This window comes from Mycolicibacterium duvalii (assembly GCF_010726645.1).
Lineage (GTDB): Bacteria > Actinomycetota > Actinomycetes > Mycobacteriales > Mycobacteriaceae > Mycobacterium > Mycobacterium duvalii.
Genome location: NZ_AP022563.1, coordinates 1 through 55,666, shown reverse-complemented (window position 1 = coordinate 55,666; position 55,666 = coordinate 1). Strand labels below are relative to the sequence as shown.

The window sequence follows — 55,666 nt, the reverse complement described above, 5'->3', positions numbered from 1 at the left end:
CGTGTGGGAATGGACCAGTGACTGGTACGGCGCCACGCGGGACAGCCAACCCTGTTGCGCGTCAGCGACCTATGATCCGAACCAGGAACTCAAGATCCCGCGAAAGGTCATCAAGGGTGGTTCGTTTCTGTGCGCGGACAGCTACTGCAAGCGCTATCGGCCGGCTGCCCGAAGACCGCAGCAGGTGGACACGGGTATGAGCCATATCGGCTTTCGCTGCGTCAAGCGCACGGCGGTGCGGTGACCCTACTCGTGCCCGAGTTCCGGTTCGCCACCCACGGCGGCGCGCGGATCCGCTACCTCGACTCCGGCGGTGACGACCGCGGTGCGCCGATCGTGTTCGTGCCCGGCTTCACCGACGTCGCCGACGACTATGTCGAGATCCTGCCCGCGCTGGGCCGCCGCGCCGCGGTGGTCGAGTTGCGCGGGCACGGTCACAGCACCGCCGGGGAGAACCGCTACGACTCCGCGGCGCTGGCCGGCGACGTCGGCGCGGTGGTCGACGCGCTCACCGACGGGCCGGTGCACGTGATGAGCTTCTCGCGCGGCACCGCCTACGCGGTCAGCTGGGCACTGACCAACTGGCCGCGGGTCCGGTCGGTGTCCATCGGCGACTACGTGCCCGAAGAGCTCGTGGTCGAAGAGGACGCCTTCGATGTGCTGTTGGACGGGCGCTGGCGGGGCACCCCGGTGCGTGACCGGCTCGACCGGCACGCGGCGGTGGCGACGTTCCGCGCGGCCCGCCCGCAGTCGTTCTGGGAACCGTTGTCGCACTGGCATCCCCCGCTGCTCGCGGTGCGCAGCCCGAACGTCCCGCTGGTCAGCGACGAGGCCTGGGCCCGCTACCGCGCTCTGTTCCCGGCCGCTCGGCTCGAAGAGTTCACCGACTCGCCGCACGACATCTTCCGGCCGGACCGCCGGCGCTTCCCGGCGCTGGTTCGCGAGCTCGTCGACACCGCCGATCGCGCCGGTTAGGACGATTGCGCTGCGAGCGTGACCAGCTGCGGAATGTCGCCGGGGCTGCTCGGTTTTCCGAAGTGATAGCCCTGGCCGACATCACATCCGCTGTCGCGCAACCACTCTGCCGTGGCGACTTCTTCGATCCCCTCCGCGACGACGGTCATGCCGAGGGCGTGAGTGAGGTCGATGACTGCGCGCACCACCGTGGCGGCCCGATGGTCGGTGGTCACCGCGGCGATGAACGACCGGTCGAGCTTGATCTCGTCGATGCGGAGATCCCGTAGATAGGACAGGGCCGAGTAGCCGCTGCCGAAATCATCGATCGCGACCCGGATGCCGTGTTCGCGCAGCTGCTGCAGCACCCCGACGACCAGGCTCAGGTCGTTGATCACCAGGTCCTCGGTGATCTCCACGGTCAGCATGTCCGCCGGTAGCGAGCGCAGGTCCAAGGCTCGGCTCAGCGCGGCGGGCAGCCGCGTGTCGCGCAACGAGGGTGCGAACATGTTGACCGCCACAGGCATTCGGACCCCGGCCGCCAACCACCGGGCCGTGTCGTCGAGCACCTTCTCGACCACCAGGTCGGTCACGGGGCGGATCATGTTGTGCTGGCGCACCAGCGGCATGAACGTCCCCGGTTGCAGTTCACCCATCTCCGGGTGCGGCCAGCGCAGCAGCGCCTCCACCCCGACGATGCCGCCGCCGCGAAGGTCGACCTTCGGTTGGTAGGCCAGGTCGAAGTCGCCGTGGTCGACGGCCCGGCGCAGCTCGGCGAGGAGCCGGACCTTCGCCGCGCCCGCGAGCGTCACGCGATCGGTGTCGCGCGCGTCCGGGTCGCCGATCTCGCCGTGGTCCGGCGTCATGTCCGCGTCGAAGGTGCACACCCTCGACGTATGCGAGCGTTTGGCTGCCTGTACCGCGATGTCCGCGCGCTGCACCAGGGTCTCCGGAGTGACATCCGTTTCCCCGGGAGGCACCACCGCCACCCCGACGCGGCACCGCATCGAGACCGGCTGCCCGTCGACGGTGAACGGTTCGTCGAACGTGGCCAGAACACACCGCAGGACGTGGCGCGAGTCGTCGAGGTCGCCTTCGAGCAGCAGCACGAACTCGTCGCCGCCGAGACGACCGACCGTATCGCCCGGCCGCAGGCACGCGGCGATGCGCCGACCCGCGTGTACCAACAGCTTGTCCCCCGCGGGATGCCCGAGGTTGTCGTTGACGAACGCGAAGTCCTCGAGATCGAGCGCCGCGACCGTGACCGGTCGACCCTCGCGAGCCCGGAGCACCATCGCGTGGGCCAGGCGGTCGAAGAACAGCGCCTCATTGGCAAGCTCGGTCAGCGGATCCTTCAGCGCCTGATCCGCCGCGGCCTTGGCCCATCGCCGATTCTCGAAAGCCGCGACCGACTGGCGCAGACAGACCGCGGTGACGACCACCGGAACGATCACCCGTTCCAAGCCGGTCATGACCACCGCCGGACCGATCGTTCCGGCCAGCAACAGCGGAACATACGGTGCCCACAACGCCGAGGCCGACGGCACCGACAGGGCTTGCATCCGGGGCGGTGGCGTCCGGCGGATCAGCACCGCCGCGGCGCTGATCGCGGCCAGCGAGACAGCCCAACCGATGTCGATGGGATTGCCGGTGGCGTAGGTCCCCTCGGCGACCTGGTGGGCGAAGGCGCTGTCGGTCACCGTCATCACCGCGAACGCAAGCACCAGCAGGCCGAGCACGGTGCGTTGACGAGGATCCGCCCGGACCCACACGGCGACCGCGATCGCGAGGAGCACGATGTCAGCGACCGGATAGAACAATGCGAGCGCCAGCCCGAGCCGGTCGTCCTCATAGGCGGCGTAGACGCTGCGCAGCGCGAAGATCCACGCCAGCAGGAACACACACAGCGCCACGGTGACGCCGTCCAGCACGATACGCACCGTGGTGTACCGCCACGACGACGCGTGGAACGGGCCCATCATCAACAGCGCGGGAACCGCCAGGACACTGAAGATCAGGTAGAAGACATCGGCCGGGGACGGGAACGGTTCGGTGTGCAGCACGTACTCACTCAAGAACCAGATGAGGTCGGCGACGGCCCACGCCGCCATCGCCACCGTCAGCACCGTCCACGCGGTACGCATCCGGTCCTGCGCCGATTTCGCGGCCAACCCGCAGCAGACGGCAGCGTATGCCGACATGCCGAAAATCAGCAGGTCGTCGAGCAGGCGCACGAGGTCGCCGCCGTCATTGACAACGAGCAGCATCGTCAGCGCGACGACAGCCAGGACCGGCGCACACAGCGGCACCCACAGCGTGTGCCGCGCTCGGCCATTACTCACGGTGCTCCTCGCCTACCGCTGCATTCGTTGCCCCGCGTGATCCCCGCTGGTTTGCGCCGGCGACCACAACAAACGCCAACTTATCGGTTCACTGCCGGAATGGGTTTGCTGGGCGCAGAATTTTGACGTTGCTGCTGGAAATTCCGGGCGGTCGGCCGATGACCTTCGGGAGGCCCGGGCCGAGACCCGGGAGGCCGGGGAGCACGTGCTTACGCCGGCGGCTCAGCCACCTGCTTCGGCAATCGCTTTGATCGCGGCCAGCGTCGCCGGAATCCCGGTGCGCGCAGCCTCCACCCGCTTGGCGATCTCGGCGTCGGCCGACGCACCGAAACGTTCGCGGAACCCGTCGACACCTTTGGGAAGCAACGCCCAGGACTCGGTCAACCGGGTGCCGGCGCCGTCGGCCTCGAGCCGGTATCCCCAGTAGACCCACCCGTGGTTGACCTCCCAGGCGAAGGCGCGACCGGGTTCGGCGGCGACCACCTGGCTGCGGGTCTCCCACGTCCGTTCGGGGGTCTCGTTGAGACCGGTGAACCACGCGCCCACCCGGGGCCCGTCCCCGTCGTCCCACCAGCACTCCCGGCACACCGGGCTCCACTGCCCGGTCCGGGTCACGTCCGACACCAGCGCGTAGACATCCTCCGGGGGCGCTGCCACAGCTATCGACTCCGACATCTCGAGTTCGGTCACCCGTCGAGTCTGCCAGTAGACACTATTGCGTTTCTGTCGACGGGATGTGACGTTATAACGCGTTCCGCCACGTCGTCGAAGGGTCAACCGGATGGACAGCAGTCATGAGCGCGTCGCCGTCATCGTCGGTGGCGCATCCGGTATCGGGTGGGCGACCGCCCAGACCCTGGCCGCGCAGGGAGTGCAGATCACGGTGGCCGACCTCAACGGCGACGGCGCCGCGGTCAGGGCCGCCGAACTCGGCGAGGGACATCGCGCCGCGCAGGTCGACGTCGTCGACGAGGACTCGGTGCAGCGGCTCTTCGACGACGTGGGCCCGATCGACATCGCGGTGAACTGCGCGGGCTTCAGCAACGTCGGGCTGATCACCGACATGCCGGTGGCGGAGTTCCGCGCGGTCATCGACGTCTGCCTCAACGGCGCGTTCATCGTCGCCAAGCACGCCGGCCGGCATCTGCGCGCGGGCGGATCCCTGGTGCAGATCAGCTCGCTCAACGGCCGCCAGCCCGCCGCGGGCATGAGCGCCTACTGCGCAGCCAAGGCCGGTCTGTCGATGCTGACCCAGGTGGCCGCCCTCGAGATGGGCGCCCGCGGCGTCCGGGTCAACGCGGTGGCACCCGGCTTCGTGCACACCCCGCTCACCGCGGCCGCGGCGTCGGTGCCCGGGGTGGTCGAGGACTACGTCGACAACACCGCCATCGGGCGACCCGGCACCCCGCAGGACATCGCCGACGCGGTGGCCTACCTGTGCTCCCCGGCGGCGTCGTGGCTGACCGGCGAGGTACTCGACCTCAACGGCGGCGCGCACCTGAAGCGATATCCCGACATCATGGGCCACGTCAACCGACTGATGGAGCAGGCGTGACCTTCGCCGGTAAGCACGCGCTGGTCACCGGCGCCGGGTCGGGTATCGGCGCGGCGCTGTGCCGCGCGCTGGACGCCGCAGGCGCGCACGTCGTGTGCACCGACGTCGACGAGACCGCGGCCGGAAGGACCGCGGCGGCCTTGAGCGAGCGGGCCCGCGCGGCGCCTCTCGACGTCACCGACGCCGCGGCGGTGCAGGCCGCCGTTGACGACGTCGTGGCCCGGGCCGGACGCATCGATCTGATCTTCAACAACGCCGGGATCGTGTGGGGCGGGGACACCGAGCTGCTCACCCTCGACCAGTGGAACGCGATCATCGACATCAACCTGCGCGGTGTCGTGCACGGCGTCGCGGCGGCCTACCCGCAGATGCTGCGCCAGGGCCACGGCCACATCGTCAACACGGCGTCGATGGCCGGGCTGACCGCGGCCGGGCAGGTCACCAGCTACGTGGCCACCAAGCACGCCGTGGTGGGGCTGTCACTGGCGCTGCGCTCCGAAGCCGTCCCCCGCGGGGTCGGGGTGCTGGTGGTGTGTCCCGCCGCCGTCGAGACACCGATCTTGGACAAGGGCGCGCTGGGCGGCTTCGTCGGCCGCGACTACTTCCTGCAGGCCCAGGGCGGTAGGCCCTACGACGCCGACCGCCTGGCCCGCGACACCCTGCGCGCGATCGAGCGTAACAAGGCCGTTCTGGTCAAACCCGCTGTGGCACATGCTCAATGGTGGTTCGCGCGGCTGGCTCCCGGCCTGATGAACCGGATGTCGATGCGCTTCGTCGCCGGGCAGCGATCCCGGCAGAGCCGCGACACACCGTCATCGGCCGCCGACGCCGGATAGGGTTGCTCACGCCCGGCCGACGCACCGGGTCGGGAGGGCGCATGACGGACCAGTTCACCCCCACCCAGAAGCGTGCGCTGACGGTCATCACCGTGGTCGCGCTCGGGTTCGCGGCGTACTTCCTGCGCAACTACCTCCTGCTCATCGCGGTGGCCGGCGTCCTGGCCTACCTGTTCAGCCCGCTGTATCAGCGGCTGCGCACCCGCATGAACGTCGGACTGGCGGCGACGGCGACGTTGCTCGCGGCACTCGCCATCGTGGCCGTGCCGTTGTCCGGGGTGGTGTTCCTGGCGGTGCTGCAGATCAGCCAGATGGTGACCAGCGTGGGCAACTGGGCCGAGCAGACCGATTTCACTGCACTGGCCCAGCGGCTGCTCGACTCGGCCAACGAACTGCTGGGCCGCGTGCCCTTCGCCGACACCACGCTGACACCGGAGTCGGTGCGGCAGGCCGTCGCCCGGCTCGGGCAGAGCGCCGGGGAGATCGCGCTGGCCCTGGCCCGCGACTCCGTCGGCGGCATCGCGGCCACGGTGACCGGCGCCATCATCTTCCTGTACGTGTTCCTGGCGCTGCTGACCAACGGCGACAAGGTCGCCGATCTGTTCCGCGACCTCAACCCGTTGGGCGGCGAGGTCTCCGACATCTATCTGGGCAAGGTCGGGGCGATGGTCTCGGCCACGGTCAAGGGCCAGTTCATCATCGCCACCTGTCAGGGGGTGGCCGGCGCGGTGTCGCTCTACATCGCGGGCCTACACGACGGCTTCTTCATGTTCGTCATCTTCCTGACCGCGCTGTCGTTCATCCCGCTGGGCAGCGGCATCGTGACCATCCCGCTGGGCATCGGGCTGGCCCTGTTCGGCAACGTCGCGGGCGGGATCTTCGTCGTGGTGTTCCACGTCGTGGTGGTGACGAGCATCGACAACGTGCTGCGACCGTTCCTGGTGCCCAGGAACGCGCACCTGCATCCCGCGCTGATGCTGTTGGCGGTGTTCGCCGGGCTGGGCATGTTCGGCTTCTGGGGCATCGTGCTGGGCCCGGTGCTGATGATCGTCATCGTCACCACGATCAGCGTCTACCTGGCCGTGTCCAAGGGGCAGCCGCTGAACACACTCGCCGGTACCGCGGACGACCCGGACGACGACGCCGACCGCGCGACCCCGTGGTGGAAACGTCTGGTACCCCGGCGGCTACGACGAGCAGCTAGAACAGCCGACGCTTGAGGAACTCGACCACCCGCTTGCGGGCCTCGTAGGCCGGTTGCCCGTCGACCTCGCGCACCTGGTCGGTCAGCACGGAGTGGGCCATCCGGCTCAACCCGTCAGGGTTGCCCTTGCCGGAGTTGATCTCGATGACCTCGAACGCGTCGCCGAGGCGGCTCTTCAGGGTCGCGAAGCGGGCGCCCGGCACCAGCGGATCTGCGCTGAAGCGCAATCCCATCACGCACAGCCCCTCCTCGGCGGCCCGCCGCTGGATCTTGGCCATCTCGGCCTCCGAGACGCCCGGGTCGCGGCGCTGTTTGGGCGTCAACGGCAACGGCACCGACGGCTGGCTCATCACCGGGGCGAGCACGCTGTCGTCGACCGCGGCAGCCAGCGCGAAACCGCCGGTGAAGCACTGACCGATCACGCCGACACCCTGGCCGGGCGTCTGGGCGTTGAGGTCGCGCGCCAGGGCCCGCAGGTAGTGCGCCACCGGCCGGTCGGCGTTGGTGGCGAACGCCGCGAACTCCTTGGCCACACACCCCTTCAACAGCACCGGCACCGCGCCCGGCCCCAGCGCCGGTGCGCCGGGCGTGCCGAACAGCGACGGCGCGGCGACGGTGAAGCCGTTGTCCACCAGATGGTTCCCGAGTGCGAGCACGCCCGGGTGCAGGCCCGGCATCTCGGGGATCAGCACCACGCCGGGACCCTGCCCCTTGCGGTACACGTCGTAGGTGAGGCCGGCCGCGGTGAACGGCGTCGCGACCCATCCGGTCAGGTCGGATTCCGGCGAGGTCATGGGCGTCTCCGTCCGTCGCGCGCTCAGGTCGTGGTCAGTGGGGGCTGCGACTGCGTCGCTGCGGCCAGCGTACGGAACTCATCGGTGTCGCCGGCCCCGGTCAGCGCGATCTGCGCCGGACCCGTCGGCCCGCCGAGGCGCGTCGTCCACACCGGTTCCGGCGGCCGGCCGTCGCGCTCGCCACCCTGATAGACCACCCAATTGACCCCGTCGACGTCCTGAGTCCCGGTCGGCACCAGATCGCGGCCGAACGACGCGATGAGCCTGTCCTCGTCGGCGTCGCTCTGCGTCACACTCAGATACCGACCCGTCGGCGTGAGGTAGCCGACCGTCGAGGCGACCGCACGCACCTGCAGACCGCTGGCCGGGTCGGTGCGGCCGGATTCGATGCCCTTGCGGCTTCCGGAGTTGGACTGCCAGCCGTCGGGCACGTCCGGGATGCGGATCGGGATGTCCAGCGCCGCGGCGTCGGCGCGCAGCCCCGCCGGTGCGTCGTAGTCGGGGGTGGGGCCCGGACCCGGCCCCGACGGCGCGAACGAGCACATTCCGAGGACCCCGGCCAGCACCAGGCAGGCCACCACCAGCGGGGCCATCGACCAGAACATGTCGCGGCCGTCCTGCAGCAGGCGCGACTTCGGTGGGCGCGGACCGGGCGCCCCGGTGACCGTGGGGCCCGGCTCGGGCGGCGTCGTCATGATTGCCAGTATCCCAGCTCCCTGAGACCAACCCGTTAATGGGACAATCTGGCGCATGACGCCATCGAGACGTGAAGCGCCGGACCGCAACCTGGCCCTGGAACTGGTACGGGTCACCGAGGCCGGCGCGATGGCCGCAGGACGCTGGGTGGGCCGCGGCGACAAGGAAGGCGGCGACGGCGCGGCCGTCGACGCGATGCGCCAGCTGGTGAACTCGGTGTCGATGCGCGGCGTCGTGGTGATCGGCGAGGGCGAGAAGGACAACGCCCCGATGCTCTACAACGGCGAAGAGGTCGGCAACGGCGACGGCCCGGACTGCGACTTCGCCGTCGACCCGGTCGACGGCACCACGCTGATGAGCAAGGGCATGCCCAACGCGATCTCGGTGCTCGCGGTCGCCGAGCGCGGCGCGATGTTCGACCCGTCGGCGGTGTTCTACATGAACAAGATCGCCGGGGGTCCCGATGTCGCGGAGTTCATCGACATCACGTCTCCCATCGCGGCCAACATCCAGCGCATCGCGAAGGTCCGCAAGGCCTCGGTCTCCGACGTCACCGTGTGCATCCTGGACCGGCCTCGGCACGCCAAGCTGATGGCCGACGTCCGGGAGGCCGGTGCCCGCATCCGGTTGATCTCCGACGGCGACGTCGCGGGCGCGATCTCGGCGTGCCGGCCCGACTCCGGCACCGATCTTCTCGTCGGTATCGGCGGCACCCCCGAGGGCATCATCGCCGCCGCAGCGATCCGCTGCATGGGCGGCGAGATCCAGGCCACCCTGGCGCCCACCGACGACGAGGAACGCCAGCGTGCCCTCGACCGGGGCTACGACCTCGACAAGGTGCTGACCACCCGCGACCTGGTCGCCGGCGAGAACGTGTTCTTCTGTGCCACCGGCGTCACCGACGGTGACCTGCTCAAGGGGGTGCGGTTCTTCGGCGGGGGCTGCACCACCCAGTCGATCGTGATGCGCTCCAAGTCCGGAACCGTCCGGATGATCGACGCCTACCACCGGCTCGCGAAGCTCAGCGAGTACTCGGCGGTGAATTTCACCGGCGACAGTTCCGCCGCCTACCCGTTGCCTTGATCCATCACCCCACCACCACACGAACAGGGAGCCACATGGCCGACAACAGCGGCGTTGACAACCAGGCCGAATATCGCATCGAGCACGACACCATGGGTGAGGTCCGGGTGCCCAAGGACGCGCTGTGGCGCGCCCAGACCCAGCGCGCGGTGGAGAACTTCCCCATCTCGTTCCGGCCGCTGGAGCGCACCCAGATCCGGGCGCTCGGGCTGCTCAAAGGCGCGTGCGCGCAGGTGAACAAGGACCTCGGTCTGCTGGCCGCCGACAAGGCCGACGCGATCATCGCCGCCGCGGCCGAGATCGCCGAGGGCCGCCACGACGACCAGTTCCCCATCGACGTGTTCCAGACCGGCTCGGGCACCAGCTCGAACATGAACACCAACGAGGTCATCGCGTCGATCGCGGGTGCCAACGGGGTGACCGTGCATCCCAACGACGACGTCAACATGTCGCAGAGCTCCAACGACACCTTCCCCACCGCGACGCACATCGCGGCCACCGAAGCTGCTGTCCGGCAGCTGATCCCGGCGTTGGAGGTGCTGCACGAGTCGCTGTCGGCCAAGGCGCGGCAGTGGCGCACCGTCGTCAAGTCGGGCCGCACGCATCTGATGGACGCGGTGCCGGTCACGCTGGGCCAGGAGTTCGGCGGTTACGCCCGCCAGATCGAAGCCGGTATCGAGCGCGTGCGCGCGTGCCTGCCCCGGCTCGGTGAGCTGGCCATCGGAGGCACCGCCGTGGGCACCGGCCTCAACGCCCCCGACGGCTTCGGCACCAAGGTGGTCGAGGTGCTCGTCGAGCAGACCGGGATCGCCGAACTGCGCACGGCCGTCGACTCTTTCGAGGCTCAGGCCACCCGCGACGGGCTGGTCGAGGCGTCCGGGGCGCTGAAGACGATCGCCGTGTCGCTGACCAAGATCGCCAACGACATCCGGTGGATGGGATCGGGCCCGCTGACCGGCCTGGCCGAGCTGCAGCTGCCCGACCTGCAGCCGGGCAGCTCGATCATGCCCGGCAAGGTCAACCCGGTCATCCCGGAGGCGGTTACCCAGGTGGCCGCGCAGGTGATCGGCAATGACGCCGCCGTCACCGTCGGCGGGCTGTCGGGCGCGTTCGAGCTCAACGTCTACATCCCGATGATGGCGCGCAACGTGCTGGAGTCGTTCACGCTGCTGGCCAACGCGTCGAAGTTGTTCGCCGCCAGGTGCATCGACGGCCTGGTGGCCAACGAGGACCGGCTGCGCGAGCTGGCGGAATCGTCGCCGTCCATCGTGACGCCGCTGAACTCCGCGATCGGCTACGAGGAGGCCGCCAAGGTGGCCAAGCAGGCGCTGGCGGAGAAGAAGACGATCCGCCAGACCGTCGTCGACCGCGGTTTGATCGGAGACAAGCTCTCCGAGGAGGAACTCGACAAGCGCCTCGACGTGCTGGCGATGGCCAAGGTCCGCGACGGAAACAACTAGCGATTTCGGCGTGGTTGTCGTCGCTGGGCGACGACAACCACGCCGAAATCCCTCGGTCAGGGCAGCGCGCCCGGGCTGATCTCCTCAAGCATCTCGGTCACCAGCGCCGCGATCGGCGAGCGTTCGCTGCGCAGCAGCGTGATGTGCGCGAACAGCGGGTGACCCTTGAGCTTCTCGATCACCGCAGCGACCCCGTCGTGCCGGCCGACGCGCAGGTTGTCACGCTGGGCGACGTCATGGGTGAGCACCACCCGCGAACCCGAACCCAGGCGTGACAGCACCGTCAGCAGCACGTTGCGCTCCAACGACTGCGCCTCGTCGACGATGACGAACGAGTCGTGCAGCGAACGGCCGCGGATGTGGGTCAGCGGCAACACCTCGAGCATGCCGCGGCTGAGCACCTCATCGAGCACGGCCGGACTGGCCAGACCCTCCAGGGTGTCGAAAACCGCCTGCGCCCAGGGCCCCATCTTGTCGCTCTCGCTGCCGGGCAGGTAGCCGAGGTCCTGGCCGCCGACCGCGTAGAGCGGACGGAACACCACCACCTTGCGCTGGGTACGCCGCTCCAGCACGGCCTCCAGGCCGGCACACAGCGCCAGCGCGGACTTGCCGGTGCCCGCCTTGCCGCCGAGCGAGACGATGCCGACCGACTCGTCGAGCAGCAGATCGAGGGCTACGCGTTGTTCGGCGGACCTTCCCCGGAGGCCGAACACCTCGCGATCACCACGTACCAGCTGCACCCTCTTGTCCGCGTTGACTCGGCCCAAAGCGTGAGAACTGCTGCCCAACAACCGAATTCCGGTATGACAGGGCAGGTCGCGGGCCGCTTCCAGATCGATCTCGCCGTCGGCGAACAGCGCATCGACGTCCTCGCCGGCCACCTCGAGTTCCGACATGCCGGTCCATCCGGACGTGACCACATCCTGGGCGTGGTACTCGTCGGCGGGCAGACCGACCGCTCCGGCCTTCACGCGCAGCGGGATGTCCTTGCTAACCAACGTCACTCGCTTGCCCTCGGCAGCGAGGTTGGCCGCACACGTCAGAATGCGGGCATCGTTGGTCTCGGTACGGAATCCCGCGGGCAGCACCGACGGGTCGCTGTGGTTGAGCTCGACCTGAAGCGTACCGCCTTCTGCGCCAACAGGAATCGGCAGATCGAGGCGTCCGTGTTCCAGTCGGAGGTCGTCGAACATGCGCAAGGCCTGTCGGGCGAACCAGCCCAGTTCGTGGTGGTGGCGTTTGGCCTCCAACTCACTGATGACGACGAGCGGGACCACGACTTCGTGTTCGGCAAACCGCGTGATGGCCCAGGGGTCGGACAACAACACGGAGGTGTCGAGCACGTAGGTCCGTCGGGCGTCGGATTGCCGGCTCTGGGATTGAGTCACGTAGCGCTCCTCGAGGCTGCGCGAGTTCCTGCGACCCCACACGAACTTCTCGGTGGACACACACGCGGTCTCAGGACCGGGGCCGGCCCTTTCAATCGGGACCGCCCGGACAGCAGAGCAAATCGCTAGCCATCGGCGTCGACGCTACTCCCGCACGCGCACCCGTGCCCGTCAGGCGCGCCGAAACTCTGCCCGCCGTGTGCGTTACGAGCCGGTGAACTCTTTCAGCGGGGCCTCTTCGGCCACACCCCAGGCCGCGATGCGATCGGCGATCACGGTGCGGAGCCGGTCGCGATCGAAGATGCCGGCCGCGGCGACGTTGGCCACCTTGTCCTGGTAGGCGTCGATGTCCCCGCCGACCACGTCGAGCCCGGCGGCGCGTGTGGCGATCGCGTCGATCGTCTCGTCGCGGTGGGTGGTCAGGCAGTGCGCGATCAGGTTGCCGAAGAACTCCTCGTGGCGCTCCTCGTCCCGGGCGATCCGGCCGACCAGCGCCTGCAGCACCGGCTCGCCGATCTGAGCCTCCAGATTGCGGCAGAAGACCGCGTGGGCGCGCTCCCAGAAGGCCATGAAGACCAGCGTCTCGATCTGGCTGAAGGTGTCGGCGCGGTAGCCCTTCATCACATGCTCGACCCGGACGTCCTCGTTGGCGGTGGGGTCGATCTCGCGGGTGACCACCAGATAGTTGCGCAGCGCGACGGCGTGCAGATGCTCCTCGGCGGTCCACCGGCCCATCCAGCGACCCCATTTGTCCTCGAGGATGAAGTGCTCGACGAGTTCGCGGTGGTATCCGGCCAGGTTGTCCTTGGTGATCAGCAGGATCTCCAGGGCGTCGGTGATGGGCTTGGGCAGGGTGACCTGCGACGGATCCCAGTCCCGGCCGCCGAGGAACGCGAAGTTCTCTCCCTGGTCGAACGGCACGTAGTCGTGGGCGAACCACGGGTCCTCGGTGTCGAGGTGGCGCCGCAGCTCATCGTTGACGACCGGCTCGAGTTCGAGCGTCAATGCATTAGCGACAGGTTTCTGTGCCATGCGGTTACACTAACTCAATTCTGTGGGAATCGTAAAATTTCCCACGCCGACACTCCGGTGCTACAGCGTCAGGCCCGGGTACAGCGGGTTGGCGTCCAGCAATTCGGCCGCGGCGCTGCGGACCCGCTCGGCGGTGCCGTCGGCCAGCGTGTACTTGGCCTTCGACGGACCGTTGGGTCCGGCGGCGGGCTGGGTGTTCTCCAGCACCTCGACCACCAGCTCGGCGACGCGGTCGAAGTCGTCGGCGCCGAAGCCGCGCGTGGTCAGCGCCGGCGTGCCGAACCGGATGCCGCTGGTGTACCAGGCGCCGTTCGGGTCGGCCGGGATCGCGTTGCGGTTGGTCACGATGCCCGAGTCCAGCAGCGCCGATTCGGCCTGCCGGCCGGTGAGCCCGAACGACGTCACGTCCAGCAGCACCAGGTGGTTGTCGGTGCCGCCGGTGACCAGGCTGCTGTCCCGCTTGACGAAACCGTCGGCCAGCGCCTGGGCGTTGTCGGCGACGGCCTGGGCGTACGTCCGGAACGCCGGTTGGCGGGCCTCGGCCAGCGCGACGGCCTTGGCCGCCATCACGTGCGACAGCGGGCCGCCCAGCACCATCGGGCAGCCCTTGTCGACCGCCGGTGCGTACTCCTCGGTGGCCAGCACCAGACCGCCGCGGGGGCCGCGCAAAGACTTGTGCGTCGTCGTCGTGACCACGTGCGCGTGCGGCACCGGATCCTCGTCCCCGGTGAACACCTTGCCGGCCACCAGGCCCGCGAAATGCGCCATGTCGACCATCAGGGTCGCGCCCACCTCGTCGGCGATCTCGCGCATCTTGGCGAAGTTGACCCGACGCGGGTAGGCCGAGTAGCCGGCGACCAGCACCAGCGGCTTGAACTCGCGCACCGCGGCGGCGACGGCGTCATAGTCGATGAACCCGGTGGTCGGATCGGTCCCGTACTGGCGCTGATGGAACATCTTGCCGGAGATATTGGGCCGGAACCCGTGGGTCAGGTGCCCGCCGGTGTCCAGCGACATGCCCATCAGGCGCTGGTTGCCCAGCTTGTTGCGCAAGCTCTCCCAGTCGGCTTCGGACAGGTCGTTGACATGCTTGGCGCCCAGCTCGGCCAGTCCCGGCCCCTCGACCCGGGTCGCCAGGATCGCCCAGTAGGCGACCAGGTTCGCGTCGATGCCGGAGTGCGGCTGGACGTAGGCGTACTGCGCCCCGAACAGTTCGCGAGCGTGTTCGGCGGCCAGCGCCTCGACCGTGTCGACGTTCTGGCAGGCGGCGTAGAACCGGTGCCCGATGGTGCCCTCGGCGTACTTGTCGGAGAACCAGGTGCCCATGGTCAGCAGCACCGCGGGCGAGGCGTAGTTCTCGCTGGCGATCAGCTTCAGCGACGTGCGCTGGTCGTCGAGCTCCTTGCGGGTGGCCTCGGCGATGCGCGGCTCCACGGTCTCGATCACCCGCAGCGCGGCCCGGTAGGCCTCGCTGGCGGTGTCGGCGTACTCGGCACCCAGACCGGCGGTGACGGACTCAGCAGTCATGCCGGAAGCCTATCGGGCTAGCCGCTGCGCAGCGACGACGGGATCAGCGGCTCGTCGAGCAACGTGGTGAAACGTTCGGTAAGCGTCACACCGTCGGGTCTGGCGTCGAGCCAGCCGCGCAGCAGCCGGTAGCCCTCGACGTAGGTGCTGGTGTAGGCGCGCCACAGCGGCGAGGACAGGAACCGCAACATCTGGCGGGCACGCTCGTCGTTGACCAGCAGCCACTGCTTGAGGAACGCGACCACGTCGTCGACGTCACGGTGCTCGTCGTGCAGCATCAGCGCGGCGTCCTGGCGCACGTCGGCCAGCGCCGCCGTCGCCTCGGACACCGCCTCGGCGCGGTCACCGTCGAACCGCAACCCCAGGTCGGCGTAGATCTCGGTGGCCCAACTCCCCCACTGCGGCCCCACTGCCGCGTACAACGCCAGATCGGCCAGTCCCTCGGCCATCAGGCACTGCGGCGTGTTGACCAGGAAGATCGTCTGCTCGGCCTGCCCCTTGTCCTCGACCAACCCGGCCTCTTTGCGGCAGTGCTCGGTGTGGTGACCGGGATAGGACTCGTGGGCCACCAGCCGCGGCAGGTTCGACATCTGCTGCTTGAGGTCGGCGTTGACCGCGACGGTCGAGCGGTAGTCGCCGAGGTAGTAGTTGAACCCCGACCACGGCTTGTCGGTGACCACCTCGTAGGTGATGGTCTCGCGCTCGGGCAGCGGGAACGTCGCCCGGACGCGGTCGCGCAACGCCGACGAGAACGCGTGGATGGCTTCCTCCAGCCGGGCGGGCGGGATCTCCTCTGCCGCGCGGTGGGCCTGCACCCGCTCGGCCAGCGGGCCGGTCCCGTCGAGCGCCTCGTCGAGCTTGGCGTGGGCCTCCCGGTACCGCTCCGGGTCGCCTTTGGCGATCCGCACGTCGAAGTACGCCTCGACCTCGTCGACGAAGCCGACCTGCTCGCCGGCGAATTTGCGCGCCGCGCACTCCAGCGCGCGCAGGTGGGCGCCGACGAAGGCGGCGCGGTCCGGGGCCAGCCCCGCGGGCAGTTCGGCCTGCAGCTGCGCGGCGCGGCGGGCCAGTGCAGCCGGGTCGGGCGGCGGTTCGTTCTGCACCTCGCGGCGCAACGCCGCGTCGCCGGTGAACGCGTCGACGTAACCGTCCTCCACGCGGTCGAAGCGCAGCCCGAGCGTCAGGTACTCGCGGATCAGGGTGCCGGGGTCCATGGCAACCAAGCTAACTGCAAGACTGGGCGCATGGCTCGGCTGAGCGAACCCAGCCCCTACGTGGAGTTCGATCGAAGTCAGTGGCGGGGGCTCCGGTCGTCGACACCGCTGAAGTTGACCGAAGAAGAACTCGTCAAACTGCGCGGGCTCGGCGAGAAGATCGATCTGCTCGAAGTCGAAGAGGTCTATCTGCCGCTGGCGCGGTTGATCCACCTGCAGGTGGCCGCGCGTCAGGCGCTGTTCGCCACCACCGCCGCGTTCCTCGGCGACTCCGACGGCGACCCGACGCAGAACCCGGATCGACCGGTGCCGTTCATCATCGGCGTCGCGGGCAGTGTGGCTGTCGGCAAGTCCACGACGGCCCGTGTGCTGCAGGCCCTGCTGGCGCGCTGGGAGCATCACCCGCGGGTGGATCTGGTGACCACCGACGGCTTCCTGTACTCGAACAGAGAGCTGGCCCGCCGGAACCTGATGCACCGCAAAGGATTCCCGGAAAGCTACGACCGGCGCGGCCTGATGCGGTTCGTCACCGCGGTGAAATCGGGCTCCGACGCGGCCTGCGCACCGGTCTACTCACACCTGCTCTACGACATCGTGCCGGGCGAGAAACAGATCATCGAACACCCCGACATCCTCATCCTGGAAGGGCTCAACGTCCTGCAGACCGGTCCGGCGCTGATGGTCTCCGACCTGTTCGACTTCTCCGTCTACGTCGACGCGCGCATCGAGGACATCGAGAACTGGTACATCTCCCGTTTCCTGTCGATGCGCGCGGGCGCGTTCGCCGACCCGGCATCGCACTTCCACCACTACTCCACGCTGACCGACGAGCAGGCCGTGTTCGCGGCCCGCGACATCTGGCATTCCATCAACCGGCCCAACCTGATCGAGAACATCCTGCCGACGCGGCCGCGCGCGACGCTGGTGCTGCGCAAGGACTCCGATCATTCGATCAACCGGCTGCGGCTGCGCAAGCTGTAGCGTCACCGTGGCTCAACGGTCCGCACCGCACGTCGCAGCGGACTCTGACGGTGTCGAGGACTTGGCGCAGGTGGTCACGCTCCCGACGATGGTTCAGCATGAAGCGCACCGCACCGACCGTGCGGCGCGGCCACGGATACCAGCGGTCGAAGTCCAGCCCGCATTCGCGGAACACCTTCGACGGCATGGCGTCTGCCATCAGGCCCAGGTTGTATTGCGCGAGCGCGAACATCGCATACGGCAGCACGGTCTTGTTCCGCTGCAGCATCTCCTGCATGTCGAGCTCGTAGAGCGGCAGCTCCCGCAGCTGGTCCAAGAACATCAGATGGGTCATGAAATAGCCCATGAACGATGTGAGATGCATCGTGGCCGAACGCACCTGAATCGAGAGCACGGTCCCGCCCGACGAGGTGTAGGGCTCGTAGGGCTGGTCGGCTCCGGTGAGGTAGCCGGTGCAGTTGATGATCCAGCTGCCGTCCTCGACCGGCGCAGTGGCGCCGCTGCGGAAGAGAAGCTCGGTGTGGCCGTCGCGGTCGACGATGTCTTCGAGATGCTCCATCATCACCTCGTTGACGCCGCCCGCGATCGTGGTGTTCTCCGCCTGCGAGAGCACGCCCAGCAGGAAATTGCCTGCCTGCGGCGTCATCGAGGTGCCGTAGGTGGCGCGGTACCACGCAGCCATCTGCTGTTCATTGGCGCCGTCGAAGCGCCGGCACATGTCGACGGCCATCTCGCTGAGCAGCGTGCTCCCCACCCAGCGCCGCCGCCCGGCGGGGAAGAACTTGTCCCGGTCGGTGAAGAACGTGCCCGAGCCGGCGACCAAATTGACCTGCCGACCCGGGTACGTCGTGACCAGGGTGTGCGCAGTGTCCATCGCGGTCTTGCCGCCGCCGACGATGTACACCGGCGCGGTACTTTCAGCGATCTCGCCGGTCCGGACGTCGCAGCTGTCAGGAGACACCGAGCGCACCCGCGCGCTCGAGAATGCCAGCGGCTCGTTGGGGGTTACCCGTAGTCCGTAGGCCTTGATCAGCCGCGCGGCGTCAATGGTTCGACTGCTGCCGTCGGGTGCCCGGCACACGACACGGACGCCGCCGAGGATCGGTTCGGCGGATTCGAACTCCCAGCCGTACCGTTCGTCGACGGTCAACCGATCCTTGATCTCGGCGAGGCAGTGGCTGAAGTGGTCGAGCACCTCGTCTTTCGACGCGAGGTAGGACGGCTCCCGGTTCAGAGTCCAGCCGATGTTGCCGGCGGTGAACATCGGGTGTGGCTGGTGCAGCCGAACGTACGGATAGGTGTCGATCCACATGCCGCCGACCCGTGGGCGCCGGTCGATGAGGAGGACTTTCCGGTTCCTGCCCAGGTAACGACTCGCGACGAACAACGCGTTGAGTCCCGCGATCCCGGCACCGACGACGCAGAGGTCGCACGTGTCCGTCTGGCTGATGTGATGGGAGTTGACGGACACGGCGACCTCCTCCACGCGGCGTACCTCTAAGTGTGAGCGCGCAGGCCCGCGACGGATAAGTAGTCGACTACTGCACTTCCGCTCAGGCTTTCTGGATCCGCCGCACACCCTGGTACTGCAGTTCGGCCATCACCAGCGTGTAGACCCCGGTACCCAGGACGAGCACCACCCCCGTGGTGGTCAGCGGCCACACCCCGGCCAGGACCACCACCACCGTGGCGACGCTGAACAGCAGGTTCCCGGCGGCCAGCAGCAGCCCCGACGTGCGAATTGCCGGGCGGGAGGCCAGCGCCAGCACCGCGATCGCGAACACGACGAAGAACGCACCGGTGGCGTACTCGACGAGCGGCGTGGTGCCCGAGATGTCGGCGACCGCGGGCGCGAAGATCAGCAGCGCGACTCCGGTGAGGCCGCTCAGGACGGCGTCGGCGCGCATCGCGAAGCGCAACAAGGAATCGGTGGACCCGGTGAGCCGGGAGGACGTCGTAGCGGTCATGAGGGTGTTCCTTTCTTCGTGGGTTGTCGGGTCACGCCAGGCGGCGCAGCCCGAGGTACTGCAGCCGGGTCAGCCCCGCCGTGGCCGCGGCGAACGCGGCCGTGGCGGTGACGCCGACGCCGGTCAGGGGCAGCACGCCGGTCGCCAGTACGACGGCCACCGCGGCGGTGAAGATCGCGTTGCCGGCGACGACGCCGACGCCGACGCGGCGCACGTCGGCGATCCCCGCGGCCGCGTAGAGCAGCACGCCGTAGACGACGAGCGCCGCGCCGCCGATCCACTCAGCGGTGGCGGGCAGACCGGACAGCCGCGCCAGCGGGTCGGCGGCCATCGCGACGAACAACCCGGCACCGGCGCACAGGGTGGCGTCGGCGCGCAGCGAGAACCGCAGCAGCGAGTGATCGGTGTCCGGCGCGGGACGGGTCGTGATGGCGGTCATGGCACCGATGGTGCGAACGATCCACTGCCAGATCGACGCCGAACGCTGCCAAACGCTGCCAGGCCCAGGTCAGCGCGCTGCGGTGACGGTGCTCCGCAAGTCGGCGGCGATGACGCGCGCGGCGGCGTTCTGCCAGTTGTGCAGCGAGCGCTGCGGCACGTCACTGACGAACCAGTGCCAGGCCTGGCGGGCCACCGGGTCCAGACCCGCGGCGGTCGCGTTCTGCGCGTAGGCCCGCACGCCGACGACGTAGGGGAAGTACAGCGAGTTGTAGTGGCGCCACTGCTCGGTGGTGCCGAAGTCCGCACCGCCACGCGGTTTGAGCACCGCGATGCGTTCGGCGAGCAGGCCGCGAAGTTCGTTGGCCCGCTCTAGGGGTTGATCCGGTGCCCCGCGGCGGGCCAACCGCTCGTCGATGACCGGCAGCGCGGTCAACGGGCTGGCCACGAGTTTGGACAGGTCGCCGTAGTGGCTCAGCGCGCGCCGGGTGACCCGCACGAAGGTGTCCTCGTCCATGTCGTCCAGCGGGGTGGCGGCCCGGCGCGGCAGTGCCGCCTCGGTGTCACGCAGTGCCGCCCGGTCGGCCCGCAGGTCCGGCGACCGGGAGAACGCCAACCGGTCCAGCACCCCGGCCAGCGGATCGGCCAGCACGTTGATCGCGATGGCCACCGCCAGACTGGTGAACAGCAGCACCGTCAGCGTGGCGCTCGGACCCGTGACCGCTGCCGCGACCAGCACCTGGCCGCCGAACAGCACCGCCACCACCAGCGTCGCCGCCACCGACCGCAACATGTCCCCGCGCAGGGCCTGCCCTTCGTCGAACGCGTCGCCCATCGCGACTGCGACGCCGAGCAGCGCCACGTCGAAACCGGTGGCGGCCAACGCCAGCCAGCTCGGGACCAGCCCGAGCGGGATCACCAGGATCGCGTTTCCGAGTGCGAAGAACAAGGTCGCGACGACGACGAAGCCGACCACCGGGCCGGGCTGAGAACGCCGGGCCACCGCATGCACCAGCGCCAGCAGCGACGGCACCGACACCGCCGCGAACACCACCCAGTGCCCGAGCCGCAGCGGACCTTCGACGTCACCGGCCAGCGCCGCCCCGCAGAACGCCAGCAGCGCGACACCGGCGACCAGTCCGGCGTCGCGGGACCGATTCCGCCAGCTGTCCCGGGGGCGTGACAGCTCCAGCAACACCGCGAACCACGCCACGCCCGGCACCGCGACGAGGTAGATCTCGACGGCGCCGAGCACCTCCGAACGCGTCACCACCCGCACCGCGTCCAGCGCCACCACCAGCGCGAAACTCGTCAACCCGATCGAGGCGAGCACCAGCACCGGCTTGCGGGGGTCGCGGGCCACCAGGTACAGCCCCAGCCACCAGCTCAGTGTGAACACCACCGCGGACAGGGCCACCATGGCTACCGCCCGTAGCGGCGGTGCCGGGCGCTGTAATCGCGTACCGCGCGCAGGAAGTCGATGCGTCGGAACTCCGGCCAGTAGGCCTCGGTGAACCACATCTCCGAGTACGCGCTCTGCCACAGCAGGAAGCCCGACAGCCGTTGTTCACCGGACGTGCGGATCACCAGATCCGGGTCCGGCTGACCCGAGGTATACAGGTTCTCCGAGATCGCTTCGGCGGTAACGGCTTCCACCAGCTGCTCACCGGTGGCGCCGTTGGCGATCTCTTTGCTCAGCAGCGCGCGGACGGCATCGACGATCTCTTGGCGCCCGCCGTAGCCGACGGCGACGTTGACATGAAAAGACGCGGTGCGGGCGTCCGCGGTCGAGGACACCGCGTCGCGCAACCGACGCGCAGGTTCCTCGCCGATGAGCTCGAGATCGCCGACGGTGCGCACGCTCCACCGGTTGACCGGTGCGCAGATCTCCTCGACGACCTCGGTGATGATCTCGATCAGGCACGACAGCTCCCCGGCGTCGCGCTGCAGGTTCTCGGTCGAGAGCAGATAGACAGTGGCCATCTCGATGCCGATCTCGTCACACCAGCGCAGCATCTCGGCGATCTTGCGGGCCCCGGCGCGATAGCCGTAGCTGACGTCGTCGTGGCCGACTTCACGCGCCCACCGGCGGTTTCCGTCGCACAGCACCGCGATGTGACGCGGCAGCTGCGTCCGAGACGGCGACAACCCCTGGCGCAGGCGCATCTCGTAGAGCCGATACGCCGGCTCCTTGAGGCGCCGCGGAATGAGGTCCACGATCGTCCAGACTACTGTTGGCTCCGGATGCCCCAAAGCCACTCAGCGGAGGTGATATGCCGACATCCCTCGAACCGTGGTACACCGCCGACTCGCCGCGGGAGCCCTGGGAACCGGAGGACCTCCCCGAGGCCGTCGCCGGCGGGGTGGCCCAGTTCCTCGGCAAACCGCGATTGCGCGGCTGGATTCACGTGTACTCGGCGATCATCGCGGTGATCGCCGGCGCCGCGCTGGTCGCTGTGTCGTGGGCGATGGAGTCCACCCGGGCCGGCATCGCGACGTTGATCTACACCCTGACGATCGTGGCGATGTTCGCCGTCAGCGGCGTCTACCACCGCGTGAACTGGACGTCGGTCACCGCGCGCAAATGGATGAAGCGCGCCGATCACTCGATGATCTTCGTGTTCATCGCGGGCAGCTACACGCCGTTCGCGCTGCTGGCGCTTCCGGAGCGCAACGGTATGACGCTGTTCTGGATCGTCTGGGGCGGTGCCCTGGCCGGCGTCGCGCTGAAGATGCTGTGGCCGTCGTCGCCGCGCTGGCTCGGGGTGCCGCTCTACATCCTGCTGGGCTGGGTCGCGGTCTGGTTCATCGGACCGATCACCCACGGCGCCGGCGTGGCCGCGGTCGTGCTGCTGATCGTCGGTGGCGTGCTCTACAGCATCGGCGGCGTGCTCTACGCGTTGAAGTGGCCGAACCCGTGGCCCTCGACGTTCGGCCACCACGAGTTCTTCCACGCCTGCACCGCAGTCGCGGCGATCTGCCACTACATCGCGATGTGGTTCGCCGTCTTCTAGCGATTTCGGCGTGTTTGTCGTCGCCCAGCGTCGATAATCACGCCCAAATCGCTACAGCTGGGTGATGTTCTGCGGGCCCCAGTAGGCCTTCATCGAGGTGATCTGCCCGTCGGCGTTGAAGGTCATCACCTCGATCGGCTCGATGCGCATCGTGCCGACGGTGATCGCGAAGACGAACGCGGCCTCGTGACCGCCGGCGCGGAACGACAGCAGCTCGGTCTTGAGCTCGGCGCCTTCGGCGTTCTTGTAGAACCCCGCGATGGCCTGACGGCCGATGTGCACCTCGCCACCGCCGACCGGGTCCTCGAGCGTGGCGTCCTCGGCGTAGAGCGCGGCGACGTCGTCGGCGGTGCCGGTGGCGACGGTGTCGAGGTAGCGCGTGACGAGTTTCTCGAGGGCGTCGGGCTCAAAGCTCATGTGCGGCAGGCTACACAACCCCCCGCGGCCCGACACGGGATCAGTCCGGGTCGCGCTTGCCGGCGCCGGCCGCGGAGCCGCCGTCATCGGTGTCGGTGTCGGTGTCGAACGATTTGGGCAGTTTGCGCAGGTGTCGGTTCATCGACCACACCAGCGCGAACGTGGCGATCAGCAGCAGCACCAATACGATCAACCCGAACGGGCTGGCCTTGCCGAACTCCGGTCCGGTCTGGCGCGGCTCGTCCTGGGCCAGCACCACGGTGACGAACTCCAGGCCGGTGGTCAACACGTCGGTCATTCGCGTCCCTCGATTCCGGCGAACAGATCGGTCTCGGGCAGCCGCACCGGAACCCGCGAGCGCGCCAACTCGAACTCCTCGGTCGGCCAGAGGCGTTGCTGCCAGTCCATCGGCGTGGTGAAGAAGAAGCTCTTGGGGTCGATCTGGGTGGCGTGGGCCAACAGCGCCTCGTCACGCACCGCAAAATACTTCGCGCACTCGATGCGCGTCGTCACCCGCTTGCCCAGCACGTCCTCGTCGGGGTCCCAGCTCGCCAACCACCTGGCGAACGGCCCTTCCTGACCGTGCTTGGCGAACTCGTCCTGCAGGACCTGCATGCGCTGCCGCAGGAAACCGTGGTTGTAGTAGAGCTTGGCCACACTCCACGGCTCCCCGGCGTCCGGATACAGGCGGTGGTCGCCGGCTGCCTCGTAGGCCGCGACCGAGACTTGATGGCAGCGGATGTGGTCGGGGTGCGGGTACCCGCCGTTCTCGTCGTAGGTGGTCATGACGTGCGGCTTGAAATCGCGGACGACCCGCACCAGCGCTTCGGTCGGAACCTCGAGGGGCTCGAGTGCGAAGCATCCGTCCGGCAGCGGAGGCGGCGGGTCGCCCTCGGGCAGGCCGGAGTCGACGAAGCCGAGCCAGTGGTGCTCGACGCCGAGGATCCGGGCTGCCTTGGCCATCTCGTCGCGACGGATCTCGGTCATCCGGCCGTGGACCTCCGGGAGGTCCATGGCGGGGTTCAGGATGTCGCCACGCTCGCCACCTGTCAGCGTCACCACAAGGACGCGCACGCCCTCGTCGACGTAGCGCGCCATCGTGGCCGCACCCTTGCTGGACTCGTCGTCCGGATGGGCGTGCACGGCCATCAACCGCAGTTCGCTCAACCTGTTCCCTCTTAGCTGCTCACTCGCACGGGCACTCACGCAACGGTTCAACCACTGCGATGGCCTTATAGTTCCAGTCCTAGTAGACCTATCCGACCGACGGGCATGCAAAACGAGATGATCGAACGTCCCGCCGCCCGCTACGGACGGCAGCGGCTGAGCCCCGGCAGGCGCCGCCTGATCGTCGTCCTGTTGACGGCTCTGGTGCTGGTCGCCGGCGTGGCGATCGCCGCGATCGCGTACAGCCGCCTCGGTACCGCCGAGGTCGAAGGCGAGATCGGCGGTTACCGCGTCCTCGACGACGCGACCGTCGAAGTCACTCTCAGCGTCACCCGCGAAGACCCTGCCCAGCCCGTGGTGTGCATCGTGCGGGGACGCGCCTACGACGGCGACGAGGTGGGCCGACGCGAAGTCCTCATTGCCCCGTCGAACGAGTCGACGGTGCAGGTCACCGCCGTTGTGAAGACGAGCAAACCTCCGGTGGTCGGCGACGTCTACGGATGCGGCACCGACGTTCCCGCCTACCTCGAAACCAGCGACTGACCCACCGCGCAACCAACGGCAGACAGCGAAATTCCGAATTCCGGGTATCCCGGCGGTGCTACCATGGATCGATACACGGTTCCAGCTGGGGCCGTGTATTGCTGCATTTGGGCGCCGAGACCAGCGCGCCTGATCGCAGCGATACACGCAGCACAGGCCCGGCGCCGTGTCCGGGGAATCTTCTTACGCACACCAGCGCGGAAGCAACAACGACAGGAGCGCGACGACATGACCGACACCCAGGTCACCTGGCTCACCGAAGAGGCCTACGACCGGCTCAAGGCGGAGTTGGACCAGTTGATCGCCAACCGGCCGGTGATCGCCGCCGAGATCAACGACCGCCGCGAGGAAGGCGACCTGCGCGAGAACGGCGGATACCACGCGGCCCGCGAAGAGCAGGGACAGCAGGAGGCCCGCATCCGGCAGCTGCAGGAACTGCTCAACAATGCCAAGGTCGGCGAGGCGCCCACGCAGTCCGGCGTGGCGCTGCCCGGTTCGGTGGTCACCGTCTACTACGACGACGACAAGAACGACACCGAGACGTTCCTGATCGCCACCCGCCAGGAGGGCGTCAGCGACGGCAAGCTCGAGGTCTACTCGCCGAAGTCGCCGCTGGGCGAGGCCCTCATCGACGCGAAGGTCGGCGAGACCCGCGAGTACACCGTGCCCAGCGGCAGCACCATCAAGGTCACGCTCGTCAGCGCTGAGCCCTACCACGGTTGATCGCTGGTTGATCGCCGAGGACCTGTTCCTGCTGCTGCTCGACAACGCCTCGGCGCAGCCGGCGCTGGACCGGCCGCGCCGCCACCACGTGGTCGCGGCCGCGGTGCTGCTCGATTTGGCCCACGGATGCCGGATTCGTCCCGCCACCGCGGGTGATCCGGCGCCCGCGGGCACCCTCGTCGCGCTGGATGCGCCCGGGCCGGTGCATCCGGTGGCCGCACCCGCACTGGACTTGCTCCGTGCCCGACCGACGCGGGCTGCCTCGGCGATCAAGAAGCTGAGCCGGCACACCGAAGAGCGACTGGTCGCCCACCTGGAGTCCGCGGGGCGGATCAACCGGATCGCCCTGCCGGACAGGCGTTTTCGGCGCGACTTCGCGTTCCCGCCGACCGACCGGAACCGGACCGGCGCGGCCCGTACGGCGCTTTTGGCCGCGCTGTTCGAACGTGAGCCCCCGTCTCCGGTCACCGCGGCGATCGTCACCGTCCTGCACGCGGTCGACGGGCTCGGCGCGCTGCTGAGCCTCAACGACCGCGGCTGGCGCTGGGTCCACGCGCGCGCCGGTGAGATCGCCGCCGGCAGCTGGGTCGACGAGGCACCGTCGGGTCTGGCGGAGGTGAACCTGGCGGTCACCGCGGCCACGGTGCGCCAGGCCCTGACCGGGCTGGGTTAACCGAGCGAGCCCAGTGCCTGCTCGACGTCGCCGAGCAGATCGGCGACGTCTTCGATCCCGACCGACAGGCGCACCAGATCGTCGGGCACCTCGAGCTGCGATCCCGCCGTGGACGCGTGCGTCATCGCGCCGGGATACTCGATCAGCGACTCCACCCCGCCCAGCGACTCGGCCAGGATGAACAACTCGGTGCGCGCGCAGAAGTCCCGCGCCGCCTGCGGGCCGCCCGCCAGTCGCACCGACACCATGCCGCCGAAGCCGCTCATCTGCGCTGCGGCGACACTGTGGTTGGGATGGCCGGGCAGGCCCGGATAGAGCACGGTGGACACCGCCGGGTGCCCGTCGAGGAACTCCGCGATCGCCGCGGCGTTCTCGCTGTGGCGCTGCATCCGCAGTGACAGCGTCTTGAGGCCGCGGATGGTCAGGTACGCGTCGAACGGGCCCGGAACCGCGCCGGCGCCGTTCTGCAGGAACGCGAACGCATCGTCGAGGGCCTCGTCGTTGGTCAGCAGGGCCCCGCCGACCACATCGGAGTGCCCGCCGATGTACTTGGTGGTCGAGTGCAGCACGATGTCGGCGCCCAGCGCCAACGGCTGCTGCAGCGCCGGGGAGGCGAAGGTGTTGTCGACCAGAACCTTGACCTGCGATTCGGCGGCGAGCGCGGCGATCCCGCCGATGTCGGCGATGGACAGCAGCGGGTTGGTCGGGGTCTCGACCCAGATCAGCTTGGTGCGGTCGGTGATGGCGGCCCGGACAGCGTCCAGGTCGGACAGCGCCACGGCGGTGTAGCTGATGTCCCAGAGCGCGAACACCTTGTCGATCAGCCGGAAGGTGCCGCCGTAGGCGTCGTCGGGGATGACCAGGTGGTCGCCGGGGCGCAGCACCGCCCGCAGCGCGCAGTCGGTGGCCCCCATCCCGGAGCTGAAGGCCCGCCCGTAGGAGGCCTGCTCGACGGCGGCCAGTGCCGTTTCCAGCGCCGAGCGGGTGGGATTGCCGGTACGCGCATACTCGTAGCCCCCGCGCAGACCGCCCACGCCGTCCTGGGCGAACGTCGAGCTGGCATAGATCGGCGGGTTGACCACCCCGGTGGCCGGATCAGGCCGATAACCGGCGTGAATGGCCTTGGTCGCGAAACCGTAGCTCCGGTAATGATCGGTTGCGCTGCGCTGCTCGCCCATGGCTGCCCAGGGTAGCGGTGTAGAACTTGGTCATGTCCACCGCTGGGAGCACCCCGATCGAAAGCCTGCTCGACCTCGACGCGCTGTTGCGCGCCGAGGACCGCGACCTGCGCGCCATGGTGCGCCAGTTCGGCGAACAGCGACTGCGCCCGCACGTCGCCGAGTGGTTCGAGACCGGTCGGGTGCCGGTGCGCGAACTCGCCGTCGAGATCGGCAAGCTCGGCCTGCTCGGCATGCACCTGACCGGCTACGGCTGCGGCGGCTCCAGCGCCACCGCATACGGCCTGGTGTGCCAGGAGTTCGAGGCCATCGACAGTGGCCTGCGCAGCCTGGTCTCGGTGCAGGGTTCGCTGGCGATGTACGCCATCCACCGCTGGGGCAGCGAGGAGCAGCGCGAGCAATGGCTGCCGGGGATGGCCGCCGGGGAGCTGATCGGCTGCTTCGGACTCACCGAGCCCGATTTCGGCTCCAACCCGGGCGGCATGCGCACCACCGCGCGCCGGGACGGGTCGGACTGGATCCTCAACGGATCGAAGATGTGGATCACCAACGCCTCGGTCGCCGACGTCGCGATCGTCTGGGCGCGCGAGCCGGGCGGGCACGTGCTCGGTTTCGCGGTGCCGACCTCGACACCGGGATTCAGCGCCCGGGAGATGACGCACAAGCTGTCGTTGCGCGCCTCGGTCACCGCCGAATTCAGCCTCGACGACGTGCGGGTGCCCGAAGACGTCCGGCTGCCCGGCGCCGAGGGGTTGAAGGGCCCGTTGAGTTGCCTGTCGGAGGCCCGGTTCGGGATCGTGTTCGGCGCCGTCGGCGCCGCCCGGGACTGCCTGGAGGCGACGATCGAGTACGTGCGCAGCCGCGACGTGTTCGACAAGCCGCTGGCCGGCTACCAGTTGACCCAGGCCAAGATCGCCGACATGGCCGTCGAGTTGAGCAAGGCCCAGCTGCTGGCGCTCCACCTGGGCCGGTTGAAGGACGACGGCCGCATCCGCCCCGAGCAGGTCAGCGTCGGCAAGCTCAACAATGTCCGCGAGGCACTCGAGATCGCCCGACAGTGCCGAACTCTGTTGGGCGCCAACGGCATCACGCTGGAATATCCGGTGATGCGTCATGCCAACAACCTGGAGTCGGTGCTGACCTACGAAGGCACCTCGGAGGTGCACCAATTGGTCATCGGAGAGGCACTGACCGGCGTCAGCGCCTTCCGATGAAGCCTGGGGGTCCTCAGTACTGCTGCGGCGGCGGGCCGGGCGGCAGCGGCTGCGGGTTGAGCGGGACGCAGACGGTGCTCATGATCTTGTCGGCCAGCGTCTGACGCTTCCGGTCCCACAGCGGGAACAGGTAACCGATGTAGCAGATGATGGTGTCGACGATGTGCGCCAGCTGGCGGACGATCGACAGACCGAAACCGATGGGCTGCCAAGTCTTTTCGCTGACGACCTTGAACTTGAGCACAGACTTGCCGATGCTCGAGCCGGTGGTGCCCTGCCGGTAGCCGTAGTTCCAGATGACATACGCCAGTGTCAGCAGCGAACCGAGCAGCGAGATGGTGGTCCCGATCGCCGAGTACTGCGAGGTGCACTCCACCCCGCCGTTGTAGGTGACGCAGTTGTTGTCGCCGGTTCCGACCGCGATGCCCTGCGTGATACCGGCGATGATGAACACCGGGATGTTGTCGATGAACCAGGCGCCGACACGGTGGTGCCACGGGGTGTAGGCCTCCTTCGGCAGTTCCGTGACCTGCCCTGGAAAGCCGCCCCCGTACTGCGCCTGCGGGTACGCCCCCGGCGGGGGGTAATTCCCCTGCGGCGGTGGCGGATAGCCGCCGGGAGGCGGCGGGGGCGCATAGCCGCCCTGCGGCGTGGGCTGCGACCCCGGAGGCGGCGGTGGGTAGTTCCCGGGAGGCTGGTACCCGCCCTGCGGCGTGCCGCCCGGCCCTGCTGGGTTGTCTGTCATGGTCGCTCCTGTGTCGTGTCGGATGTCTACTGCGGTACGCAGACCGTCGTCATTATCTTGTCGGCGATCGTCTGGCGCTTGGTATCCCACAGCGGAAACAGATAGCCGACGTAGCAGATCGCCCCGTCGATGACGTGGGCCAGTTGGCGCAGTATCGACAGCCCGAAACCGATCGGCTGCGAAGTCTTTTCACTGAGCACCCGAAACCGGGCGATCGACTTGCCCAGGCTGGAACCGGTGGTGCCCTGGCGGTAACCGAAGTTCCACACCGCGTAACCGAGCACTGCCAGCATCGCCACCATGGGGGCCACCTGGCTGCCGGTGCCGCCCTGGACACCCCAGGCGATACCGAACGCGATCACCACGGGCACCATGTCGATCACCTGGGCCAGCACCCGTGTCACCCACGGCGTGTACGACTCCTTCGGCAGCGTCACAACCGCATTCGCCGAGTAGCCACCCGGCGGTGGCCGTCGATCGGTCATGGACACCTTCCCGAGAAAGTCTCAGCCCGAAACAAGCGTGCTTACACTACCCGAGCCCGCGCGGCACGCAGCGCTTTCCGGCAGGTTGTCGATCTTGGTCGGCTTTGCGGGGCGGCAGATGCCCGGCTAAGTCCCTCCGGTGTCGGCGGACAGGTAACTCAGCAGGTCATGGCGGGTCAGCACGCCGACCGGCTTGCCCTCCTCGACGACCATCACCGCGTCGCACTCGCGCAGTGTCTTGGCTGCGCTGCTGACCAGCTCGCCGGCGCCGACCAGCGGCAGCGGTGGACTCATGTGCTCGGCAACCGCGTCGGCGAGTTTGGCGCGTCCCTCGAAGACCGCCGAGAGCAGCTCTCGTTCGGACACGCTGCCGGCGACCTCCCCGGCCATCACGGGCGGCTCCGCACCGACCACCGGCATCTGGGAGACCCCGTACTCGTTGAGGATGGTGATCGCGTCGCGCACCGTCTCCGACGGGTGGGTGTGCACCAGATCCGGCAGCGCGCCGGACTTGCCCCGCAACAGATCGCCGACCGTCGACTCGGTCGCCTTGGTGTCGAGGCGGCTGCGCAGGAAGCCATACGACGACATCCAGTCGTCGTTGAAGATCTTCGACATGTACCCGCGTCCGCCGTCGGGCAGCAGCACCACGACCAGCGCGTCGGGACCCTCGCGCTCGGCAACCTGGACAGCCGCGACCGCCGCCATGCCGCACGATCCGCCGACCAGCAGCGCTTCCTCGCGGGCGAGCCGGCGGGTCATCTCGAACGAGTCGGCGTCGGACACGGCGATGATCTCGTCGGGAACCGACGGGTCGTAGGCAGCCGGCCAGAAGTCCTCGCCGACGCCTTCGACCAGATACGGCCGTCCGGTGCCACCGGAGTACACCGAGCCCTCCGGGTCGGCGCCGATCACCTTCACCCGGCCGCCGGACACTTCTTTGAGATAGCGGCCTGCGCCGGTGATGGTGCCGCCGGTTCCGACACCGGCGACGAAGTGGGTGACCTTGCCGTCGGTGTCGGCCCAGATCTCGGGACCGGTGGTTTCGTAATGACTCTCCGGGCCCATCGGGTTGGAGTACTGGTCGGGCTTCCACGCGCCGTCGATCTCGGCGACCAACCGATCCGAGACGCTGTAGTAGCTGTCGGGGTGGTCGGGCGGAACGGCCGTCGGACACACCACGACCTCGGCGCCGTAGGCGCGAAGCACGTTGCGCTTGTCCTCGCTGACCTTGTCCGGGCAGACGAACACGCACTTGTATCCGCGCTGCTGGGCCACCAGCGCCAGACCGACGCCGGTGTTGCCGGAGGTGGGCTCGACGATCGTGCCGCCGGGCCGCAGTTCGCCGCTGGCCTCGGCGGCGTCGATCATCTTGACCGCGATGCGGTCCTTGGAGCTGCCGCCCGGATTGAGGTACTCGACCTTGGCCGCGACCATGCCGGCTCCCGGCGGCACCACCGATGTCAGCTGTACCAGGGGGGTGTTTCCGATGAGCTCGCTGATGTGCCGGGCAATGCGCATGAGTCCATCGTGTCAGGCGCGCCGGGCGACTACCAGGTGGCCTCTCGGATGTACTCCCCGATCTGCTTCAGGGACCGGCTGGCTTCCGACACCATCGGGGCGCCGAGCTGGAACACATGCATCTGACCGGGCCAGACCCGCACCTCGACCGGAACGCCGGCGGCGGCCAGCAGACGTGCGGCCTTGCGGGCGTCGCTGAGCAGCACCTCGGATCCGGAGACGTGGATCAATGTGCGCGGAAGGCCGGGTTCGATGTGGTCGAGCGGCTCATATGTCGGTTCGGGCTCGCCGTTGACGGTGCGCTTTGCCGCTGCGACCTCGATGAGCTCGACGAGCGCGTGGAAGGCCTTGGGCGGGAACATCGCGTCGGTGTGGGCGTTGGGGTGGTCGGCGCGCGCCTCGTTGTCGATCTCGAACAGCGGCGACATGGTGACCACCGCCGCCGGGGTCTCACCCTGGTAGCCGTCGACACCCTCGGCCTGGAGCCGCTCGGCCAGCGACAGCGCAAGATAACCGCCGGCGGAGTCCCCGGCCAGCACGATCTGGTCGGGCTCGTAGCCGAGCTCGCGCAACCACTTGTAGCCGTCGTAGCAGTCGTCGAGCGCGGTGCCGACGGAGTGCCTCGGGATCATCCGGTAGTTCACGACCAGGACCGGCGCGTCGGCGGCCTTGGACAGGGCAGTGGTCAGCCGGCCATGGGTGTTGACCCCGCACGTCAGGAAAGCCCCACCGTGCAGGTAGAGGATGACGCTGCGGTGGCCGTCGGCGGGGAGCACCCCCGCGGCGCGCACCAGTTGGGCGTTGCAGTGCGGAAGCGAGATGGTCGCCCGAACGGTGCCCGGAGCGGGCTTGATGACGCGGGCCGCGAAGTCCAGCACTCCCCACGGCCAAGGGAGCTTGGGGGCGTAGCTGCCGACGGTCAGGAACGGCTTGATCGTCATTGAGGCGGCCAGCCCGAGCATGCGTCCGGCAACGCTGGGACCGTCTTCGACGACCTCGACCGGGGCACCGTCACTGACCGGAAACCGGCGCGGTTTTAGGCTCTTACCTGGGCGAACACCCAGATGAGCAGTACTGGGGACCTTGCTCGGTGCCGTCATCGCCACCACTTTCTACGCCGTTGTAGAGCCGGGATAAGCTGAGTTACTCAGACGATCTCGTAACTTAGCTTGACACGTGTAACCACTATCACAATGGGTTAAACGCATTTACTACCGGACTTGATACCGCACTGTGACCGGCTGGCCGCGGTCGCCACGCGAAATGTCAGCATTCGAGTCATAAACTCGGTTCGTGGGCAGCGCAGCTGATGCTTCCCGTGGTCGCGGACCGCGGCGATCGGCGTTTCTCTGGACCCTCGCCACGTTGGCCTCCACGGGCTCGGCCTACGTCGGCGCCCGCAACCTCCTGACGGGCCAGGCCGACAAGGCCCGCCAGGTCATCCCGAAAGCGTGGGACGTGCCGCCCCGGGCCGACGGCGTGTACGCGCCCGGCGGCGGACCGGTACAGCGCTGGGAGCGCGACATCCCGTTCGACCTGCACCTGATGGTCTTCGGAGACTCGACGGCCACCGGCTATGGCTGCTCCGACGCCGAGGAGGTGCCCGGCGTGCTGCTGGCCCGCGGGTTGGCCGAGGAATCCGGTAAGCGCATCCGGCTCAGTACCAAGGCGATCGTCGGAGCGACGTCGAAGGGGCTGTCCGGACAGATCGACGCGATGTTCGTCGCCGGGCGTCCGCCCGACGCCGCGGTCATCATGATCGGCGCCAACGACATCACCCGGCCCAACGGCATCGGCCCGTCGGCGCGCCGGCTCGGCCGGGCCGTGCAGCGGCTGCGCGCCGGCGACGCCGTCGTCGTCGTCGGCACGTGCCCGGACTTCGGCGTCATCAAAGCGATCCCGCAACCATTGCGGTCGTGGTGTCGGGCGCGGGGGCTGCGGTTGGCCCGGGCGCAGGCGGCCGCGGTGCGTGCCGCCGGTGGGGTGCCGGTGCCGTTCGCGGATCTGTTGGCCCCGCACTTCCACAAGACGCCCGAGCTGTTGTTCTCCACCGACATGTTCCATCCGTCGGCCGCGGGGTATTCGCTGGCCGGCAAGCAGCTGTTGCCCGCGCTGTGTCAGGCCCTGGGTGAGTGCAACTCCGGAACCCCGCCCGAGGCCGCCCTGGTGTCGCGCTCAGACGACCGGGGGCTGCTGGGCCGGCTCGGCGGGCTCAGCCGCCTGTGGCGGCGGTCGACCGGGGTGCCCGCGCCGGTGCTGGGCAGGGCGCCGACGCTTGTATAGACGTCCGGAGGGGAGGCGGGCGCGCCGGTCAGCGTGAGCGCCAGCTAGGTTCGTGGGTAGTTCGCATCGCTGCACCCGAGGAGCCGTCATGCCTGAAGCCGTCATCGTCGCCACTGCCCGCTCGCCCATCGGCCGGGCCAACAAGGGATCGCTGGTGTCGATGCGTCCCGACGATCTCGCCGCGCAGATGGTGCAGGCGGTGCTGGAGAAGGTGCCCGCACTGGATCCGCGCGACATCGACGACCTGATCATGGGTTGCGGTCAACCCGCCGGTGAGGCCGGCTACAACATCGCCCGGGTGGTGGCGGTGCAACTGGGCTACGACTTCCTGCCCGGCACCACGGTCAACCGGTATTGCTCGTCGTCGCTGCAGACCACGCGGATGGCCTTCCACGCGATCAAGGCCGGTGAGGGCGACGCGTTCATCTCCGCCGGCGTGGAGACCGTTTCGCGGTTCGGCAACGGCACCGCCGACGGCTGGCCGGACAGCAAGAATTCGCTCTTCGCCGATGCGCAGGCGCGCACCGCCAAGGCCGCCGAGGGTGCGACGGAGTGGCACGACCCGCGCGAGGACGGGCTGCTGCCCGACGTCTACATCGCCATGGGCCAGACCGCCGAGAACGTCGCGGCCTTCACCGGGATCAGCCGCGAAGACCAGGACCATTGGGGTGTGCGCTCGCAGAACCGCGCCGAGGAAGCCATCAAGAGCGGCTTCTTCGAGCGTGAGATCGCGCCGGTGACGCTGCCCGACGGCACCGTGGTGTCGACCGACGACGGCCCCCGCGCGGGCACCACTTACGAGAAGATCAGCCAGCTCAAGCCGGTGTTCCGTCCCAACGGCACGATCACCGCCGGCAATGCGTGCCCGCTCAACGACGGCGCCGCCGCGGTGGTGATCATGAGCGACACCAAGGCCAAGGAGCTCGGGCTCACGCCGCTGGCTCGCATCGTGTCGACCGGGGTGTCGGGGCTGTCGCCCGAGATCATGGGCCTGGGCCCGATCGAGGCGGTCAAGAAGGCCTTGGCCAACGCGAAGATGAGCATCTCCGACATCGACCTGTACGAGATCAACGAGGCCTTCGCGGTGCAGGTGCTGGGTTCGGCGCGCGAGCTGGGCATGGACGAGAACAAGCTGAACGTGTCCGGCGGGGCGATCGCCCTCGGGCATCCGTTCGGCATGACCGGCGCGCGGATCACCGCCACCCTGCTCAACAACCTGGCCACCCACGACAAGACGTTCGGCATCGAGACGATGTGCGTCGGCGGCGGGCAGGGCATGGCGATGGTGGTGGAGCGGCTCTCGTAGTCGTCGGCTGGCCACGGCCCGGGCACTCCGAGGCCCGGGCACGCGCGCGCCGAGTGTGCGTCCAGGGCGACCGGCCCGCCGAGCGTGAACTCGTGGCGGAAAAGCACGCCGCAAGCCGCCCCCACCGCACGCTCGTCGAGCCGACAGCAGCTACAGCAGGTACGAAAAAGGGCGCCCACCGCGGTGGACGCCCTTTCTCGTAGCGAAGCTAGTCCTGATTGAAGTAGCTGAGCAGACGCAGGATCTCGATGTACAGCCAGACCAGGGTGACGGTCAGGCCGAGAGCGATGCCCCACGCGGCCTTCTCCGGCGCGCCGGCACGGACCATCTGGTCGGCGGCGTCGAAGTCGATCAGGAAGCTGAACGCCGCGATGCCGATGACCACCAGCGAGAAGATGATCGCCAGCGGGCCGCCGCTGCGCAGGCCGAAGCCCTCACCGCCGCCGACGCCGAACACGGCGAGCACCAGGTTCAGCAGCATCAATGCCAGCGCACCGAACATGGCGGCGACGATCATGCGGGTGAACTTCGGCGTGACACGGATGGCGCCGGTCTTGTAGACGACGAGCATGCCGAAGAAAACGCCGATGGTGCCGACGATCGCCTGGGCGATCATGCCGGGGCCGCCGGTGGAGATCAGGTTCGCGAACACGAACGAGATCGCGCCGATGAACAGACCCTCGAGCGCGGCGTAGCTGAGCACGATGGCCGGGTTGTCCTGCTTGCGTCCGAAGGTGGCCACGAGGACGAGTGCGAGCCCGCCGAGCGCGCCGACCAGCGTGAACGGCATGGCCAGGCCCAGGTTCTGGGAGACCAGGAAGTAGGAGACGACGGCGACGGCGCTCAGCACCGCGAGCGTCATCCCGGTCTTGGTGACGACGTCGTCGATGGTCAGCGGACGCGACACACCGGTCTGCTGCTGATCGGGGTACTGGCTCACATAGGGATCGGCGTGGACCGCCTGTGCACCGTAGCCGGCGGCGGCTCCGGTACCGAACTGCGCGTATCCGCCCTGCTGCCCCTTGGGCAATGAACGAAATACCGGGTTGCTGCTTTCGCGCACCGTCGGTTCCTTTCCTGTGTTGTGTCCTGAGACGAACACCCTCTCAACGAGCGAGGATTTCGGACGGTTCCCGAAATGCGGGTTCGACTTTCCCAGGAGGTTCACAGGAAACCTTACCCGGCGCTGCCTGCGCCGGGGAGACGATCTAGATTGCATTCCGTGGACGAAAACGAGGATGTCCTAGTAAAGGTCGACAACGGAATCGGATTGATCACGCTCAACCGACCCAAGGCGATCAACTCGCTGACCCATCCGATGGTCACGGCGATCGACGCGGCGCTGCGGCAGTGGGAACGCGACGACGCGGTGACGGCCGTCGTCATCTCCGGCGCGGGTGAGCGTGGCCTGTGCGCCGGCGGAGACGTCGTCGCGATCTACCACGACGCCAAGGCCGGCGGCGATCAGTCGCGCCGCTTCTGGCACGACGAGTATCTGCTCAACGCCGCGATCGGCCGCTACCCCAAGCCGTACGTCGCCCTGATGGACGGCATCACGATGGGCGGCGGGGTCGGCATCAGCGCCCACGGCAGCGTGCGAGTGGTCACCGACACCACGAAGATGGCCATGCCCGAGGTCGGGATCGGCTTCATCCCCGACGTCGGCGGCACCTACATCCTGGCACGCACCCCCGGACGGCTCGGGCTGCACGCAGCGTTGACCGGAGCTCCGTTCTCCGGCCCGGACGCCATCGCGATGGGCTTCGCCGACCATTACGTGCCCCACGACGGCCTCGGCGCATTCACCGAGAAGATCGTCCGCGACGGCGTCGACGCCGCCCTGTCGGCCTACGCCGAGGAGCCGCCGCCGAGTCCGCTGCTGGCCGAACAAGAGTGGATCGACCGCTGTTACGCCGGGGATACCGTCGCTGACATCGTCGCCGCGCTGCGCGATGACGACGCGGCCGGCGGCAACGATGACGGTGCCGCCGCCAAGGCCGCCGACCTGATCTCCACCCGCTCCCCCGTCGCGCTGTCGGTGACGCTGCGCGCGGTCCGGCAGGCGGCCGACCTGGCCACCCTCGAAGACGTGCTGGTGCAGGAGTTCCGGACGTCGTGCGCGTCGCTGCGCTCGCATGATCTGGTGGAGGGCATCCGCGCGCAGCTCGTCGACAAGGACCGCAACCCGCAGTGGTCGCCGGCCTCGCTGGATGCCGTCACCGCTGCCGACGTCGACGCGTACTTCGCGCCGGCGCAGCCCGATTTGACCTTCGAACAGGAGTGAGGAATGACCGACAGTTACGAGACGATCCTGCTCACCCGCGAGGACCGCGTGGCCACCATCACGCTGAATCGGCCCAAGGCGCTCAACGCGCTCAACAGCCAGGTGATGCACGAAGTCACCAGCGCCGCAGCTGAACTCGACGCCGACCCGGGCGTCGGGGCAATCATCATCACCGGTAACGAGAAGGCCTTCGCCGCCGGAGCAGACATCAAGGAGATGGCGAATCTCTCGTTCGCCGACGTGTTCTCGTCCGACTTCTTCGCCGCCTGGGGCCGATTCGCGGCGACCCGCACCCCGACCATCGCCGCGGTGGCCGGATACGCGCTGGGCGGAGGCTGCGAGTTGGCCATGATGTGCGACATCCTGATCGCCGCCGACAGCGCGAAGTTCGGGCAGCCGGAGATCAAGCTCGGCGTGCTGCCCGGGATGGGCGGCTCGCAGCGGCTGACCCGCGCGATCGGCAAGGCCAAGGCCATGGACCTGATCCTGACCGGCCGCAACATGGACGCCGAGGAGGCCGAACGCGCCGGGCTGGTGTCGCGGGTGGTGCCCGCCGATGCGCTGCTCTCCGAAGCCGGCGCGGTGGCGCGCACCATCGCCGGGATGTCGCTGTCGGCGTCCCGGATGGCCAAGGAGGCCGTCAATCGGTCGTTCGAGGCGACGCTGGCCGAAGGCCTGCTCTACGAGCGGCGGCTGTTCCATTCGGCCTTCGCCACCGACGACCAGACCGAAGGCATGAACGCGTTCACCGAGAAGCGGGAAGCGAACTTCACACACCGTTAGAGTGCGTGGGTGACCGAGACCGCCGAGGCGCCGACGACCACCGAGCCCGTTGCACCGCGGCGTGCGTGGTGGATTCGCCACTACACGTTCACCGGTACCGCCGTCGGGCTGGTGTTGCTCTGGTTGTCACTCACCCCGTCACTGCTGCCGCGCGGCCCGCTGTTCCAGGGGCTGGTCAGCGGCGGCGCCGGCGCGGCGGGCTACGGCATCGGGGTGTTCGCGGTGTGGTTGGTGCGCTACCTGGGGTCCAAGGACTCCAGCCCGCCCGCCCCGAAATGGGCGTGGCCGATCCTGGTCCTGGTCGGGGCCGTCGGCATGGTGTTGGCGATCTTCTGGTTTCACCGCTGGCAGGACGACGTCCGCGACCTGATGGCGGTGCCGCGGCTGGGGTTCTGGGACTACCCGCTGGCCGGGCTCATCGCGCTGGTGACGTTGTTCGTACTCGTCGAGATCGGGAAAGCGCTGCGCCTTTTGGTGCGCTTCCTGGTTCGACAGCTCAACCGCGTTGCTCCGCCACGGGTCTCGGCGGTCATCGCGGTCGGCCTGGTGGTGGCGCTGTCGGTGGCACTGCTCAACGGCGTGGTGGTGCGATTCGCGATGAGCACCATCAACAAGACCTTCGCCGCGGTCAACGACGAGACCGACCCCGACTTCGCTGCCCCGCAGACCGTCCTGCGTTCCGGCGGTCCGGAGTCACTGGTGTCCTGGGAGTCGCTGGGCCATCAGGGCCGCATCTTCATCTCCGGCGGACCCACCGTCGAGGAGCTCACCGATTTAAACGGCGCACCGGCCACCGAGCCGATCCGGGCCTACGCGGGCCTCAATTCGGCCGACGGCATCAAGGCCACCGCGGAGTTGGCGGCCCGGGAATTGCAGCGCACCGGCGGCCTGCAACGCGCCGTGGTCGCGGTGGCGACCACCACCGGGACCGGGTGGATCAACGAAGCCGAAGCCACCGCGCTGGAGTACATGTACAACGGCGACACCGCGATCGTGTCGATGCAGTACTCGTTCCTGCCCAGCTGGCTGTCGTTCTTGGTCGACAAGGAGAACGCCCGTCAAGCGGGTCAGGCACTGTTCGAGGCCGTCGACCAACTGATCCGGGAAATGCCTGAGGCACAACGCCCGACGCTGGTCGTCTTCGGCGAGAGCCTGGGGTCCTTCGGCGGGGAGGCTCCGTTCCTGGCCTTGAACAATCTGATCGCCCGCACCGACGGTGCGCTGTTCAGCGGCCCCACGTTCAACAACACGGTGTGGAACGACCTGACACTGAACCGCGACCCGGGCTCACCGCAGTGGCTGCCGATCTACGACGACGGCGCCAACGTGCGCTTCGTCGCCGAACCGAAAGACCTGCAACGTCCGCACGCGGTCTGGGACCAACCGCGGGTGGTGTACCTGCAGCACGCCTCCGACCCGATCGCCTGGTGGAATCCCGACCTGCTCTTCGCCAGACCGGACTGGCTGCGGGAAAAGCGCGGGCCCGACGTCTCACCGGACATGGAGTGGATTCCGGTGGTCACGTTCCTTCAGGTGTCCGCCGACATGGCGGTGGCGGTCAACGTCCCCGACGGCCACGGCCACGTGTATGTCCGCGACGTCGCCGACGCGTGGGCGCAGATCCTGTTGCCGCCGCGCTGGACGCAGGAGAAGACCGAACGGCTGCGCCCGCTGTTGCGCAGCGACGAGAGTTCCTAATACAAAACGTGTTTCAAAGCCTGGTAGCCGCCGATGACGTCGGTGGCGCGGTGCAGACCCAGGTCCTGCAGCGCCGCGGCGGCCAGGCTGGAGGTGTAACCCTCCGAGCACAGGATCACCCACTCGACGTCGTCCCCGACGGCCTCGGCCAGCCGCGCGGAACTGGTCGGGTCGCACCGCCACTCCAGCACATTGCGCTCGATCACCAGCGCGGCAGGCACCGAACCCTCGGCGGCCCGTTGCGCGGCCGGGCGGATGTCGACGAGCAGCGCTCCGCGCGCCAGCGCGGCCGGAACCTGCTCGGCGGGCAGCCGGGTGAGCCGGGCGCGCGCCCGCGCCAGCATGGTGTCGATCCTGCTCACTGCTCCCGCTCCGGTTGTCCGGTCAGCTCGGTTCTGTTGCGGCGCAGCCTGTCCCCGGTCACGTCGTAGTACGACATCGCGGTCAGCGGCGGTGAGTAGGCGTGCACGCTCAGCGTCGGCCCCGGCACCGCGCCGGGGTCCCGGGCCCACACCACGTCGTGCACCCAGCCCAGCGGGAACGCGGCCTGGTCACCGGCGATCAGGGTGCGGTCCTGTAAACCTGCACCGTTCCAACGAGTTTCCCGCAGCGCGCCGCTGATCACCGTCAGCGCCCCCAGGGAGCCGCCGTGGTCGTGCAGCTCGGTCGCGCGTTCGGGCGCCCAGCTGATCAGCCAGACGTCGAGCTCGTCATCGCCGTGCAGGCGGGTGAACCACCGCTCGGTGCGCGACAGGCCGCCCTCGGGGATGAGGTGGTCGTAGTCCCCGACGAGGACGTCGTCGGCGAACCGGTCGGTGAGGTGCAGAAGGTCGGGCAGGCGCAGCCGGGTGGGCGCGAGAAGCATGCGGGGACTCCGAAGATGAGCAGAGGGGAACGGGGGTCGGCGGTCAGGCCGAACAACACTCCAGCACCCGGGTCTGCGTCAGCACGGACGCCAGTGTTGCATAGATTGGCCCCATGCGCAGGTACCTCCTCGGCCGGGCCGGGCTCGTCGTCGTGGTCACGGTGGCGCTCGCAGGCTGTTCGTCGGGCGGCGAGCAGGAGCCGGGCCCGCCGTCCGCATCCGAGACGACGACCTCCGCGCCGGCGACCCCCGTGGGGCCCGGGGAGGTGGGGGTGTCCCCCGGTGGCGTCACCACAACGGTCGGCGCACCCGCCGAGTCCACCGAGGACGACTACTTCCAGGCCTGCCGAGCAGCCAAGACGTGGATGCAGCAGCAGGGCGGTGACCCGCGCAGCCTGATCGAGCCGTACCTGGCGACGGTCCAGCGGGGCGGGCCGGTGGGCGCCGGGGATTTCGCGAAGCCCTGGGCGGAGCTGACCCCCGGCCAGCAGTCGGGGGTCATCGTCGCGGTCGAGGCGGCCGCCGACGACCTCTGTGGATGAGTTCGCATCACGCGGTGAACCAGGTCGCCGCACGGCGGTACGCGGACCGGTCAGAATGGACGGATGCGGGTCGCACTGGCGCTGGGCAGCGGCGGGGCGCGCGGCTACGCCCACATCGGCGTGATCAACGAGTTGCACGAGCGCGGTCACGAAATCGTCGGCGTCGCCGGGTCTTCGATGGGCGCGCTGGTCGGCGGGCTGGAGGCGGCAGGGAAGCTCGGCGAGTTCACCGGCTGGGCGAACTCGCTGACTCAACGCGCGGTCCTGCGCCTGCTCGATCCGTCGTTGACCTCGGCCGGAGTGCTGCGCGCGGAGAAGATTCTCGATGCGGTGCGCGAGATCGTCGGCGACATCACCATCGAGGAATTGCCCGTGCCGTACACGTCGGTGGCCACCGATCTGATCACCGGCAAGGCCGTGTGGATGCAGCGGGGACCGGTCGACGACGCGATCCGGGCATCGATCGCGATTCCCGGTCTGATCACCCCGCATGTGCTCGACGGCCGCCTGCTGGCCGACGGCGGCATCCTCGATCCGATTCCGATGGCGCCGATCGCCGCGGTGGTCGCCGACGTGACGCTGGCGGTGAGCCTGTCCGGGGACGATCCCGACTCCCGCCGCGATGAGCACGACGCCCGTCCCAGCGGGGAGTGGTTGAACCGGATGTGGCGCACCAGGTCGTCGTTGCTCGACAGCAAGGCGGCCCGCTCGTTACTGGAGACCCAGACCGGGCGGGCGATGTTGGGCCGCTTCATGACCGGAGACGACGAACCCGTGCAGGACGAGGACGTCGCGGTGCCGGCAGTACCGAAGCTGGGCAGTTTCGAGGTGATGAACCGGGTCATCGACATCGCGCAGTCGGCGCTGGCCCGGCACACGCTGGCCGCCTATCCGCCCGACCTGCTGATCGAGGTGCCGCGCACCGTGTGCCGCAGCTTGGACTTCCACCGCTCTGCCGAGGTCATCGAGATCGGCCAGGAACTGGCCGCGACCGGTCTGGACACGCTGGAAGCCCGCAACTCACGCTCCTAGGAATTCGGCGACGCGGCGCGCTTCCCGCCGGCCCTGTGCACGGCCGGCCTGCGCGGACGGGGCGCGGCAGGCGGGGTCCAACGGGTTGGGGCCGAATGCCTGCAGCGACTCGGCATCGGCGTAGATCGCCAGCGTCGCCCCCGGGAACGCGTTGATCTCGTCGACGGTGCCGGTCCCCCACGGTGACGGGGTCTGGGAGCTGGACGGGACCAGCGCGACCGCCGTGGCGCAGTCGTCTGCCGCACTCATGTTGACCGTGCTGCCCACTCCCCCGTCCATGAACCGGCGCGACCCGATGCGCACCGGCGGCCACACCCCGGGCACAGCGCAGCTGGCGGCGACGGCGTCGACCAGACCGACTCCCGAGTCGTTGTCGAAGATCACGAGTTCCCCTGTGTCCAGGTCGATCCCGGTCATGCGCAGGACTCGTCGTGGCCAGTCGTGGGACGGCAGCCGGTGCGCGATGACGTCACGGCGCGTCGGCTCGGAGACTGTGTCGGCAGCGGCCGCGACCGCGCCGATCTTGCGGAGCTTCTCTTCTTTGGTCGCGCCCGGGGTCTGCATCGCGTCGAGGAAAAACTCGGTGATCGTCTCGATCGCGACGCCGGGGTGGATTTCCCGCGCACCGGCCTCGTCGGACAGTTGCCGCGCGAACAGCTCCTCCAACGCCGTCCCGCTGCTCAGTTGCGCCGCCACCGTCGAGCCGGCGGACGTGCCGACCAACACCTCGGAATCCAGCAGCGCGGCGCCGGCCCGCGGGGCCTCGTCGCAGATGCCCAGCAGCACACCGGTTTCCCAGGCGATGCCGGCCAGGCCGCCGCCGGCCAGTACCAACGCCCGCATGCCGTCGGTCATCGGCGCCCCTTCGCGGGTGCGGCTTTGCCGCTGATCAGCGGCAGATCGAGATAGGTGGCGATCCCGGGTGGCGCCGCGCACCGCCGGGACCGAGTTCACGCAGTGCGCCGCCGTACCGACGACGCCGTACTCCGGTCCCTCACCGCCGATATCGGACTGGAAGCCTTTGATGGACACCGTGAAGTCGGGGTTGCCGCACACTTCGATCTCGTAGCGCTGCCCGGCGGGCCCGAACGACCACGCCGGGTCGAGGTTGTCCTCGCCCATCAGCCAGTTGACCGTCACCCGCACCACGGGCTCGTCGTCGACGAGCGCCTCCCAGTGAAACTTGCGCCCGGCGACCTGGCCGGGTTCGATCTGCCCGATCGGCGAGTCGATCGGCGCGGTGGCCACCGCCACCTCCTGGGTCGCACGCACCTTGGGGTCCGCGGCGAAACCGAGCTGGTCGACACACATCCGCACCGCCTGGATGAAGCCGGCGTCGAGCATCTTCTGCATCGGTCCGGTCAATGCCTTGTCCGGGGTCTCCCCGAAGCCCATCACGTGGCGCAGCACATCGGGCGCCTCGTAGGTGCGCAGGTCGGAATACTCCTCGGCGCGCACGAACGTCACGCCCGTCGACATCGCCGAGAGCATCAGCGGGAACTTCTCGCTGATCCCGCCGGGCGCGATGCCGGTGCCGTGCAACGTCGCGTTGCCCGCCAGCGCGGCTTCGCGCAGCGGTGCGCCGCTCCGTTCGCTGGGATACAGCCAGCCGACCGGGGTGACGACGTTCTTGCCGGCGCGCAACAGGGCCGCGACCTGGTCCTGGTCACCCATCAGCGGCGTGTAGATGACGGCGTCGGCGTCCAGCGCCAGGATCTCGTCGACGTCGTTGGTGGCAGTGACGCCGAGAGGGTCGGTGCCGGCGATGTCGCCGACGTCGCGGCCGGCCTTGTCCGGCGAGTGCACCCAGCACCCGACCAACTCGAGCTCGGGATGCTCGAGCACTCCCCTGATCGCAGCCACACCGACCCCCGCCGGTGGCCCACTGCACGACCCGCAGCGCCATATCGTCTCCTCACTGTCGCCTTCAAGGTCTATACCAGCAGCCGGTCCGCATGGATCCGAACGGGCGCGCTAGGTTTCTGCACAGACCGCACAGCAGCGAAGGGATGGCAGCATGGAGCGAGTTTTCGTCGTCGGCGTCGGGATGACCAAGTTCGAGAAGCCGGGGCGCCGGGAAGGCTGGGACTACCCGGACATGGCCCGGGAGTCGGGGACCAACGCACTGACCGACGCCGGGGTGGACTAAACCGACATCGAGCAGGGTTTCGTCGGCTACTGTTCGGGCGACTCGACGTCGGGCCAGCGCGCGCTCTACGAGTTGGGCATGACGGGCATCCCGATCGTCAACGTCAACAACAACTGCTCGACCGGGTCGACGGCGCTCTACCTCGGCGCGCAGGCTATCCGCGGTGGGCTGGCCGACTGCGTGCTGGCGTTGGGTTTCGAGAAGATGCAGCCCGGTTCGCTGGGCGGCGGCGCCGATGACCGTGAATCCCCGATGAAGCGACACATCCTGGCGCTCAACGAGATTGACGAGATGCAGTTCCCGGTGGCGCCGTGGATGTTCGGCGCGGCCGGCCGCGAGCACATGAAGAAGTACGGCACCACCGCCGAACATTTCGCCAAGATCGGTCACAAGAACCACAAGCACTCGGTGAACAACCCGTATGCGCAGTTCCAGGACGAGTACAGCCTCGACGACATCCTGGCGGCGAAGATGATCTCCGATCCGCTGACCAAGCTGCAGTGTTCGCCGACGTCGGACGGTTCGGCGGCCGTGGTGCTGGCCAGCGAGGACTTCGTCGCCAAGCGCGGGCTCGCCGGGCAGGCCGTCGAGATCGTCGGTCAGGCGATGACCACCGACTTCGCGTCGACATTCGACGGCAGCGCGGCCAACATCATCGGCTACGACATGAATGTCAAAGCCGCACAGCAGGTTTATCAGCAGTCCGGGCTCGGACCGGAGGACTTCAGGTCATCGAGCTGCATGACTGCTTCTCGGCCAACGAGCTGCTGCTCTACGAGGCGCTGGGGCTGTGCGGGCCGGGCGAGGCGCCGCGGCTGATCGACGACAGCGCGACGACCTACGGCGGACGCTGGGTGGTCAACCCGTCCGGCGGGCTCATCTCGAAGGGACACCCGCTGGGAGCGACGGGTCTGGCGCAGTGCAGTGAGCTGACGTGGCAGCTGCGCGGAACCGCCGACAAGAGGCAGGTCGACCGCGTCACCGCCGCGCTGCAACACAACATCGGGCTGGGCGGGGCCGCCGTGGTCACCGCTTACCAGCGCGCCGAGAGGTAATCTGTGAGTCGGGTGCGCAGTCAGGAGGCCCGGCCATGCACACGGTAGTGGCGGCGGCGTCTTTGCTGGGTGTGCTGTGCGCATCGGGAGGGCTGGACGCCGCCGAACCGTCGAACCCGATCCAGGTCATCGAGCAGCTGGAATCGCAGGGCTACACCGTGCATGTCGACCGGATCGGTAGTGCTCCCCTCGAGGAATGCACCGTCATCGGGATCCGCAACCCGCAAGCGGTGGTCCAGCCGAACGTGGTGATCGAGCGTGACCGTGACGGCGACCTCGTCATCGGTTTCGAGGAGGTCCTGCTCCGTCTGCCGATCTCCGTGTCCCTGGACTGCACCGTCTAGCTTCGACACGAGGAAGGCCCGGCCGGAGAAGCCCGGCCGGGCCTTTGTCGCCGGGTGCTATTTCGCCGCAGGGACTCTGGCCTGCCCCGGCTCGTCGGCGCGCGGGCCGTGGTCGTCGAGCATGGTGAGTTCGTCGAACGGATCGTCTCCCGCCAGCACGGCACTCACCTTGCTCTTGTCGATCGTGCGGGTCCACGAGCCCACCAGCAGAGTGGCGACCGCATTGCCGGAGAAGTTGGTCAGCGCCCTGGCCTCCGACATGAACCGGTCGATGCCCACGATGAGCCCGACGCCGTCGAGCAGGTCGGGGCGGTGGGCCTGCAGACCGCCGGCGAGCGTGGCCAGTCCTGCACCGGTGACGCCGGCCGCTCCCTTGGAGGCGACGATCATGAACACCAGCAGGCCGATCTGTTCGCCGAGGGTCAGCGGATCACCCAGCGCACCGGCGATGAACAGCGAGGCCATCGTCAGGTAGATCGCGGTGCCGTCCAGATTGAACGAGTAGCCCGTGGGTACGACCACGCCCACGGTGGACCGGTCGACGCCGAGGTGCTCCATCTTGGCGATGAGGCGGGGCAGCGCCGACTCCGACGACGAGGTCGACACGATGAGCAGGTATTCGCGTGCCAGGTAGCGCACCAACTTGAAGATCGACACCCCGGACACCGTCCGCAGCAATGTGCCCAGCACGCCGAACACGAAGAACACGCAGGTCAGGTAGAACCCGAGCATCAGGGCCATCAACTGGCCGACCGCCGCCCATCCGGTCTGGCCGACCACGTTGGCGATCGCGCCGAACGCACCGATGGGTGCGAGCCACAGGATCATGACGAGCACCTTGAACACCAGCTTCTGCAGATGTTCGACGCCGCGCAGGATGGGCTCCCCCGCCGACCCGAGGCCCTGCAGCGCGAAACCGACGAGCAGCGCGATGAACAGCGCCTGCAAGACACTTCCTTCGGTCAGCGCCGAGAACATCGACGTGGGGATGATGCCCTGGACGAAGTCCAGCAGACCACCGGCCTCGTGCGCTTTGTCCGCGAGTTCGGCGCCCTTGCCCGCGGCGCTGTCGCTGAGCCGCAAGCCGCTGCCCGGGTGCAGGAGGTTGCCCACCACCAAGCCGATGGCCAGCGCGAACGTGGACATCGCCAGGAAGTAGACGAAGGCCAAACCGCCCACCTTGCCGACGGTGGCGGCCTTGCGCACCGACCCGATACCGAGCACGATCGTGCAGAAGATCACCGGCGCGATCATCATCTTGATCAGCGCGACGAACATCGTGCCGAGGACTCCGACACTGGTGCCGACGGCGGGCGCGAGTATGCCGACGCCGACGCCGGCGACCACCGCCACGAGCACGGCGATGTAGAGCCAATGGGTGCGGTCGCGCTTGCGTCGCGGCGCGCCGGGCGGGACGGGTCGGTCGATCGTGGTCGTCATCGGGAATGTCCTCCGGAATCAAGCGGGCAACAGGTCTGAAAAGATGCTGTGTGAGCGTGAGCCAGGTCACGTTTTAGTTCATTTCGTTCACCTGAAGGGTCGTGCCGGATGCGACGCAGATCGCCGTGGCCGCGGTCGCTGGCTGGTCAGGCGATCGCGCTGCAGATCCTGGTGATCGCGGTGATCGTGTTGGCCGGCAGCGCGCTGGCCGTCTACGACGCCCGCCGCGACGGTGACGCGGCCGCGGAGGCGCAGGTGCTCGGCATCGCGACAACGTTGGCCGACTCGCCGTCGACTGCCGAAGCGATCGAGTCGGGGCGCGCCACCGAGATCCTGCAACCGGTCACCGAGTTGGTGCGCAACCAAACGGATATCGCCTTCATCACGATCATGGCGCCCGACCGCACCCGGTACACCCACACAGACCCGGCCCAGATCGGTGGTGACTACCTGGGCAGCATCGAACCCGCGCTGCAGGGGCGGACGTTCACCGAGGTTTACACCGGCACTCTGGGGCCGTCTGTTCGCGCCGTCGCACCGGTCTACGACTCCGAGCGCCGCGTCATCGGGTTGGTCGCCGCGGGCATTCTGCAGCAGAGCTTGGCGCAGCGCTGGCGATCCCAGCTACCGGTGATCGCCGCGATAGGCGTTGGCGCTCTGGCGATCTCCATGCTCGGCGTGTGGGGTATCCGTCGTCGCCTGTTGCGCCAGACCCGGGGTCTGCGCCCGGAGGAACTGCGCGTCATGTACGACCATCACGACGCGATCCTGCATTCGGTGTCGGAGGGGCTGATCGTGCTCGACGGTTCCGGGGTCGCGGTGGTCAACGACGAGGCGCGCCGATTGTTGTCGCTCCCGGCAGGTGAGGTCTCACCGGATGAGCTCCCCGAGTTCTTGCGCAGTCCCAACCCCGGCGCCCGGGACGAAGTCCACGTCACCGACGACCGTGTGCTGGTGGTGAACCGATCACGGGTGCGGTCGGGACCGGATACCTCTGAGGTGGTCACGATCCGCGACCGCACCGAATTGCAGGGCGCGCTCGGTGAACTCACGTCGCTGAAAGTGCTGACGGACTCGCTGCGCGCCCAGGCCCACGAGGCGGCCAACAAGTTGCACACCATCGTCACGATGGTCGAGATGGGGCGTTCCGAGGAGGCCGTCGGGTTCGCCACCGCAGAGCTCGAGTTGTCGCAGCAACTCGTGGATCGACTGTCGCACGCGGTCGGCGAGCCCGCCCTGGTGGCTCTTCTGCTGGGCAAGTCGGCCCAGGCCAGCGAACGCGGGATCGAGTTGACCGTGACGGAGGAGTCCGAGCTGCCCGCCGATACCGACGAGTTGTTCTTGACGGCACAGGAACTGGTCACCGTCGCCGGAAATCTGATCGACAATGCGATGGAAGCGTGCGACCCGGAAGACCCGTGGGTGGAGGTCACGGTGCACCAGAATGCGCAAAGGTTGCTGATCCGCGTCGCCGACAGCGGAGAAGGCATGGACGAAAGCATGTTTCAGAACGCGATGAAGCGCGGGTACTCGACCAAGCCCGAAGCCGGTGAGGGGCGTCACGGATTCGGTCTGGCACTGGTGGCGCAAGTGGTCCGACGCCATCACGGGCATCTGAGCGCCGACATGACCTACGGCTCAGTCGTGACGGTCACGGTGCCGCGTCCGTGATCAAGGTCCTGATCGTCGAGGACGAAGAGCTGATCGCCGACGCCCACCGGACTTACCTTCAGCGGTTGCAGGGCTTTTCGATCGCCGCGGTGGTGCACACCGCGAGGGATGCGATGCGTTCTGCATCGGAGGCCGCCGCGTCGGAGACACCGATAGATCTCGTCCTGCTCGATATCGGCCTGCCCGATGCGAACGGGATCGCGCTGGCCTCGGCGTTGTCGGGGTTGCGGCCGGCGCCGGACATCATCGTGATCACCTCCGAGCGGGATCTGGAGATGGTGCGCGCCGCGGTCGGCCACGGCGCGCTGGCTTACCTGCTCAAACCGTTCACCTTCTCCGCCTTCCGCGACCGCCTCGAGCGTTATCAGCGTTACCGCGACGCGCTCCCCGCAGGTTTGGACGCCGCCAGCCAGGCTGAAATCGACCGCGCCCTTGCCCAATTACGCGTGGGGGCTGACCGCGCCGCGGCTCCGAAGGGGTCAGCACCGGGCACCAACGACGAAATCGCCCGCGTCGTGCGTGATTCCACCGACGGCGTCTCCGCCGACGAGGTCGCCAAACGCATCGGCGTCTCACGGGTGACGGCGTGGCGCTATCTCGAGCGGCTCGCCGAGGACGGGGTCGTCCGCCGTCACACCGACTACGGCAAGACCGGCCGTCCGAAAACGCGGTACCAGTGGCGCTGATACAGCGACGGTCCCCTGGGGCGAGCGGGAAGGTCGGCCGCTATGCGGTGACGGGCTGCAGGCTCGGCACGCTCAGCGCGATCGCGTCGGTCGTCAAGAACTGCAGATACAGGTCCTCGAGCGTGGACTCGACGGAGAACCCGTTCACCGCACCGGAGTAGTCGGCGATGAACAGCTGCGACCCGTCCACCCGGTGGGCCACACACGAAGGCCGCGCATCGACCTTCAGGGTGTCGAGGATGTCGAGGCTCAGCGCGCACACCACCGTCACACGGTCGTAGTCGACGACGTAGGCGCGGGCCTCGTCGGGGCTCAACGAGTTGCGTGGGCGCGCCGCCGAGCGCCACGAAGTCGCTGACCCGGTGGGTGGCCAGGTCGACGACATAGACGGCGCCGCCGACGGCGCGGTCGGAGGTGAGCACGAATACCGCGTCGCCGCCATAGGCGATGTCCCGGATCGGCGCGCCGACCGGGATCACCCGGCTCACCCGCGTTGTCTCGGCGTCGACGACCACCAGCTGGCTACCCTGCTCATCGGTGACGGCGACGTAGATCTGCTTGGCGCTCGGGTCGACGCGGACGGCGTCGATGTTGGCCGCCGGGCCCGAGCCGATGTCGATGGTTCCGACGCGTTCCGCGGTGGTGTCGATGACCGACAGTTCGACCCGCTGCCCAGCGGAGCGGCCGGCGTACACCCGCTTGCCGTCCGGACTGACCGCGAGCGCGGTGACCCCGGAGGCCAGTGGATAGGTCGCGACCACGGCCCGGCTCTCCACATCGATCACCGAGACGGCGTCATGGCCCTGCGACGCGACGCTGACGTAGACGCGCTCGTCGGCTGCGACGACCGCTACCGGCTCGCCGTCGACGGCGATGGTTGCGGTCGGCGCGAGGGTGGCCGCGTCGAAGAGCGACACCGTGTCGTCGGCGAAGTTCGCCACCACCACCGTGCTGCCTGACGCGGCGATCTCGCCGACCGGGCCGTGCCGACTGCAAACCGCCGCTCAAAGGTGGCGCCGGTCTCGCAGCTCGACTGCTCGAGACCGGCGGCCTCACGTTCGACATCGTGCCGGGTATGCCCTCGGGGCACCGCAATGTTTGCCATGTGCTGTGAAACCTCCGCCGGCATGAACTGCATCCGGCCTAGATCGACTGTCCTGGCCCCGGGTTGGGGAGCGACCTGAAACCACTGTAACCATCGGATTTCAAGGTCACGAACACCCGGTTTCCCGCAATGGACAAGCGCCACAACACTTCTCAGGCACCACTTAATAATTTTTTGGCCTGCTGCGGGCGCTTTCCTGTCAGCAACGTAAATTTAACCCGCTGAACTGGGCCATCGCCGTGCTTGGCAACGCACTCATCGAGGCACCGTTGAAACCTTTTGATAACAAACTCTTAGGTTTGCCCGGAAAAAGTGAGCGCTAGATCACAGGGCCGCACGGCAAGATATTCGGGCTCTGCGGCTGCTTTGCCACAGCTGCTCAGGCCGGCTCGGCACCTCGGAGGGAGGCCACGTCGGCGACCGGAATCAGCCCCTCGGGATCGCACAATTGCAGCACCCGGCGCACCGACGGGCTTCCGACCACACACCAAGCGACGCCCTCCCGGCCGAGGTGGGCGCTGAGGGCATACAGCGCCGACGCGCCGTCGAAGGCCATGAAGTGCACCTCGGTGAGGTCGAGGACCAGGCTGGCGCACACACCGGCCGCCTCGCGGACCGTGTGTGCGAACCGTTTCGCGTTGGCCGCATCGACCTCACCGGTGACGGCGACGGTCACTTCTCGTCGTGAGCCACGTCCCCGCGCGCAGGTGTCGACAGCCAGTACTGTCGACGCTATCGAAAAGCGCCGGCAGTCGGCTGACCTGCTGCGGATGGACGTGACGGTCATCGCGTGGCTGCGCTGCCCGTCAGAGAATTACTGTTCGGCTTTCTGACGTTCCTCATTGGCCTTCGCTGACGCTCGTGCGCTTTCGGCTTCGGCTTCCTTCTTCGCGGCTTCGCGCTGCGCGTCGACCTTGTCCTGCTGCGCCTCGCCTTCGCGCTGCAGATCGTCGCGGCCGGTGACGACGCCGATCACCTCTTTGGCCTTACCCTTGGCGCCTTCGACGACGCCCTTGACGGCTTCTTCTGGACCCGAGTTGTTGTCACCCACGGAAGTGCTCCTTTTGCAGTTTCCTACCCGGCGACGTGTGAGGCCGTGTCCGGGACCAGCATGGCTGTTTGGCGAACGATCTGTTCCCGGCGGGTCGGAATCGCAAACATTCCGTTATCTGCGCCGTGGCGCGAGCAGTTTCAGGACGAGAAGTTGGTCAGCGCCACGTCGAGCGCGGAGAACATCTCGATGTAGTCGGCGATGCCGGTGATCTTCAGCGGGCGGCTTGTGGCGGGACCGTCGGCGACCACGGCGAACCTGGTCTGGGGGTCGAGCTTGTTGCGGCTGGCCATCAGCACCTGCATCCCGGCGGAGCTGAAGTCGACCTCGGTCATGTCGACGATCAGGCCTGACGGCTTGCGCTGCGCGGCGGCGGTGATGACGTCCTGCAACTGCGGCGCGGTCAGCATGTCGACAGCACCCATGGCTGCGACGACGATCACGCCGTCGACCTCGCGTTCTGTGAATTGCTGCACGTCGGGAGCCTCGTCTCGTGCTCGGCGCCGCTTGCGCGGTCGCGGTGGTGCGGGAGGCTACGGTCTGAACCCGAATATCGCGGCGGACGACGGTCACGCCAGGCCGTCCGAGCCGCTTCCTGAGCCTACCTGATCGTGATCTCGGAATCCCGGCGGTGGCGCCGCGCCGACGCGATCGCGGGTTCAGCGCCGCAGCAGGGTGCGCCGATACCATCCGCGCAGACCACAAGCCCTCGGGAGGCAGCATGCGCGCTCGTCACGCGGTTTCGTCGATCATCGTCGCGGCTACCGCTTCGGTCCCGGTCCTGCTCGGCATGCACACCGCCCACGCGACCGACCCCGATACCGAGTTCGTGGCCTTGCTGAGCACACTGGGCGTGAACTTCGCCTCCGAAGAGCAGGCTGTCGAGATGGGCAACAACATCTGCGGCATCGTCGCCGAGGGCGCGGCCAACGGCGTCGACCCGGCCCGGGTGCAGCTGGACCTGGTGCAGTCGTTGCAGGGCGACGGCCTCGACGCGGCTCAGGCCGCAGCCCTGATGCAGGGTGCGGTCAGGGCCTACTGCCCGGGCTATCAAGCCGTCGTCGGCGGCTGAGCGCTCGGACCGACTCGGCGGCGAATCTCCACGGAATCTCCACGCAGCCTTCAAGCGTTGCAGCGAGCGCCTGGCGACGATGGTGTCATTCGAAAATCACCGTGGTCGCGCAGTGACCCACCCCTCGCAGGAGTTCCACCATGAAGAAGATCATCGCCGCAAGCGTGTTGCCGGTCGGCGCTCTGCTGGCCTACGCCACCCCGTCGGGGGCCGCCCCGGGGGCAGTCGACTCGGCCTCGACGACCATCAATCAACTTCGCGCGCAAGGCTTCGACGTGCGTATCAGCCGCGTCGGCACCGCACCGTTGGAGCAGTGCTCGGTGAGCGGGTGCGCAACCACCCGGTCAGCCGTTCGTGATCAATGACGACGATGACATCAACGTGTTCCGGGTCGCGCCGACACCGAAGGTCACCGTGACGCTCGACTGCACCACCTGAGGTCATCAATCCGCGCCGCGCCGCGATTTCCCGCGCGCCTCCCGCAAAGTCTCGACCTCCACTTTAGATTTGGAGGCCGTGACCACACTGCTCGAGCCGTCGCTGCAGAACTCGACTTCGAGCCTGAGATCCTGTGCAGCTGCCGAAACTTCTGCGGGCCTCGCCCACCCGCCCAGTGGTGGGTGCGGTTGTCGGCTGCCCGTACCCGATGTGCCAACGAGCGTTGCGAATCGCCAACGTACGGTTGAAGATCCGCCCGCTGACGTGCCGCCAGTGCGAGACCGACCAGATCCGGATCCGATCCGTCGCCCGAATCTGACCGCGCGCCCGACGACGGCCGCGAAGTACGCGGCGGCAGCGACCGCAAGGCCCAGATAGCCCAACGGAAATGCGATGTTGTGCCAGACCGCGGTGCGTACGTGCACCGCGACAGCGCCGACGAAGAACAACACCAGACCCACAGCAGCTGCCAGGCCCAGCCAGGGCGAGACGGTCAGACCGGCGATGAGCCCGACGGCGCCGGCCATCTTCAGCGGATACGGGATCATCGTCGACGCGACTCCGACTTCCGACGAATTGGCCACCACGAACTGCGCCCTGCGCCAATCCGCCACTGCCACGGCGGCGTTGGCCGCCGCGCATGCCACCGTCGCCGTCGCCAGGACAGACATCACCGCATCGGGCACGTCACCAGCTCCCATTCCCATCGCGATCGTCGGTATGCTCATCTCGCCGCCTTCCAGCCCGTCGAACTGCTCTCACCTGTTCTGACGTCCGGCCCGCGGGAAGGTGACACCGTGATCTCCACAGCCGAATTCGAACAAGCGCGGCCGACGCTGCTCTCGGTCGCCTACCGGATCGTCGGGGCGGCGCAGGACGCTGAAGACGCGGTACAGACGGCATGGCTGCGCGCAGGCTGCGCACACTGCGGCCATCGACAACCCGTCGGCGTGGCTGACAACGGTGGTCAGCCGGGTCTGCCTGGACCAGCTCCGGGAGCGGAGGCGCCGAGATGCCCTTGGCCGCCAACTCACCGACGGCATCGACACAGCGATCGCCGCCGCCGACGAGGCGATGCTGCGCCGTGAGGACGTGTCGAGGGCGCTGCTGATGCTGATGCGTGAGCTGACCCCGCCGCAGCGGGTGGCCTACGTGCTGCACGACCTCTTCTCGCTACCGTTCGACACGGTGGCCGCGGTACTGGACATCACACCGGCCGCCGCGAAGAAACACGCGAGCCGGGCGCGCGCCCGGCTCTCCCCGCCTGCGCCGGGCGGCCCGCAGCATCGCGACGACCGTCAGCACCGCGAGATCGTCGACGCCTTCCTGCACGCCGCCCGGGGCGATCGCCATGACGACGCTGTTGGCGCCGGATTGCGTGCGCCGCGCCGACCCGGCACTCTTGCCGCGCGGCGCCGCCACCACCGTCCGCGGCGCCGCGGCGGTCGCCGAGACCCGATCCTTCGTCGACCGGATCCGCGTCAGCGCCCGATGCGTGTCGACGGACACCCTGTCGATGTCATCGCACCCGGCGGACACCCGTGGGCCCTCATCGACATCGCCACCACCGGTGGCGTCATCACGGAGATCAACCTGCGGCCGGTGCGTCCGGCCGACCGGTTCTACGCACTGTGAACGAGATCGGGACGAACGGCCCGTAGCGATGGTGCGCCGCCGCCCGTCCCCGGTCACCAGCGGTAATCGAGGAACTTCCGTCCAGGGTGACCACCACCCGGTCACCGTCGGGATGCTCCCGGCGCGCGATGTCGACGTTGAAGTTGATCGCGCTCATGATGCCGTCGCCGAACTCCTCGTGGATGAGCTCCTTGATCGCCGGGCCGTACACCGACAGCGCCTCGTGGAACCGGTAGATCGTGGGGTCGGACATCAGTGCCGGGTCGATGCCCCGGGCCGGTTGCCGTTGCAGGCTCTCTGCCACCGACTCGTCGAGGTCGAGCAGCGCGCAGACCTGTTCGGCCTGTGTCGCCGGCATCGGATGCTGCCCGAGCAGCGCGGCCACACACCACACCAGCGGCGCGTCGAGTTCGCTCGCGATCTCGGCCCACGTCAGCTTCTTGCGGATCCGGCCGCGACGATCAGCTCGGCGGCCTCGGACTTCGCCATGATCGGTGTCATGCGCTGACCTCCCTCGCGGCGCGGGCCCACCACCGGGGCGTCGGGGACCGTCAGCCGGTCCGGCCCGGTCCGCGCGTGGGTGGCGAAGAGCGTCAGACCGACGAAGGTCAGGCCGCCGACGAGGTTGCCGAGCACGGTCGGGATCTCGTTCCACACCATGTAGTCGACGAGGTTGAAGTCACCGCCGAGCATCAGGCCGGAGGGAACAGGAACATGTTGACGATCGAATGCTCGAAGCCCATGTAGAAGAACAGCATGATCGGCATCCACATCGCGATGACCTTGCCCGAGACGCTGGTCGACATCATCGCCGCGACGACGCCGGTGGAGACCATCCAGTTGCACAGCACCGCGCGGATGAACAGGGTGAGCATGCCGGCACCGCCGTGTTCGGCGTAACCGACGGTGCGGCTGTGGCCGATCTCGCCGAGACGCACGCCGACCTCGTTGGGGTCCGCGCTGAACCCGTAGGTGAAGACGATGGCCATCATCACCGCGACGGTCAGCGCGCCGCCGAGGTTGCCGAGGAACACCCAGCCCCAGTTGCGCAGCATCGAGGCGCACCGTGACGCCCC

At 68.4% G+C, this 55,666-nt stretch carries 55 protein-coding genes and 8 pseudogenes (1 of these 63 cut by a window edge); 28 read left to right on the top strand and 35 right to left on the bottom strand.

All coding sequences use genetic code 11. The features are described 5' to 3' along the window. Positions 1-244: the end of a formylglycine-generating enzyme family protein gene (locus G6N31_RS00305; protein WP_276057729.1), read on the top strand. Its footprint begins 632 nt before the window's first position; only the last 244 of its 876 coding nucleotides appear in the window; its start codon lies off the left edge, out of view; its stop codon occupies positions 242-244. An 8-nt stretch (positions 245-252) separates the two neighbouring features. Continuing rightward, complete coding sequence (locus G6N31_RS00300) at positions 253-975, top strand: alpha/beta fold hydrolase (protein WP_098005225.1); 723 nt, start codon at positions 253-255, stop codon at positions 973-975. On the opposite strand, the gene G6N31_RS00295 is transcribed toward G6N31_RS00300, so the two are convergent. Together G6N31_RS00295 and G6N31_RS00290 are read right to left on the bottom strand one after the other, a co-directional pair. Continuing rightward, positions 972-3,296, bottom strand: a complete 2,325-nt coding sequence (locus G6N31_RS00295) for a putative bifunctional diguanylate cyclase/phosphodiesterase (protein ID WP_234815445.1) — start codon at positions 3,294-3,296, stop codon at positions 972-974. The genes G6N31_RS00300 and G6N31_RS00295 overlap by 4 nt on opposite strands. A gap of 222 nt (positions 3,297-3,518) precedes the next feature. Next, a complete protein-coding gene (locus G6N31_RS00290; RefSeq protein WP_098005179.1) occupies positions 3,519-3,986 on the bottom strand; it encodes an SRPBCC family protein in 468 nt (155 codons plus the stop codon). Positions 3,987-4,077: 91 nt separating this feature from the next. Here G6N31_RS00290 and G6N31_RS00285 point away from each other — a divergent pair, with 91 nt between their 5' ends. From G6N31_RS00285 to G6N31_RS00275, 3 genes are read left to right on the top strand one after another with little or no spacing between them, the layout of a single operon-like run. Next, positions 4,078-4,851 carry an SDR family NAD(P)-dependent oxidoreductase gene (locus G6N31_RS00285; protein WP_098005178.1) on the top strand — a complete coding sequence of 258 codons (774 nt, stop codon included), beginning with the start codon at positions 4,078-4,080 and terminating at the stop codon, positions 4,849-4,851. After that, positions 4,848-5,687 carry an SDR family NAD(P)-dependent oxidoreductase gene (locus G6N31_RS00280; RefSeq protein WP_098005177.1) on the top strand — a complete coding sequence of 280 codons (840 nt, stop codon included), beginning with the start codon at positions 4,848-4,850 and terminating at the stop codon, positions 5,685-5,687. Before G6N31_RS00285 ends, G6N31_RS00280 begins: the two co-directional genes overlap by 4 nt. A 41-nt stretch (positions 5,688-5,728) precedes the next feature. Beyond that, a complete protein-coding gene (locus tag G6N31_RS00275) occupies positions 5,729-6,907 on the top strand; it encodes an AI-2E family transporter (RefSeq protein ID WP_098005176.1) in 1,179 nt (392 codons plus the stop codon). On the opposite strand, the gene G6N31_RS00270 is transcribed toward G6N31_RS00275, so the two are convergent. Beyond that, positions 6,888-7,685: a dienelactone hydrolase family protein gene (locus G6N31_RS00270; RefSeq protein WP_098005175.1), complete on the bottom strand. Its 798-nt coding sequence runs from the start codon at positions 7,683-7,685 to the stop codon at positions 6,888-6,890. The genes G6N31_RS00275 and G6N31_RS00270 overlap by 20 nt on opposite strands. A gap of 23 nt (positions 7,686-7,708) precedes the next feature. After that, the gene (locus G6N31_RS00265) at positions 7,709-8,380 is read right to left on the bottom strand and encodes a DUF4245 domain-containing protein (RefSeq protein WP_098005174.1); all 672 of its coding nucleotides are present in this window, start codon (positions 8,378-8,380) and stop codon (positions 7,709-7,711) included. Between the two features lie 55 nt (positions 8,381-8,435). Here G6N31_RS00265 and glpX point away from each other — a divergent pair, with 55 nt between their 5' ends. Both glpX and G6N31_RS00255 read left to right on the top strand, forming a co-directional pair. Continuing rightward, the gene (glpX, locus tag G6N31_RS00260; RefSeq protein ID WP_098005173.1) at positions 8,436-9,464 is read left to right on the top strand and encodes a class II fructose-bisphosphatase; all 1,029 of its coding nucleotides are present in this window, start codon (positions 8,436-8,438) and stop codon (positions 9,462-9,464) included. A 35-nt stretch (positions 9,465-9,499) separates the two neighbouring features. Continuing rightward, complete coding sequence (locus tag G6N31_RS00255) at positions 9,500-10,924, top strand: class II fumarate hydratase (protein WP_098005172.1); 1,425 nt, start codon at positions 9,500-9,502, stop codon at positions 10,922-10,924. Between the two features lie 56 nt (positions 10,925-10,980). Here the strand turns inward: G6N31_RS00255 and phoH2 are convergent, their stop codons facing one another. The 4 genes from phoH2 to G6N31_RS00235 all read right to left on the bottom strand — a co-directional run bounded on the left by phoH2 (position 10,981) and on the right by G6N31_RS00235 (position 16,085). Next, entirely contained in the window at positions 10,981-12,312 is a 1,332-nt protein-coding gene (gene phoH2, locus G6N31_RS00250) for an RNA 5'-3' helicase PhoH2 (RefSeq protein ID WP_098002853.1), read from the bottom strand. A gap of 204 nt (positions 12,313-12,516) precedes the next feature. Next, on the bottom strand, positions 12,517-13,344 hold the full coding sequence (locus G6N31_RS00245; RefSeq protein WP_098002840.1) for an acyl-ACP desaturase: 828 nt from the start codon (positions 13,342-13,344) through the stop codon (positions 12,517-12,519). Between the two features lie 60 nt (positions 13,345-13,404). Further along, on the bottom strand, positions 13,405-14,871 hold the full coding sequence (locus G6N31_RS00240; RefSeq protein WP_098002839.1) for a glycine hydroxymethyltransferase: 1,467 nt from the start codon (positions 14,869-14,871) through the stop codon (positions 13,405-13,407). Between the two features lie 17 nt (positions 14,872-14,888). After that, positions 14,889-16,085, bottom strand: coding sequence for a DUF885 domain-containing protein (locus G6N31_RS00235; RefSeq protein ID WP_098002838.1), 1,197 nt, complete (start codon positions 16,083-16,085; stop codon positions 14,889-14,891). A 30-nt stretch (positions 16,086-16,115) separates the two neighbouring features. On the opposite strand from G6N31_RS00235, the gene coaA reads away from it, so the two are divergent. After that, positions 16,116-17,066, top strand: coding sequence for a type I pantothenate kinase (gene coaA / locus G6N31_RS00230; RefSeq protein ID WP_098002837.1), 951 nt, complete (start codon positions 16,116-16,118; stop codon positions 17,064-17,066). Here the strand turns inward: coaA and G6N31_RS00225 are convergent. From G6N31_RS00225 to G6N31_RS00205, 5 genes are all read right to left on the bottom strand, one after another. After that, positions 17,038-18,537, bottom strand: coding sequence for an NAD(P)-binding protein (locus G6N31_RS00225; protein WP_098002852.1), 1,500 nt, complete (start codon positions 18,535-18,537; stop codon positions 17,038-17,040). The genes coaA and G6N31_RS00225 overlap by 29 nt on opposite strands. Positions 18,538-18,619: 82 nt before the next feature. After that, positions 18,620-19,033 (bottom strand): hypothetical protein, encoded by a 414-nt coding sequence (locus tag G6N31_RS00220; RefSeq protein WP_098002836.1) that lies wholly within the window; start codon positions 19,031-19,033, stop codon positions 18,620-18,622. A gap of 31 nt (positions 19,034-19,064) precedes the next feature. Continuing rightward, a complete protein-coding gene (locus G6N31_RS00215) occupies positions 19,065-19,472 on the bottom strand; it encodes a hypothetical protein (RefSeq protein WP_098002835.1) in 408 nt (135 codons plus the stop codon). A 69-nt stretch (positions 19,473-19,541) separates the two neighbouring features. Then, a complete protein-coding gene (locus tag G6N31_RS00210; RefSeq protein WP_098002834.1) occupies positions 19,542-20,891 on the bottom strand; it encodes a hypothetical protein in 1,350 nt (449 codons plus the stop codon). 2 nt (positions 20,892-20,893) lie between these two features. Further along, entirely contained in the window at positions 20,894-21,688 is a 795-nt protein-coding gene (locus tag G6N31_RS00205; protein WP_098002833.1) for a (2Z,6E)-farnesyl diphosphate synthase, read from the bottom strand. Between the two features lie 56 nt (positions 21,689-21,744). On the opposite strand from G6N31_RS00205, the gene trhA reads away from it, so the two are divergent. After that, a complete protein-coding gene (gene trhA / locus G6N31_RS00200; protein ID WP_098002832.1) occupies positions 21,745-22,485 on the top strand; it encodes a PAQR family membrane homeostasis protein TrhA in 741 nt (246 codons plus the stop codon). 51 nt (positions 22,486-22,536) lie between these two features. On the opposite strand, the gene G6N31_RS00195 is transcribed toward trhA, so the two are convergent. From G6N31_RS00195 to mca, 3 genes are read right to left on the bottom strand one after another with little or no spacing between them, the layout of a single operon-like run. Next, positions 22,537-22,902, bottom strand: a complete 366-nt coding sequence (locus G6N31_RS00195; protein WP_098002831.1) for a nuclear transport factor 2 family protein — start codon at positions 22,900-22,902, stop codon at positions 22,537-22,539. A gap of 40 nt (positions 22,903-22,942) precedes the next feature. Next, entirely contained in the window at positions 22,943-23,200 is a 258-nt protein-coding gene (locus G6N31_RS00190) for a hypothetical protein (RefSeq protein WP_098002830.1), read from the bottom strand. Further along, positions 23,197-24,069, bottom strand: a complete 873-nt coding sequence (gene mca, locus G6N31_RS00185; protein WP_098002829.1) for a mycothiol conjugate amidase Mca — start codon at positions 24,067-24,069, stop codon at positions 23,197-23,199. The genes G6N31_RS00190 and mca overlap by 4 nt, the downstream gene beginning before the upstream one ends. A gap of 117 nt (positions 24,070-24,186) precedes the next feature. Between mca and G6N31_RS00180 the strand changes: the two genes are divergently transcribed. The 3 genes from G6N31_RS00180 (at position 24,187) to G6N31_RS00170 (ending at position 26,008) form a co-directional block, all read left to right on the top strand. Further along, positions 24,187-24,612: a DUF4307 domain-containing protein gene (locus G6N31_RS00180; protein WP_098002851.1), complete on the top strand. Its 426-nt coding sequence runs from the start codon at positions 24,187-24,189 to the stop codon at positions 24,610-24,612. 228 nt (positions 24,613-24,840) lie between these two features. Continuing rightward, positions 24,841-25,335 carry a transcription elongation factor GreA gene (gene greA / locus G6N31_RS00175; RefSeq protein WP_098002828.1) on the top strand — a complete coding sequence of 165 codons (495 nt, stop codon included), beginning with the start codon at positions 24,841-24,843 and terminating at the stop codon, positions 25,333-25,335. A gap of 7 nt (positions 25,336-25,342) precedes the next feature. After that, positions 25,343-26,008 carry a GOLPH3/VPS74 family protein gene (locus tag G6N31_RS00170; RefSeq protein WP_098002827.1) on the top strand — a complete coding sequence of 222 codons (666 nt, stop codon included), beginning with the start codon at positions 25,343-25,345 and terminating at the stop codon, positions 26,006-26,008. Here the strand turns inward: G6N31_RS00170 and G6N31_RS00165 are convergent. After that, positions 26,005-27,186, bottom strand: coding sequence for a cystathionine gamma-synthase (locus G6N31_RS00165; RefSeq protein WP_098002826.1), 1,182 nt, complete (start codon positions 27,184-27,186; stop codon positions 26,005-26,007). The genes G6N31_RS00170 and G6N31_RS00165 overlap by 4 nt on opposite strands. Before the next feature lie 32 nt (positions 27,187-27,218). On the opposite strand from G6N31_RS00165, the gene G6N31_RS00160 reads away from it, so the two are divergent. Then, positions 27,219-28,400, top strand: a complete 1,182-nt coding sequence (locus tag G6N31_RS00160) for an acyl-CoA dehydrogenase family protein (RefSeq protein WP_098002825.1) — start codon at positions 27,219-27,221, stop codon at positions 28,398-28,400. 13 nt (positions 28,401-28,413) lie between these two features. Here the strand turns inward: G6N31_RS00160 and G6N31_RS00155 are convergent, their stop codons facing one another. From G6N31_RS00155 to G6N31_RS00140, 4 genes and pseudogenes are all read right to left on the bottom strand, one after another. Next, positions 28,414-29,145 carry an Rv1078 family RDD domain-containing protein gene (locus G6N31_RS00155; RefSeq protein ID WP_098002824.1) on the bottom strand — a complete coding sequence of 244 codons (732 nt, stop codon included), beginning with the start codon at positions 29,143-29,145 and terminating at the stop codon, positions 28,414-28,416. A gap of 26 nt (positions 29,146-29,171) precedes the next feature. Next, positions 29,172-29,615 (bottom strand): annotated as a pseudogene (locus G6N31_RS00150) (RDD family protein); the annotation flags it as partial. Positions 29,616-29,756: 141 nt separating this feature from the next. Next, positions 29,757-31,151, bottom strand: a complete 1,395-nt coding sequence (locus tag G6N31_RS00145; protein WP_098002822.1) for a cystathionine beta-synthase — start codon at positions 31,149-31,151, stop codon at positions 29,757-29,759. A 29-nt stretch (positions 31,152-31,180) separates the two neighbouring features. Continuing rightward, positions 31,181-32,251 (bottom strand): alpha/beta hydrolase fold domain-containing protein, encoded by a 1,071-nt coding sequence (locus G6N31_RS00140; protein ID WP_098002821.1) that lies wholly within the window; start codon positions 32,249-32,251, stop codon positions 31,181-31,183. Between the two features lie 265 nt (positions 32,252-32,516). Between G6N31_RS00140 and G6N31_RS00135 the strand changes: the two genes are divergently transcribed. Together G6N31_RS00135 and G6N31_RS00130 are read left to right on the top strand one after the other, a co-directional pair. Next, positions 32,517-33,434, top strand: a complete 918-nt coding sequence (locus G6N31_RS00135; protein WP_234815249.1) for an SGNH/GDSL hydrolase family protein — start codon at positions 32,517-32,519, stop codon at positions 33,432-33,434. An 88-nt stretch (positions 33,435-33,522) separates the two neighbouring features. Then, positions 33,523-34,740, top strand: a complete 1,218-nt coding sequence (locus tag G6N31_RS00130; RefSeq protein WP_098002819.1) for an acetyl-CoA C-acetyltransferase — start codon at positions 33,523-33,525, stop codon at positions 34,738-34,740. A gap of 208 nt (positions 34,741-34,948) precedes the next feature. Here the strand turns inward: G6N31_RS00130 and G6N31_RS00125 are convergent, their stop codons facing one another. Further along, on the bottom strand, positions 34,949-35,803 hold the full coding sequence (locus G6N31_RS00125) for a Bax inhibitor-1/YccA family protein (RefSeq protein ID WP_098002818.1): 855 nt from the start codon (positions 35,801-35,803) through the stop codon (positions 34,949-34,951). Positions 35,804-35,962: 159 nt separating this feature from the next. On the opposite strand from G6N31_RS00125, the gene G6N31_RS00120 reads away from it, so the two are divergent. Genes G6N31_RS00120 through G6N31_RS00110 form a run of 3 tightly spaced genes read left to right on the top strand, consistent with a single transcriptional unit; the run spans position 35,963 to position 39,505 of the window. Beyond that, positions 35,963-37,024: an enoyl-CoA hydratase/isomerase family protein gene (locus G6N31_RS00120; RefSeq protein WP_098002817.1), complete on the top strand. Its 1,062-nt coding sequence runs from the start codon at positions 35,963-35,965 to the stop codon at positions 37,022-37,024. Positions 37,025-37,027: 3 nt separating this feature from the next. Next, complete coding sequence (locus G6N31_RS00115; RefSeq protein WP_098002816.1) at positions 37,028-37,807, top strand: enoyl-CoA hydratase; 780 nt, start codon at positions 37,028-37,030, stop codon at positions 37,805-37,807. A gap of 9 nt (positions 37,808-37,816) precedes the next feature. After that, positions 37,817-39,505 (top strand): alpha/beta hydrolase, encoded by a 1,689-nt coding sequence (locus G6N31_RS00110; RefSeq protein WP_098002815.1) that lies wholly within the window; start codon positions 37,817-37,819, stop codon positions 39,503-39,505. Here G6N31_RS00110 and G6N31_RS00105 read toward each other — a convergent pair. Together G6N31_RS00105 and G6N31_RS00100 are read right to left on the bottom strand one after the other, a co-directional pair. After that, on the bottom strand, positions 39,502-39,849 hold the full coding sequence (locus tag G6N31_RS00105) for a rhodanese-like domain-containing protein (RefSeq protein WP_098002850.1): 348 nt from the start codon (positions 39,847-39,849) through the stop codon (positions 39,502-39,504). The genes G6N31_RS00110 and G6N31_RS00105 overlap by 4 nt on opposite strands. A 14-nt stretch (positions 39,850-39,863) precedes the next feature. Further along, positions 39,864-40,370 (bottom strand): cysteine dioxygenase, encoded by a 507-nt coding sequence (locus G6N31_RS00100; RefSeq protein WP_098002814.1) that lies wholly within the window; start codon positions 40,368-40,370, stop codon positions 39,864-39,866. 113 nt (positions 40,371-40,483) lie between these two features. Here G6N31_RS00100 and G6N31_RS00095 point away from each other — a divergent pair, with 113 nt between their 5' ends. Further along, entirely contained in the window at positions 40,484-40,912 is a 429-nt protein-coding gene (locus tag G6N31_RS00095) for a lipoprotein LpqV (protein WP_098002813.1), read from the top strand. Positions 40,913-40,975: 63 nt separating this feature from the next. Further along, positions 40,976-41,944 carry a patatin-like phospholipase family protein gene (locus G6N31_RS00090; protein ID WP_098002812.1) on the top strand — a complete coding sequence of 323 codons (969 nt, stop codon included), beginning with the start codon at positions 40,976-40,978 and terminating at the stop codon, positions 41,942-41,944. Here the strand turns inward: G6N31_RS00090 and G6N31_RS00085 are convergent. Next, positions 41,933-42,799, bottom strand: coding sequence for a patatin-like phospholipase family protein (locus G6N31_RS00085; protein ID WP_098002811.1), 867 nt, complete (start codon positions 42,797-42,799; stop codon positions 41,933-41,935). The two genes, G6N31_RS00090 and G6N31_RS00085, sit on opposite strands and share 12 nt — an antisense overlap. Continuing rightward, positions 42,796-43,850, bottom strand: a pseudogene (locus G6N31_RS00080) (NAD(P)H-dependent amine dehydrogenase family protein). Before G6N31_RS00080 ends, G6N31_RS00085 begins: the two are co-directional and overlap by 4 nt. Positions 43,851-43,961: 111 nt before the next feature. On the opposite strand from G6N31_RS00080, the pseudogene G6N31_RS00075 reads away from it, so the two are divergent. Both G6N31_RS00075 and G6N31_RS00070 read left to right on the top strand, forming a co-directional pair. Next, positions 43,962-45,148: pseudogene (locus G6N31_RS00075) on the top strand (lipid-transfer protein). Positions 45,149-45,183: 35 nt separating this feature from the next. Beyond that, positions 45,184-45,492 (top strand): hypothetical protein, encoded by a 309-nt coding sequence (locus G6N31_RS00070; protein WP_098002809.1) that lies wholly within the window; start codon positions 45,184-45,186, stop codon positions 45,490-45,492. Between the two features lie 57 nt (positions 45,493-45,549). Here G6N31_RS00070 and G6N31_RS00065 read toward each other — a convergent pair whose 3' ends face one another. Then, the gene (locus G6N31_RS00065) at positions 45,550-46,932 is read right to left on the bottom strand and encodes a cation:dicarboxylate symporter family transporter (RefSeq protein WP_098002808.1); all 1,383 of its coding nucleotides are present in this window, start codon (positions 46,930-46,932) and stop codon (positions 45,550-45,552) included. A 108-nt stretch (positions 46,933-47,040) separates the two neighbouring features. Between G6N31_RS00065 and G6N31_RS00060 the strand changes: the two genes are divergently transcribed. Continuing rightward, positions 47,041-48,603 carry a sensor histidine kinase gene (locus G6N31_RS00060; protein ID WP_098002807.1) on the top strand — a complete coding sequence of 521 codons (1,563 nt, stop codon included), beginning with the start codon at positions 47,041-47,043 and terminating at the stop codon, positions 48,601-48,603. Further along, positions 48,600-49,289 (top strand): response regulator, encoded by a 690-nt coding sequence (locus tag G6N31_RS00055; RefSeq protein WP_098002806.1) that lies wholly within the window; start codon positions 48,600-48,602, stop codon positions 49,287-49,289. The genes G6N31_RS00060 and G6N31_RS00055 overlap by 4 nt, the downstream gene beginning before the upstream one ends. A 40-nt stretch (positions 49,290-49,329) precedes the next feature. On the opposite strand, the gene G6N31_RS27270 is transcribed toward G6N31_RS00055, so the two are convergent. The 5 genes and pseudogenes from G6N31_RS27270 to G6N31_RS00035 all read right to left on the bottom strand — a co-directional run bounded on the left by G6N31_RS27270 (position 49,330) and on the right by G6N31_RS00035 (position 51,921). Then, positions 49,330-49,605: a YncE family protein gene (locus tag G6N31_RS27270; RefSeq protein WP_244962253.1), complete on the bottom strand. Its 276-nt coding sequence runs from the start codon at positions 49,603-49,605 to the stop codon at positions 49,330-49,332. A 58-nt stretch (positions 49,606-49,663) separates the two neighbouring features. Continuing rightward, a pseudogene (locus tag G6N31_RS27865) lies at positions 49,664-50,230 on the bottom strand (YncE family protein); the annotation flags it as partial. A gap of 543 nt (positions 50,231-50,773) precedes the next feature. Then, positions 50,774-51,070, bottom strand: coding sequence for an STAS domain-containing protein (locus G6N31_RS00045; RefSeq protein ID WP_234815247.1), 297 nt, complete (start codon positions 51,068-51,070; stop codon positions 50,774-50,776). Positions 51,071-51,208: 138 nt separating this feature from the next. After that, positions 51,209-51,445: a microaggregate-binding protein 1 gene (gene mbp1 / locus G6N31_RS00040; RefSeq protein ID WP_163721976.1), complete on the bottom strand. Its 237-nt coding sequence runs from the start codon at positions 51,443-51,445 to the stop codon at positions 51,209-51,211. Between the two features lie 140 nt (positions 51,446-51,585). Continuing rightward, positions 51,586-51,921, bottom strand: a complete 336-nt coding sequence (locus G6N31_RS00035) for an STAS domain-containing protein (RefSeq protein ID WP_163721975.1) — start codon at positions 51,919-51,921, stop codon at positions 51,586-51,588. A 245-nt stretch (positions 51,922-52,166) separates the two neighbouring features. On the opposite strand from G6N31_RS00035, the gene G6N31_RS00030 reads away from it, so the two are divergent. Together G6N31_RS00030 and G6N31_RS00025 are read left to right on the top strand one after the other, a co-directional pair. Continuing rightward, the gene (locus G6N31_RS00030) at positions 52,167-52,517 is read left to right on the top strand and encodes a DUF732 domain-containing protein (RefSeq protein WP_133117670.1); all 351 of its coding nucleotides are present in this window, start codon (positions 52,167-52,169) and stop codon (positions 52,515-52,517) included. Between the two features lie 140 nt (positions 52,518-52,657). Beyond that, a complete protein-coding gene (locus G6N31_RS00025; protein WP_244962251.1) occupies positions 52,658-52,882 on the top strand; it encodes a hypothetical protein in 225 nt (74 codons plus the stop codon). Positions 52,883-53,296: 414 nt separating this feature from the next. On the opposite strand, the pseudogene G6N31_RS00020 reads toward G6N31_RS00025, so the two are convergent. Then, positions 53,297-53,626 (bottom strand): annotated as a pseudogene (locus tag G6N31_RS00020) (DoxX family protein); the annotation flags it as partial. Between the two features lie 126 nt (positions 53,627-53,752). Here G6N31_RS00020 and G6N31_RS27750 point away from each other — a divergent pair. Beyond that, positions 53,753-53,824 (top strand): annotated as a pseudogene (locus G6N31_RS27750) (hypothetical protein); the annotation flags it as partial. 94 nt (positions 53,825-53,918) lie between these two features. After that, positions 53,919-54,590, top strand: coding sequence for a sigma factor-like helix-turn-helix DNA-binding protein (locus tag G6N31_RS00015; protein ID WP_244962250.1), 672 nt, complete (start codon positions 53,919-53,921; stop codon positions 54,588-54,590). 53 nt (positions 54,591-54,643) lie between these two features. Here G6N31_RS00015 and cynS read toward each other — a convergent pair. Together cynS and G6N31_RS26935 are read right to left on the bottom strand one after the other, a co-directional pair. Beyond that, positions 54,644-55,091 (bottom strand): annotated as a pseudogene (cynS, locus tag G6N31_RS00010) (cyanase). A 45-nt stretch (positions 55,092-55,136) separates the two neighbouring features. After that, a pseudogene (locus tag G6N31_RS26935) lies at positions 55,137-55,664 on the bottom strand (formate/nitrite transporter family protein); the annotation flags it as partial. Positions 55,665-55,666 lie beyond the last annotated feature (2 nt).

Coding starts and splice junctions, on each gene's coding strand:
- G6N31_RS00285 (WP_098005178.1), top strand. CDS start 4,078: ATGGACAGCAGTCATGAGCGCGTCGCCGTCATCGTCGGTGGCGCATCC.
- G6N31_RS00275 (WP_098005176.1), top strand. CDS start 5,729: ATGACGGACCAGTTCACCCCCACCCAGAAGCGTGCGCTGACGGTCATC.
- G6N31_RS00270 (WP_098005175.1), bottom strand. CDS start 7,685: ATGACCTCGCCGGAATCCGACCTGACCGGATGGGTCGCGACGCCGTTC.
- G6N31_RS00265 (WP_098005174.1), bottom strand. CDS start 8,380: ATGACGACGCCGCCCGAGCCGGGCCCCACGGTCACCGGGGCGCCCGGT.
- glpX (WP_098005173.1), top strand. CDS start 8,436: ATGACGCCATCGAGACGTGAAGCGCCGGACCGCAACCTGGCCCTGGAA.
- G6N31_RS00255 (WP_098005172.1), top strand. CDS start 9,500: ATGGCCGACAACAGCGGCGTTGACAACCAGGCCGAATATCGCATCGAG.
- G6N31_RS00245 (WP_098002840.1), bottom strand. CDS start 13,344: ATGGCACAGAAACCTGTCGCTAATGCATTGACGCTCGAACTCGAGCCG.
- G6N31_RS00240 (WP_098002839.1), bottom strand. CDS start 14,871: ATGACTGCTGAGTCCGTCACCGCCGGTCTGGGTGCCGAGTACGCCGAC.
- G6N31_RS00235 (WP_098002838.1), bottom strand. CDS start 16,085: ATGGACCCCGGCACCCTGATCCGCGAGTACCTGACGCTCGGGCTGCGC.
- coaA (WP_098002837.1), top strand. CDS start 16,116: ATGGCTCGGCTGAGCGAACCCAGCCCCTACGTGGAGTTCGATCGAAGT.
- G6N31_RS00220 (WP_098002836.1), bottom strand. CDS start 19,033: ATGACCGCTACGACGTCCTCCCGGCTCACCGGGTCCACCGATTCCTTG.
- G6N31_RS00215 (WP_098002835.1), bottom strand. CDS start 19,472: ATGACCGCCATCACGACCCGTCCCGCGCCGGACACCGATCACTCGCTG.
- G6N31_RS00210 (WP_098002834.1), bottom strand. CDS start 20,891: ATGGTGGCCCTGTCCGCGGTGGTGTTCACACTGAGCTGGTGGCTGGGG.
- trhA (WP_098002832.1), top strand. CDS start 21,745: ATGCCGACATCCCTCGAACCGTGGTACACCGCCGACTCGCCGCGGGAG.
- G6N31_RS00195 (WP_098002831.1), bottom strand. CDS start 22,902: ATGAGCTTTGAGCCCGACGCCCTCGAGAAACTCGTCACGCGCTACCTC.
- G6N31_RS00190 (WP_098002830.1), bottom strand. CDS start 23,200: ATGACCGACGTGTTGACCACCGGCCTGGAGTTCGTCACCGTGGTGCTG.
- G6N31_RS00180 (WP_098002851.1), top strand. CDS start 24,187: ATGATCGAACGTCCCGCCGCCCGCTACGGACGGCAGCGGCTGAGCCCC.
- greA (WP_098002828.1), top strand. CDS start 24,841: ATGACCGACACCCAGGTCACCTGGCTCACCGAAGAGGCCTACGACCGG.
- G6N31_RS00165 (WP_098002826.1), bottom strand. CDS start 27,186: ATGGGCGAGCAGCGCAGCGCAACCGATCATTACCGGAGCTACGGTTTC.
- G6N31_RS00160 (WP_098002825.1), top strand. CDS start 27,219: ATGTCCACCGCTGGGAGCACCCCGATCGAAAGCCTGCTCGACCTCGAC.
- G6N31_RS00155 (WP_098002824.1), bottom strand. CDS start 29,145: ATGACAGACAACCCAGCAGGGCCGGGCGGCACGCCGCAGGGCGGGTAC.
- G6N31_RS00145 (WP_098002822.1), bottom strand. CDS start 31,151: ATGCGCATTGCCCGGCACATCAGCGAGCTCATCGGAAACACCCCCCTG.
- G6N31_RS00140 (WP_098002821.1), bottom strand. CDS start 32,251: ATGACGGCACCGAGCAAGGTCCCCAGTACTGCTCATCTGGGTGTTCGC.
- G6N31_RS00130 (WP_098002819.1), top strand. CDS start 33,523: ATGCCTGAAGCCGTCATCGTCGCCACTGCCCGCTCGCCCATCGGCCGG.
- G6N31_RS00115 (WP_098002816.1), top strand. CDS start 37,028: ATGACCGACAGTTACGAGACGATCCTGCTCACCCGCGAGGACCGCGTG.
- G6N31_RS00105 (WP_098002850.1), bottom strand. CDS start 39,849: ATGCTGGCGCGGGCGCGCGCCCGGCTCACCCGGCTGCCCGCCGAGCAG.
- G6N31_RS00100 (WP_098002814.1), bottom strand. CDS start 40,370: ATGCTTCTCGCGCCCACCCGGCTGCGCCTGCCCGACCTTCTGCACCTC.
- G6N31_RS00095 (WP_098002813.1), top strand. CDS start 40,484: ATGCGCAGGTACCTCCTCGGCCGGGCCGGGCTCGTCGTCGTGGTCACG.
- G6N31_RS00090 (WP_098002812.1), top strand. CDS start 40,976: ATGCGGGTCGCACTGGCGCTGGGCAGCGGCGGGGCGCGCGGCTACGCC.
- G6N31_RS00085 (WP_098002811.1), bottom strand. CDS start 42,799: ATGACCGACGGCATGCGGGCGTTGGTACTGGCCGGCGGCGGCCTGGCC.
- G6N31_RS00070 (WP_098002809.1), top strand. CDS start 45,184: ATGCACACGGTAGTGGCGGCGGCGTCTTTGCTGGGTGTGCTGTGCGCA.
- G6N31_RS00065 (WP_098002808.1), bottom strand. CDS start 46,932: ATGACGACCACGATCGACCGACCCGTCCCGCCCGGCGCGCCGCGACGC.
- G6N31_RS00060 (WP_098002807.1), top strand. CDS start 47,041: ATGCGACGCAGATCGCCGTGGCCGCGGTCGCTGGCTGGTCAGGCGATC.
- G6N31_RS00030 (WP_133117670.1), top strand. CDS start 52,167: ATGCGCGCTCGTCACGCGGTTTCGTCGATCATCGTCGCGGCTACCGCT.
- G6N31_RS00025 (WP_244962251.1), top strand. CDS start 52,658: ATGAAGAAGATCATCGCCGCAAGCGTGTTGCCGGTCGGCGCTCTGCTG.